This is a genomic window from Thiorhodococcus fuscus, assembly GCF_042682685.1.
Lineage (GTDB): Bacteria > Pseudomonadota > Gammaproteobacteria > Chromatiales > Chromatiaceae > Imhoffiella > Imhoffiella fuscus.
This window is the reverse complement of record NZ_JBHUHX010000002.1, coordinates 1-57,671: the sequence shown is the minus strand read 5'-3', so window position 1 is coordinate 57,671 and position 57,671 is coordinate 1. Positions and strand designations below refer to the sequence as shown.

The window sequence follows — 57,671 nt, the reverse complement described above, 5'->3', positions numbered from 1 at the left end:
CGCCATGATGATGCAGCCGCTGTTCGAGTTCTCCGGCGCCTGCGTCGGCTGCGGCGAGACACCCTACATCAAGCTCGCCACCCAGCTGTTCGGCGACCGCATGCTGGTCGCCAACGCCACCGGCTGCTCGTCCATCTATGGCGGCAACCTGCCGACCACGCCCTACACCACCAACGCAGAGGGTCGCGGACCGAGCTGGAACAACTCGCTGTTCGAGGACAACGCCGAATTCGGCCTGGGACTGCGCCTCGCGGTCGACAAGCAGAGCACCCAAGCCCGCGAACTGGTCGCCCGCTTGGCAGACCGGATCGGGACGGAGTTGACCGAGGCCCTGCTGAGCGCCGACCAATCGAGCGAAACGGGTCTCCACGAGCAGCGTGAACGGGTTATCGCGCTACGCGAATGTCTGGCGGGAATCGAGAGCCCGGAGGCACGCACGCTGGAGAGCATCTGCGACCAGCTGGTCCGACGCAGCGTCTGGATCATCGGCGGTGACGGCTGGGCCTACGACATCGGCTACGGCGGCGTCGACCATGTCCTGGCCAGCGGACGCAACGTCAATCTGCTGATCCTGGACACCGAGGTCTATTCCAACACCGGCGGACAGAACTCCAAGGCGACGCCGATGGGCGCGGTCGCCAAGTTCGCGGCCGGCGGCAAGCCGACCTTCAAGAAGGACCTGGCGATGATGGCCATGGCCTACGAGAACGTCTACGTCGCCCAGGTCGCCTTCGGCGCAAAGGACGTACAGACCGTGCGCGCCTTCATGGAGGCCGAATCCTACGACGGCCCCTCGGTCATCATCTGCTACTCGCCCTGTATCGCGCATGGCGTCGATCTGTCCAACAACCTGCGCCAGCAGGACATGGCCGTCAATGCGGGCCACTGGGCGCTGTTCCGCTACGACCCGCGCCGAGCCGCCCGAGGAGAGAATCCGCTCCTGATCGACTCCAAGCCGCCGAGCATCCCCTATCGGGACTTCATGAACTCCGAGACCCGTTTCAGCCTGCTGAACCGCACCCACCCTGAGGCTGCGGAACGCTTCCTGCAGCTCGCTCAGACGCATGTGAAAACGCGGTTCGATCTCTACGAACAGCTGGCCCATCTGGCGGTCCAGAAGGCACCGTCGAGCGAGTAGGCCCGACGACCGAAGACGGATCCCGCGCCAGGGATCCGTCATTGCCCCCACCGTTTCGTAAACGAGGCGTTTCCGACCATGAACCTCACGACCCACTACCTCGGACTGGAACTCAAGAACCCGCTGGTTCCCTCGGCCTCCCCGCTGACCAAGAGTCTCGACATCGCGCGCGAACTCGAAGACAGCGGCGCGGCCGCCATCATCATGTATTCACTGTTCGAGGAAGCCATCACGGCCGAGTCCGAATCGATGGTGCGTTTCCTGCACCAACAGGACACGGGATTCGCCGAGAGCACGACGGGGTTCCTGCCCGACCATCAGGATTTCGAGAACGGGCTCGAACGCTATCTGAATCAGATCCGCATGCTCAAAGAGACGCTCGACATCCCTGTCATCGCCAGTCTCAACGGGGTCACCGACAGCGGGTGGATCAAGCATGCGATCGAGCTGGAGCAGGCCGGAGCCGACGCGCTCGAACTCAACGTCTACTACGTCGCGGCCCAATTGGATCGGACCGGGACGGAGGTCGAGGAGCTCTATCTCAAGCTGCTGCGCGAACTGCGGGGCCAGATCTCCATCCCGATCAACATGAAGCTCTCACCGGCCTTCAGCGCGGTCGGCAATTTCGTCACGCGACTCGCAGCCGCAGGCGCCAATGGCGTCTCACTCTTCAACCGCTTCTACCAACCCGACATCGACATCGGCCGCCTCAGACTACAGGCCAGACTCACGCCCTCGACCTCGGCCGAATCGCTGCTCGCCATGCGCTGGATCGCCCTCCTCCACGGCCGCATCGAGGGCCTTTCGTTGGGTGCCACGGGCGGCATCCATACCGCCGAGGATGCCATCAAGCTGCTGCTCGCCGGAGCCGACGTCGTACACGTCTGCAGCGCCCTGCTCGACAAGGGTCCGAGCTATGTCGCACTGCTGCTTGCCGACATCTCGGACTGGATGCAAGAGCAGGGATTCGAGTCGGTCGAGGATTTCCGTGGACGCGTGAGCGCGCTCTCGGTCCCCAATCCAGCGGAGTTCGAACGCGCCAATTATCTCAACGTACTCGACAGCTACAGCCCGGCGGCCGGCGTTCGAGTCTGACACCCTCATCCCACCGAAGGGGCGCGGAGAGCAGTCCGCGCCCCCCGCCTCAGGACCTCGCCAATCCAAGGGATTGATATATTCAATCATCCTTTGATTGACGATTGTCATCCCAGACCAACAGAATCGGCGCGCCCCAACTCGCGCGCACACATCACTAAAGCAATAACGAGAGGCACCGCGCTCGCCCAACGAGCAGGCGGGTAGCATTTTGCGCGCGTTCCGACCAACGGGAAATCCCGTACCAGCCTCCGCACTCTAGAGGCCGATCCGTGCTGCCCGACTCTCACATAACAATTCCAACGCAAAAGTAGGAAGCCCATGCAACAAGAATCGGTCGACGCCATCAAGGCGCATCCGCGCTATCAGGAACTGGTGTGCTCACGCAAGTGTTTCGCCTGGAACCTGACGTTCATCATCCTGGCCATCTACTACGGCTTCATCTTGGTCATCGCCTTCGTGCCCTCCTGGCTGGGCACGCCGATCGCGGCAGGGGCGACGACCACGATCGGAATCCCCGTCGGCATCATCATCATCCTCTCCGCCTTCGCCCTCACCGGAATCTACGTGGCCCGGGCCAACGGCCGCTTCGATGCCCTGACCAAAGAGATCCGGGAGGACATGCAATGAAACGTTTCGCACTCTGGGGCGCGCTGCTGGCGCTGCTGACGCCCTTCGTGCTCGTGGCCGCGCCGGCCATGACCGGCGAGGTCGAGCGACAGGCGACTAACTACACCGCCATCGGCATGTTCCTGGTATTCGTCGCCGGCACGCTCGGCATCACCTACTGGGCGGCCAAGCGCACCCGTTCCGCCAAGGACTTCTACACCGCCGGCGGCGGCATCACCGGTTTCCAGAACGGTCTCGCCATCGCGGGCGACTTCATGTCCGCCGCCTCCTTCCTGGGCATCTCCGGCCTGGTGTTCGCGTCCGGCTACGACGGTCTCATCTACTCCATCGGCTTCCTGGTCGGCTGGCCGGTGATCATGTTCCTGATCGCCGAACAGATCCGCAATCTGGGCAAGTTCACCTTCGCCGACGTCAGCTCCTACCGCTTCGGACAGACCCCGATCCGCAGCATGGCGGCCATCTCCTCGTTGGTCGTGGTCGCCTTCTACCTGATCGCCCAAATGGTCGGTGCCGGCAAGCTGATTCAGCTGCTGTTCGGTCTGGAGTATTGGATCGCCGTGGTCGCAGTCGGCGTGCTCATGATGGTCTATGTCATCTTCGGCGGCATGACCGCCACCACTTGGGTGCAGATCATCAAGGCGCTGCTGCTGCTGGCAGGCGCGACCTTCATGGCCATCGCCTCCCTGGCCTATTTCGGATTCTCGCCCGAAGAGATGTTCCGTCAGGCCGTCGCCGTCCATCCCAAGGGGGATGCCATCATGGGTCCAGGCACCCTGGTCACGGACCCGCTCAACGCCATCTCATTGGGGCTTGCGCTCATGTTCGGTACCGCCGGTCTGCCGCACATCCTGATGCGGTTCTTCACCGTGCCGGATGCCAAGGAGGCGCGTAAATCGGTCTTCTATGCCACCGGCTTCATCGGCTATTTCTACATCCTGACCTTCATCATCGGCTTCGCGGCCATCGTGCTGCTGACCCAGCACCCCGAGTTCTTCAAGCCAGGCGCGCTGGTCGATGGCTCGATCGTCGACGTCAAGGGCGTCAGCGGCGGCACCAACATGGTCGCTATCCGCTTGGCCGAGGCCGTCGGCGGCAACCTCTTCCTCGGCTTCATCTCGGCCGTCGCCTTCGCCACCATCCTCGCGGTGGTCTCCGGTCTGACCCTGGCGGGCGCCTCCGCCATCTCGCACGACCTCTACGCCAGCGTCATCGCACGCGGACGCAGCAACGAGGCCACCGAGATCCGCGTCTCCAAGTTCGCCACCTTCGCACTGGGTCTGGTGGCCATCGGCCTGGGTATCGCCTTCGAGACCCAGAACGTGGCCTTCATGGTAGGTCTGGCCTTCGCCATCGCGGCAAGCGCCAACTTCCCGGTCCTCATCACCTCGATCTTCTGGGGCAAGATGACCACTCGCGGAGCGGTCGTCGGCGGACTCGTGGGTCTGATCAGCGCCGTGGTGCTGACCATCCTGTCGAAGGCGGTCTGGGGCGACGTACTGGGGCACACGGCCATGGTCGACGGCAAGGAGATCGCGGTTGGCCTGATCGGCCTGAACAACCCGGCGATCATCTCCATGCCGCTGGCCTTCTTCTTCATCTGGCTGGTCTCGCTCTTGGACAACTCGGAGCGAGCCAAGCTGGATCGGGGCGCCTTCGACGCCCAGAAGATCCGCTGCGAAACCGGCATCGGCGCGGAGGGCGCCGCCAGCCACTGAGGTATTGCATGACAGCCGTCGCGCAGGAACAGGGATGTTCCTCGGGCGGCATGCTAGACGCACGGGGCCATTGGCCCCGTTTTTTCGCCACTCAAACGAGCGCAGGGTAATCGGCCAGACCGGGATTCCCAGCGACGTTCTTGAGCTTGGGCGTATTCAGACGCTCGATCTTGACCGTTTTGATATCGCGTAGATAGGTCGCGACCGTCTCCCAGATCGGCTCACCCGGAGACTGGCTGCCGACCGTCGCCCAACCCGCGACCACATAGGTCTTGTCCGGCTCGATCCGGGTCCCATCGTCGAGACTCATATCCTGGATGCGCTGACCGATGGCCTCGGTCGGATCGCAGACATAGTTCATTCCCCCCACCCGCACCATGTCGCCACCCTGCTGAACATAGGGGTCGGGATTGAAGAGGTTGTCGCAGACGTCTTCGAGGATCGCCTTCAGGTCCGCCCCCGTCATCTCGCGCCGATAGGTCTCGGGATAGGTGATGCAGGTCTGATCCATGACGTTGTCCATGGTGATCGCCTGCCCCGGAAGCACCGTGGTGCCCCAGCGGAATCCGGGAGAGAGACTGATCTGGGCGTCATGGACCTTGCGCAGGGCATCGCAGATCACCTGATCGAAGGTGCCGTTGAAATTGCCGCGCCGGTAGAGGGTCTTCTCGGCCACGGCCAATTTCTCTTCTAGCTTCGCCTTGTAGGGCGCGCGCACCCCGGCGATGTAATCCGCCATGGCCGGATCGGGCTTGAGGAGATTCGAAAACACCGGCAGCAGACGATAGCGGTAATCGTGCAGCCTACCGTCCTTGACGTCGAGATCCATGACCCCGACGAACTTGCCGTTGGAGCCGGCGTTGGTGACCAGGGTCTTGCCGCTGGCATTGGCGACGATGGTCGGCGTCGGCACGCCATCGTGCGTGTGTCCGCCAAAGATGACGTCGATCCCGGTCACCCGCGAGGCCATCTTGAGATCGACGTCCATGCCGTTGTGCGATAGGACGACTACCAGGGCCGGTTTCTCCTCCTCACGCACCTGGTCGACGATCTCCTGCATCCGCCCGTCCTGGATCCCGAAGGTCCAGTCGGGGATGAAGCGCTGCGGATTGGCGATCGGGGTATAGGGAAACGCCTGCCCCACCACGGCCACCTTCACGCCGCCGATCTCCTTGATGCTGTAGGGCCGGAAGGCCAAGCCCATGTCTTCGTCGAAACCGGCGAAGTCCTCGAACTTGTAGTCGAACAGGGCCTCCTCGCGAACCTTGACGTTCTGGGCGACGAAATCGCCCTTGAAGGCGCCGATATTGCGGATGACCTCGACATCGCGATAGGTGAACTCCCAATGCCCGGTCATGACGTCGACGCCGAGCAGATTGCAGGCGCCGACCATGTCCATGCCGCGCGTCCAATAGGCCGTCGCCGATCCCTGCCAGGTATCGCCGCCATCGAGCAGCAGACTGTTGCCGTCCCCAGCCTCGGCGCGCAAACGCTCGATCAGCGTCTTGAGATGCGCGAATCCACCAACGGCGCCGAATTGCTCCGCACCCTTGGCGAAATCCAAATAGGTCAGCGCATGCGCCTCGATCCCGCCCGGCGCAATACCGAAGTGCTCCAACAGCGCCCGTCCGACCAGATGAGGCGCCTTGCCAAGCGCGTCGCCGATCCCGATGTTGACGTTGGGCTCGCGGAAATAGATCGGATTCAGCTGGGCGTGCGTATCCGTGATGTGAAGCAGGCGCAGGTTTCCGAACTTGGGCGTCTCGTAGAGATCGGTGGGAAGACGTTTAGCGGCGAAGGCGCCACCGGGCAGCATCCCGGCCGCGCCGGCCAGGCCCAAGAGACGCATGAAATCCCGTCGTGATAGCGACATTGGCTGAACTTCCTCCTCGGTAGTGGAGAGACGCAAAGCGTCCCTTTCGTGTGTGCCGCACAGACCGGGGCCGAGGCCCATCGGATGACTCTATATTTGGCCAAGCCTCTGGAATACCAGCCGTTCGGCCCTTTCGGAATCCGGTTTGCCCCCCATCTGACCCCAAACCGGCAGAGGCCGATTTTTCCACTAACGGTCGAAAGCCGTGTCCATGCTAGGATTCGGAGCGCGGCAGCCGGTATCACCTACGGAACGCGACCGCCATGACATTGCACAATCCAGTCGGCCGTTTCTAGCGAACGGCGACCGGATCCAATGACATAGACACACCAATAAGCCGAGGAGGTTTCGCTCATGTTGTCCTTTCGCCCATCGCGCCAGACCTTGCTTGCCGTCCCACTGGGTCTGGCGGCCCTGACGGCGAGCGCCGCATTCGTCGACATGCCCGACTGGGATCTCAACGGAGACGCCGCCGCCGGCAAGGCAATCGCCAACGACCGCGCCAAAGGCAATTGCGTCGCCTGCCACATGATGGCCGGCTCAGAGGGACCGGGCGCGATCGGCCCGGTCCTGATCACCATGCAGACTCGTTTCGCCAGCAAAAAGGCGCTGGCCCGGCAGATCTGGGATCCGACGGTGAAGAACCCCGAGGCGGTGATGCCGCCCTTCGGCAAGCACGAGATCCTGACCCAGAAGGAATTCGTCGACGTCGTCGAGTACATCTGGTCGCTCTGATCCACCGTCACGGGAGGCAACAGCCGATGAACCCTACACAGACCCACCTGCTCGCAACCGCCCTCGCCTGCCTGTTGGCCGTTCCAGCCGCAACCGCCGCGACGCCTGCGGAAGATCAAGCCACCTTCCAGGAGTATTTCAAGCATCGTTTCCCCAGCGTTCCGATCGACGAATTCAAGAACGGCGCCTATGCGATCGATCCCGTCGGGCGCGAGAACTGGGAGGCCATCGAGGAATTCCCGCCCTACGAAAACGCGATCAGCAACGGCGAGATCATGTGGAACACCGCCTTCGCCAACGGCAAGACCTACAAAGACTGTTTCCCCGACGGCCCGGCAATCGAGTCCAAATATCCCTATTGGGACCGCGATCGAGGCATGGTCGTCACGCTCCCACTCGCCATCAACGAATGCCGCGTCGAGAACGAGGAAAAGCCGCTCAAATACGGCAAGGGGCCGATCGCCGACCTGCTGTCCTACATCGCCTTCCAATCACGCGGACAGATCACCAACGTCGTGATCCCAAGCGACGATCCGCGCGCCCTGGAGGCCTACGAAAAGGGCAAGCATTTCTATTTCGCCCGACGTGGCCAGCTCAACTTCTCATGCGCCCAGTGTCACATGGGCAACTCGGGCACCACGCTGCGCACCGAAATCCTCAGCCCGGCCTTCGGACATACGACGCACTTTCCCGTGTACCGCTCCAAATGGGGTGAAATGGGCACCCTGCACCGCCGCTTTTCCGGCTGCAACAAACAGGTTCGCGCCAAACCCTTCAAGCTTCAGGGCGAGGAATATCGCGATCTCGAGTTCTTTCTCACCTACATGAACAACGGCCTCGAACTGAATGGACCGGGCGCGCGCAAGTGATGCCCGGCGCCGGGGATCCAATGCCCCGGCCGACCGAATACGAAAGACGAGGAGACCAAACCAGATGAAGAACCGTCACCGTTCCATCGCGGCCATCATCGCCGTGCTATCGCTGGGCATCGCCCCCATGACCAGCGCCTGGGCCACACATCGCACCGAGGCGGAGCAGGCCATCGCGGAAGCCAAGACGGCCCACGCCAAGGCCGCCGAGGCCGATGTCGCCTCGCTGCAAACCCAAACCCTGATCGAGCAGGCCGAGAAGCTCATGCCCTCGCGCCAGTTCACCAAGGCCGTCGAGATCGCCAATAAGGCAAAGATGCAGGACACCTTCGCCTACGAAAAGGCAAGCGGCGCCGTCACCACCGACGTGGCCGCCGACCGCAAGGCCAAACAGGCGATCGACGCCGCCGAGAAGGCACGCAAGCAGGCCGCCTCGGTCGGTGGAGAATGGCGGGATACCGCCCAGATGATCCAAGATGCAAAGGACCTCGAACAATCAGGCCGTTTTGAGGAGGCAACCGAACTCGCCGTCAAGGCCCAACATCAAGGCACGCTCGGATACGAACAGGCCATGGCCGAGAAAGACGCGGACTTCCCCTCCTATATGCGCAGACGGCAATAGGAATGCCGCTACGACACATCAGAAGGCCATCTCGACCACACACGCCGTATTACCTCGTTGGGGAGAATTCCATCATGCGTAGAACACTGCATCTGACCGCGCTGGTGCTGCTCGCCTGCTTGACGCTATCCATCTCAGCGTTCGCTGGAGACAACATGATCACGCCGACGCTCAAGAGCGTCGAGGCGGTCTACCAAGGCAAGCCCATCACCATCTATCGCGGTCACGACCGCGACGCCACCCTGCCCGAAATCTTCCAGAAAACCGACCGGGGCTGCCCGCCCTTCTGCGTCCAGCCGATCGTCGCCATCGAGGGCGTCGAAACCATCGGCGAACTGGAGGTGCTCGGATACCTCAAACGCATCGCCCAGGGCGAGTCGAACATCATGGTCGTCGACTCGCGCACACCCGACTGGGTCATGCGCGGCACCATCCCAGGCTCGGTCAACGTCCCCTGGAACAAGATCAGCCGCGACTCGGCCGGCACCTTCGAGACCCCCTCGGAAGCAGACACCTTCGATCACATCCTGGAAGACGAATTCGGAGCCGATCGCAACGCCGAAACCGGCACCTGGGACTTCAGCGAGGCCAAAACGCTGGTGCTTTTCTGCAACGGCATCTGGTGTCCCCAATCGACCGCCAACCTCAAGACCCTGGTCGGCATCGGCTACCCGACGTACAAACTCAAGTGGTATCGCGGAGGCATGCAGGACTGGGTGAGCGTCGGCCTGACCACGGTCCAACCCTGACCCTCGAAACAGCGTTCGAAACGCTTCCCCCGCCGACCGGTACCCCGGTCGGCGGGGGAAGCATCGTTCCAGCACTACGCCTTTGATCCAATCCACTGTAGAATGCGCGGATTCGCGCGAGTGGCGGAATTGGTAGACGCGCTGGATTTAGGTTCCAGTGGGGAAACCTGTGGGGGTTCGAGTCCCCCCTCGCGCACCAGAAATCAACCCAATAGACACATCAACCGGGCTTCGCCCGGTTTTTTTGTGCGCTTGATCTGCCTGAAATCGCGGATTCAAGCGTCCAAGCGCATCGTCGAGAGCGAGATCGACGCGATTGGCGCCCTGATATTCACGCGATGTCCTTGCCGGCGCGCACGACCCGATTGCGCCCGAGCCGCTTGGCCTCATAGAGCGCCGCGTCGGCAACGGCCGTCAATTCCTGGCCGGGGTGGTCGTCCAGAGCGGCGAGTCCGGCGCTGAAGGTGCAATGGAAATGATCGCCCGCGCTGGACAGGAGCAGCAGGGCGAATTGCTCGCGCAGCTCGTTCAAGACCTTTTCGGCGGCCGCGAGCGGGGTATCCGGCATGAGGATCGTGAATTCCTCTCCGCCATAGCGTCCGATGATGTCATAGCGACGCAGCCGCTTGCGCAGCAGCTGCGCCAGGCTCTTGATGACCCGATCGCCCACGGGATGGCCATAGGTGTCGTTGATCCGCTTGAAATGGTCGATGTCCAGCATGGCGAGCGCCAAGGGGGAACCGCTCCGGCTCGCACGCGACGTCTCGGCCTCGACCTGAAGGTCGAAGGCGATCCGGTTGAGCAGCCCCGTCAGACTGTCCTGGCGGATGAGGGCGGTGAGCGAGCGAAAGCGGGCGATCCGCAGCTCGACCGCGCTCACCAGGTAGGTATCGCCGATGGACTTGGAGAGGAAATCGTCGGCCCCGGTTCCCATCGCGGACAATTGCCGCTGACGATCGGATTCGCCGGACAGGAAGACGATGGGCACGCTGGTATAGCGCTCGTCCTGACGGACGATGCGCGCGGCCTCGATGCCGTTGCAGTCTGGCATGTGCAGATCCATCAGGATCAGTTCCGGATCGACCTCATTGAGGCTGTCGAGCAATCTGCGCGGCTCGCTAATGGCGACGGCATGCATGCCGGCGCCCCTGAGCAACTCGGCGTAATAGTCTCCGGAGCGCACCTCGTCGTCGAGGATCAGCACGCGATAGGGATCTTGGGACTGCTCGCCAGTCAGCTTGTCGAGCAGGTCGGCCAAGCGGTGGATATCGAGCGGCTTGGCGAGATAGGCGTCGGCCCCGGTGCGCACTGCGGCCAGCCGGCTGTCCCAGTCCCAACGCTCGGAGACGATGATGACGGGCATGTGGGTGGCGGGTCGCTGCGCGGGGGGGCCGAGCCTAAAATCTGACGATGGTCCTTCCGTAAGGATCTCATCCGAGATGATCGCCACGGGCCGACAGGTGTCGCGCATCCTGTCGACCTGCGTGCGCGCGCATCGGACGACATCCCAGCCGAAGTGGCCAAGCTGCTCCGACAGTTCTGCGGCGACTCGCGGATCGTTCTCGATCAGCAGCAGACAGGGCGCTCGCTCATCCGTCGTCTCCGTCCAGCTGCTGCAGCCGGAGAGCGAGGCGCCGTCCTCTTCGGCGGTTTCCTGGCCCTCCGCAACCTGTGCCGATTGCGGTTTCAGCGCCCGGATACGTGCGCTGATGCGATCGGCCAACTCGGAGCGGACGGGGCCTTCCGTCTGGCGGAGCCGCTCGGCCAGACACTCGATCTCCTTGGTATGGCGACCGAGCGCCGGCTGCCCGAGGGTTCCGGCAGTGCCCGCGAGGCTGTGCGCCAGATGAATAAAGCCATCCAGGGCGCTTGGCGGACTTGCCGGCTCCAGGGTCTGCGACCAGGCCACCTCCAACTCATGGAGCAGAGTCGGTAGCGCTTTGAGGAATTGCGCCTCCATCTGGCGCAGTCTCCCGCGACGACTCGGCTGAGATGAAGACATAAGCGGCTCTCCATAGGGCTTGGGGATAAGAGGGGTTCAGACTAGAGAGGCTGCAGAAGGGCGCGGATCTCCTCGCCGAGCCGCATGGGATCGAAAGGCTTGGAGATCACCCCAAGCGCCCCGAGCGTCTTGAGATACTCGCACTCCTTCGGCTGAACCTTGGCGGTCATAAAAATAACCGGGGTCCGAGCCAGATTCTCTAGCGCCCGCAACTGTTGCAACGTGGTCGGACCGTCCATCCCCGGCATCATCACGTCAAGCAGGATGAGGTCGGGTGAGAGTTCCGAGGCACAAGTCAGCGCCTCTTCTCCGGAAGCGCACTGGGTCAGCCGAAAATCGCCCTCTTCCAGCGCGAAATCGACGATCTCCCGGATGTCCGGCTCGTCTTCGATATGCAGGATATGCAGTGTCATGGCGTGCTCCTAAGAGGCTAATCCTTCTCGCTCGTCGGCGTATCTGGCGGCGGATCGGCGACCGTGACATCCGGGCTGCGCGCGGTCCATTCGGGCAGATCGAAGTAGAAGATCGTGCCGCCCCCTGTTGGAGAGGCATAGTCGACGCGTCCATTGTGCCGCTCAATGATCACCTTGGTGATGGACAGCCCCAGTCCGGTACCGCCCTTCTCGCGGGTGTCGGAGCTGTCGGCCTGGGCGAAGCGCTCGAAGATGCGGCCCTTGAAGTCCTCGGGAATGCCCGGTCCCTGATCCTGAACGCTGACGCGGAATCCATCCCCTTGGCGCCGCAGCCCGATCTTGACCTCGCCTCCCGGCGGTGAGTATTTGACGGCATTCGAGATGAGATTGGCGAAGACCTGTAGCAAGCGATTGTCGTCGGCCAACACCGGTGCGCGCGTCAGCTCGAAGCTCCCCGAAAGCGTCATCTGGTGCTGACGGGCATAGCCCTCATTGGCCTCCAATGCCTGGCGCGCGATCGAGACGAGATCGCTGGAATGGAGATCGAAGTTCATGCGCCCGGAGGTGAGCTTCTCCAGGTCGAGAATATCGTTGATGAGCAAGGTCAGGCGGGCACTGTTGCGTTCGGCCATCTGGAGCAGATTGCGCCCCTTCTCGGGCAGGGCTTCGGCATAGCGACCGATCACCAGGCCGAGTGCACCACGGATGGAGGTGACCGGGGTACGCAGCTCGTGACTGACGGTCGAGATGAGTTCGCTCTTCATGCGTTCCAACTGCTTGCGCTCGGTGATGTCGCGAACCATGCCGATGAAGAAGGGCTGGCCGTCGCGCTCGATGCGGGAGACCGCCAGCTCCATGGGAAAGGTGTCGCCGTCCTTGCGCCGCCCGGTGAGTTCGCGCGCGGAACCGATGACCTTGCGCTCGCCGGTACGCAGGTGGTGGCTCATATAGCGATCGTGAGCGGTGTGGTAGGGCTCGGGCATCAGCATGCTGAGGTTCTTTCCGACCACCTCGGCAGCCGCATAGCCGAAGATACGCTCGGCGGCCAGATTGAAGGAGGCAATGATGCCGCCGGCACCCGCCGTGATAATGGCGTCGATCACATTGTCCAGGATGGCCTGCGTGTGCCGGGACTGGTCCTTGAGGGCAAGCTCCGCCTGCTTGCGTGCGGTGATGTCGGTGAAGACTGCATAGACCCGGTGCACACGGCCGGTGGTCGCCTCCTGTCTGGGGTAGGCATCGACCAGGATCCAACGCCATGGCACGGCACGAGCGTGGCGGACCCCCATCACGACATCCGTGACGGGCGTGCCGCGCCGTAAGGCGATCATCACCGGATAATCGGTGGCGGAAAAGCTGCTCCCATCCTCGTGGACGACCTGCCATAACGAGTCGACCGAGGTCAGTTCCCGCATCTGTTCAATGGTCGTTCCAAGGATGCGCTGCGCGGCGGGATTGGCATCGAGGATGCGCGCGTCGGCGTCGTGGATGACCACGCCCTGTCCCAGATGCAGAAAGACCGAGCGGAAACGCTCTTCGGACTCCTGGCGCCGAGCGGTCATCTCCGCAGCCAGCGCCAGCGCCTGCGCGCGACGATCGAGCAGCAGGCGCGTGAGGGCGAAAAGCGCCAGGCTGATGCCGATGCCCAGTCCGAGCACCAGCCAATTGGTCACCGAATCGGCCTCGGCACCGAAGCCCGGTCGGCTGTATAGGTTCAGCGTCCAGGTACGGCCATAGGCATGGATCTGCTGCTGACTGCGATGACTGGGGTGCGGATTCGATCCGGGGGCGTGATGCTCGGCGGAATCGAACATGAGGGAACTCGGCTCGGCGTGATCGCTATCGTAGATTCTAAAGTCGATCGACCGGCTGCTGCGCTCGCCGAGGATCCCGTCCATCAGGTCATCGACGCGATAGGGACTGTAGACGAAGCCCCTGAGCGCCTTCCAACGCGCCTGCGCCGTGTCCAGAGGCAGACCGGGCCGATAGATGGGGACATACATCAAGAACCCGGCCTGCTCCTTACCGTGAGTCTCCTGCACCAATCTGACCTTGCCGGAGATGGTCGTGGCGTCCGTGTCGACGGCCGACTGCATGGCCGCGCGTCGGGTCTCCTGCGAGAACATGTCGTAGCCGAAAGCAGCGAGGTTGCGCCCGGAGAAGGGCTCCAGATAGACGATGGCGGTATAGAGCGGACGCTCGCCGGGCGGCTTGACCTGATAGTCGGGGAAGCCCTGTGCGCGCACTGCGGCGATGTGGGCCGCCAGCTGATCGGGCTGGATGACTTGGCTGTAGCCGACGCCCAGGATGCCGGGGTAGTTCTTCGCCAAGCTCAGCCGCTCGACATAGGTATGCCACTCCTCGCGGGACACCTCCTTGCTGGCGTCGAACAGGGCGGCACCGCCGAGCAGGATCTGTTTGTGGTCGAGCAGACGCTGGGCGATCGCCTCGCGGATCTCGCGGCTGAGCAGCTCGAACTGTCGATTCGCGAGCAACCGCCGCTGTTCGCTCAAGCCGTTCCACGCCAGCAAGACCGGCAGCAAGGTGGCCAGCAGCACGATCCAGGGAATGAGGCTTCGAATGCCGGCGTTCCCTGCGCGTACAGACTCAGGTGGAGATGAGCGAATGGTTTGCGTCCTATCTTGCATACCGAATTTCCGAGACGTTTTGCTGCGATCCGCACAGCATCTTGGATTCGATCGACTCTCTGATCGGCCGAAACAGACGCGAAAACAGCGGCATCACGGATCGCCCATCAGGGCGCGTCCATTCACTCAGAGGCTGGCGATGTCGCCCGGTCCGCATCCGCTCCAAGATCGGGTTGCGTTTCCCATTCCTCAATCGGCTTGGGTCTCCCGAGCAAATAGCCCTGGAAGCGGTGGCAGCCGTTCTCGCACAGAAAGCGCCGCTGCGCCTCGCTCTCTATGCCTTCGGCGACGACCTCCAGTCCGAGTGACTGACTCATGGCAAGAATGGCCCGGACGATGGCTGCATCGCTTGGATCCGTGGCGATGTCGCGGATAAACGACTTGTCGATCTTCAACTGATCCAGCGGCAGTCGTTTGAGATAGGACAGCGAGGAGTAGCCGGTGCCGAAGTCGTCCATCGAAAAGCCCACCCCCAGCGCCTTGAGCTGGTTCATTCGGCTAACGACCTGTTCGGCGTTCTCCAGCACCACGCTTTCGGTCAGTTCCAGCTTGAGCCGTTGCGGATTGGCCCCGTATCGCTCCAGACTGGCCTGGACCTGCGCGACGAAGTCGGGCTGATGGAATTGCCGCGCACTGACATTGACCGCCATGCGTAGGAAGCGGGTCCGTTCACTCGCCTCCCACGCTTTGATCTGAGCGCAGGCCGTATCCATCACCCATTGACCGATCGGCAGGATGAGTCCGGTCTCCTCCGCCAGCGGGATGAACTCCAGCGGCGCGACCAAACCATGACCCGGTCGGCGCCAGCGCAACAAGGCCTCGGCGCCGAAACAGCGGCCATTCTGGTCGATCTGAGGCTGATAGAAGAGCTCCAGCTCCCCTTTGAACAGCGCCTGACGCAGCGCGGTCTCCAGCGCCAGGCGCGACTCGATGGTCTTCTGCATGGCCGGGTTGAAAAAGCGGGCCGCGTTGCGTCCCGCGTCTTTGGCCTGATAGAGCGCCACGTCCGCCTGCTTGAGCAACACCTCGATGGAGGTGTCGTAACCGCGAAAGAGGGTCAGGCCGATACTGGACGTGCAGTAATGGGCCGGCTCGGCGCACGTGAGCGCATAGGGTGCGCTGAGGGCGAAACGCACCTTCTCCGCAGTCATCTCGGTTGCGTTGGCCGCCGCTTGTTCATCGGTTCCCAAACCTTCCAGAATCACGACATATTCATCCCCCCCCAAGCGACTGACCGTGTCGCCCTCGCGGACGTTGGTCGTCATGCGCCGGGCGGCCTCGACCAGCAAGCGGTCGCCGACATCATGCCCCAGGGTATCGTTGATGGCCTTGAATTGATCCAGGTCGAGCATCATCAGGGCGCCGTATTGGCGGCTGCGATGACTGGCGATCAGCGCGTGCTCCAGCCGATCGACCAGCAAGCGGCGGTTGGGAAGTCCAGTGAGGGGGTCGAAATAGGCAAGGTTGCGAATCTGCTCTTCGTGCGCCTTGCGCGCGGTAATGTCCTGAGCGGTGAAGGTCACGCCCTTGTCGAGATCGTCCGGGTCGATCGGCGACGATGACAGAATGATATTGAGCAGGGATCCATCCTTGCATCGCCAGCGGGTTTCCACGGTGCCGATGCCCTGCGCCCGAATCTGGTCATATTTCTCGTGCCCGACGAGCTCGAATTCCGCGTCGGACGGATAGAGCAGGCGTGCCGACTGACCGATCAACTCGTCCTGACGGTAACCGGTCATGCGCAACAGCGTATCGTTGACCTCCATGAAGAGACGCCTGACCACCACGCCGATGCCCACGGGCGCGGCGCGCAGGATGCTATTGGCACGCGCCTCGCTGTCCCGCAAGGCCTCTTCCGCCCGCTTCTTATCGGTAATGTCGCGCGTGATCGAAAGGATGCAGGTTTCGCCCTCAAGGATGATCAGGTGGGCCGACATGAGGGCGGTGGCGATCTCGCCGTTTTTTCTGACGAAGCGGGCCTCTAGATTTTCGCAATAGCCATCGCGTGCAAGCGCATTCACGAGCTGCCGACGAACGCCCAGGTCGCGCCAAATTCCAATGTCCCGCGATCGCTTGCCGATCACCTCGTCACGGCTCCAGCCGGTCAAGCGCTCGAACCCTCCGTTGACATCCAGGTAGCGCCCGTCGGCGAGCCGATTGATATTGATCGAGTCGGGGCTGGTCTGAAAGGCTAGGCGATAGCGCGTTTCGCTGTCGGCCAGTTTGCGTTCGGCCCGTCGACGCTCGGTGATATCCTCGCCGGCGCTGAGGCTGCCGATCACCCGTCCCTCGGCATCTCGGATACTGTTGTTGTGCCACGCGATCAAGCGTTCCGCGCCCGAGCGGGTACGGACCGGGTTATCGACGCATTCCGAGCCCTGCAGGTCCCCGTTCAAGATTTTGCGATGGATGGCGCGGATTTCCGCTACATCGATGTCGTGAGGGAGACAGGTCGAGAACCAGTCCCGGCCGATCAATTCCGCTTCCTGATAGCCCAGCAACTGACAGCCCTTGCGGTTGACCAGTGTGATACGGCCATCGAGATCCAGGGCGACGATGATGGCCTCGACCGTCTGCAGGATGTTGCGGACCGTGTCGTGCTCCTGACGTAGCCTTGCCATCGCCTCGCACTGCCCGAATTCGGCGCCCGCACGCGTAGCCAGGATGCCTCGGTTCACCCGGATCGGGCCGATGTCGATCAGTGGCGCGCGAGGGATCCCGGCGCGAATGGCGCGCGTCTCGACCGCCGAATCGAGACTCAGCTCGCCGACGTCGCCCTTGGCAGTGAACCACTCCAAATACTCATCCCGGAGGTACGTGAAATCGAGCTCGGATTCGATGGCGCAATACCCCGTGCTCAAGACCTGAGCACAGAGAGGGAAGGCGGGATCGTCGGACCAGATGGAGATCGACTGTCCGTCCTGCCATACGGCCAGGGTCGCGACAGGCTGCTGGTCCAGAATCAGACGGGCGACGAGGACAGGGTCGAGCCCCAATATCTCGGCGGCATGACGAATGGCCGTCTCACAGAAGCACCTGCGGTTCGGGGCAGAGATGTAAGCAGATTCAAACCGCCGACGCTCGTTCACGTCCACCATTCGGGCCATGTCGATCCTAAAAACAGGAGCCTATGGCCAGGGAGTATCCGCGTCATCGGGGAAGGAAGTCCAGTGACGCCAGACAAGAGGCCAAGATCAAGCGACCAAGGACTGCCGGCGACAGCGCCTTGATCGGCATTGGAAAATCAGGTGTCGCAGATGGTCCTGACGTTCACGAACGCGCGGATCCTGCAGCGCGAGCGCGCGCATACCCTGGCCCCTTGATGCCCACGGAGGCGCTGCCCCGTGGTCGCCTCCCGGATTTCAGCGATCGCATAGCACCACTTATGGCCGATCGGGCCGATCGCTGCTCAGCCAAAGGCGATGACGCTGAAACCGACACCGTAAAACATCAGCACCAACCCGCTCTCGAAGCCGATATTTCCGATCCCGCTGCGCTCGCGTCGGATCAGTCCAAGCAGCAGCGTGGCGGTCAAGAGGATCGTCAGACTGATGATGAACAGCGGCTGCTCGCCGATGGCGTGGTAGATCGACCCCGGCCGATAGGCGACATCGGAGAGCGCCAGAAACAGCACGTCGAAGGTGTTGCCGCCGATGATGCCGCCCACAGCAAGCGTCAAGGCGCCCTGGCGGACGGCCGCGACGGCGGTGACGAGCTCCGGGAGAGAGGTCACCGCCGAGGTCAACAAGGCGCCGACCAGGGTCTCGGACAGGCCCGTCACACGCACCAGCGATATTCCTGAGAGGCCTACGAGATAACCGGCGGCTCCCACCAGAACCACGGCCACCGCGAACTCCATCCAAAGCCGGCCCTGCCCCGCCCCATCGGCGACGATCTCGGCCGGAACATCTTCGAAGGTCTCACCGGTTCGTACCGGATGCCAGGCCGGATCATCCCGGGCCAGGGACGCCAAGCGCAAACCGAACCCATAGAAGGCCAACAGGAAGAGCGACGCCGGATGTACGCCAAACAGCGTCACCGGCGGTGCCGTCGCCGCCATCAGCGGCACCGCGAGCAAGGCGCACAGCATGGCCCCGTTGATGAGATTCGGCAGCGAGGCGGCGGCGTGTTCGAGATTGGCGCGCCGGTAGAAGAGGTCGGCGACGACGAGAAAGACGGTCTGCACCGCGATACCGCCCACGGCGTTGCTGACGGCCAGTTCCGCCTTGCCAGCGGAGGCGGCGGTCATGGACACGACGATGCCGGACAGTGAGGTGCTGGCCCCGAGCAGGACCGCACCGAAAACCGCTTCGCCAAGCCCGGTCAGATCGGCCAGCCGGTCCGCCAAGCGCGCCATGCGGATTCCGACAAAGGCAATGGTCGCTGCGCTCGCGACAAAGACGAGGAGCGTCAGGCCCAAGGACCAGTGTTCGGGAGAGGACATCAATCCGACTCAGCTCAGCGTGCCGAAGAGAGGCTCAGGCCAATGATCGCGGATCGCCGCCGCCTCTTTCGCTTCGCTCATAAGTTCCTTAGGTCCTCCTCGACGCAGTTCGTGTGTTGCGCTCCGCCACCGGTGGTCGAGCCTTTTCTCTTCGGGTTTCCCCTGCGTTGCGCATGGCGGAGGGCGCGGTTGAACGTATGACGGATCAAAAAAGCAAACGAGATGCCAACCGTGATCGTCACCCGCGTCGCGCCAATGGCCGCCGTGGCCAGACCATCGGGGTGCATTTCACCCGCTTCGGCGGTTTCGCCGGGGCAAATCCCCCTCCATCGAAGGCATCTCAAAAGGAACGGTAAAAGTTCGTAGAGGAACCGCGCTCGACCACAGGTCCAGGCCAATGAGGCCGGTACGGCCGAACGCCACATCCAGGCGGTCGTGACACCTCTGTCGCACGGGGTGCGAGCAAAACCGGTACAGCCGTTGCTTTTACGCCTGTCACCGATGCCACCCCGATAAAGAAGCGGCCTGCCTTCGGCTGCTCAGGAATGCGATGACGACTCACACACGACGAATCCTGCTGCTGTTGTTGCTGACGCTCACCGTCGGAACAGCCCTCTCCGCCTGGCTTTTCCGCGAGACCTTGTTCGCAAACGGCGGAAAGGAAGACGCAGCGCAGGAACGACCGCCACCGACGGTCGAGACAGCACGGGTGGAGCGCGCGACCATCGCCGACAGGATCCGCGCGACCGGCACGCTGCAAGCGCCGGAGGCGGTGACCATCACCGCACGCACGGCCGGACGTGTCGAGAAGATGCACTTCGAGGAGGGCCAGCGCGTCGCCAAGGGCACGCTCCTGGTCGAGCTGGAACGCGATCGCTCCGAGGCGGCGGTCGAGCGCGCCGCCGCACGTCTGGAGCAACGCTCCAGCGCCGAGGCGAGACGCGAGGAACTGATGGCGAGGGATTTCGTCTCCGCTGCGGAAATGGACAGCGCCGAGGCCGCCGCCCGGGAAGCCAAGGCACAACTGCGCATCGCCAGGGAGGATCTCGACGACCGGAGCATCGAGGCCCCCTTCGCCGGCGTCATCGGTCGCCGCCTGATCAGTATCGGGACCCTGCTGAAGCCCGGCGATCCGATCGCACGTCTCAGCCGCACCCAACCGCTGGATCTGTTGTTCATGGTTCCCGGCGTCGAGATCGGACGCATTGCGCCCTATCAAAGGGTCGAGGCAACGACACCGGCCTATCCGTCGCAGCGCTTCGACGGCGCCCTGACCCTGATCGGCACCGAGGTCGATCCGGGTACCCGCACCCTGCCGCTGGAGGCGACCTTCGACAACCCGGATGGACTGCTCAAACCGGGGATGTTCATGCAGGTGGCCTTGATCGTCGGCCAGCGCGAAACGCTACGCATCCCCGAGGCCGCCGTGATCACCGAGGGGCCGAACACCTTGGTCTATGCCTTGAGGTCACCGGCGGAGGATGAGAAGAACAGCGAGGCCAGGGTCGAGCGCAGACAGGTCGAGACCGGTACGCGTCGCGACGGTTGGGTCGAGATTCACAACGGCGTCGCGGCAGGCGAGCGCGTCGTCGTCGCCGGGCTTCAGGGACTGCGGGACGGTCTCGCCGTGCGCCCGACCTCCGCAGCCAAGCCGCCCGATACCGGAGCGCCCCCCGCCGAATCGACGACGGAGGTGCGGCGATGAAACCGACGACCCTCGCCGTCACCCGCCCGGTCGCGGCCACCGTGCTGTCGCTGCTGTTGCTGGTACTGGGCATCTTCGCCGTGCTGACGCTACCGGTGCGTGAGTACCCGGATGTCGACGAGCCGACCGTAACCGCCACGGTCATCTATCCCGGCGCCTCGGCCGAAGTGGTCGAGCGCGAGGTGACCGAACCCATCGAAGAGGCGCTCAGCGGCATCGACGGCGTGCGCCAGATCCGCTCCAGTTCGCGCGACGGGCGCAGCCGCGTCGAGGTGGAATTCTCCCTGGATCGCAACCTGGATCTAGCCGCCGCCGACGTGCGCGACCGCATTTCCACGGTGCGCAACGAGCTGCCCGAGCAGGCCGAGGCGCCCGAGATCGCACAGCGTTCGCTCCAGGCTCAGGTGGTGATGTGGTTGCTGCTGACCAGCGACACCATGGACCGCTTGGAGCTGTCGGATCTCGCCGATCGCGTCCTCGTCGATCCCCTGTCGACGGTCTCCGGCGTGGCGACGGTGCTGTTCGGCGGCGAGCGCCGCTATGCCATGCGCATCGATCTGGATCCGGCCAAACTGGCCGCGCACTCACTGACCGTACTCGACGTTGAACAGGCCCTGCGCGCGCGCAATCTGGAACTCCCGGCCGGACGTCTGGTATCGGACACCCGCGAGCTGACCCTGCGCACCATGACCGAGCTGGAGAGACCGGAGGCCTTTCGCGAACTCATTGTCGCCAACCGCGACGGCGCGCAGGTGCGCCTCGGCGATCTCGCCCAGATCGACTACGGCCCGGAGAACGATCGCACCGCCGTGCGCCTGGACGGCAAGGATGCGATCGGGCTCGGCATCGTCCGGCAGTCCGGCTCCAATCTGGTCGCGGTCTCGTCGGGCGTGCGCGAACGTATCGAACAGCTCTCCAACCGCATTCCAGACGATGTCGAGCTGACCATCGCCTACGACTCGGCAACCTTCGTCGAGGCATCCATCCATCAGATCCTGGTGACCCTGGCGATCACGGTCGTGCTGGTGGTGGCCGTGGTCTTCTTCTCGCTGGGCTCCTGGCGCGCGACCCTGGTGCCTGCGGCAACGATCCCGGCCTCGGTCGTCGGCGCCTTCATCCTGCTCTACGCGCTGGGCTTCTCGATCAATGTCTTGACCCTACTGGCACTGATCCTGGCCATCGGCATGCTCGTCGATGACGCCATCGTCGTCAGCGAAAACGTCTTTCGTTTCTCCGAGCGGGGCAAGCCACGCCTGTTGGCCGCCGACCTGGGCGCCGGCGAGGTGGCCTTCGCGGTCCTGGCGACCACCACGGTCCTCTTGGCCGTCATCGCCCCGCTCGGTTTCCTGACCGGCGATGCGGGACGTCTGTTCAGCGAATTCGCGGCCAGTCTCGGCGGCGCGCTGGCGCTGTCGAGCCTGGTCGCCTTGACCCTCGGGGTCACCCTGGCCTCGAAGCTGATCGCCGCCGAGCGCATCCAGAACGGCGCGCTTTATGGCGCGATCTCGCGAGGCTTCGAACACACCAGCAACGGCTACCTGCGCCTGCTGCGCGGCGTGCTCGAATGGCGCTGGGTGGTCGTCCTCCTGTCTCTGGCGCTGCTCGGCGCGACGGTCTGGCTGTATCGGGAGCTGCCGCGCGAACTGTCGCCGCGCGAGGATCGCGGGGTCGTCTTCATCCCGGTGGCCGCACCCGAGGGCGCGACCCTCGATGACATGCGCGACATCCTGTCGAAGATCGAGGCCGTGTTGCTGCCGCTGACCGAAGATGAGGGACCGGCACGGCACGTGATCTCGCTGGTGGCGCCGCGCAGCGCTGGTCAGGGACCGGTCAACTCCGCCATCGTGATCCTGCGTCTCAAGGATTGGAGCAAACGCCGGCGGAGTCAGTTCGCCATCACCGCCTCGCTACAGCCAAAACTGGCCGACATCACCGGCGCTCAGGTGTTTGCGATCAATCCGCCCAGTCTCGGCGGCTCCAACGCCGGGCAGCCGGTGCAGATGGCTCTGGTGGGCGAGGATCTCGATCAGCTCCATCGACTGGCCGAGCAGGTGCTGGCACAGACCAGTTCGATGCCGCAACTGGCGCAGGCGCGGCTCGACTATCAACCGACCAATCCGCAGCTGCGCATCCACATCGATCGCGACCGCACGGCGGCTCTCGGTATCGGGATCAGCGACATCGGCCGCACGCTCCAGCTCCTGATGGGCGGCGAGGACGTGACGGACTTCTCCATCGACGCGAAGACCTACGAGGTCATGGTCCGCGCCCGCAAAGCCGATCGCGCCTCGCCGCAAGACATCGGCGAGGTCAATGTCCGTGCTGCGGACGGCTCGCTGGTCGCCCTGAGCGGGCTGATCGAAACCGAGATCATCGGACGCGCCGCCGAACTGAACCGGGTCGACAGGCTGCCGGCGGTGACGCTGAAGGCCACGCTCACCAGCGGCACGGCACTGGGCGATGCCCTCGCGGCGCTGGAGGCCAAGACCGCCGCGCTCTTACCACCGGAAGTCGAGATCCGCTGGCTCGGGGCCAGCCAGGACTATCAGCGCTCTGGCCGAACCTTTGCGCTCGCCTTCGCGCTGGCGCTCACCATCGTCTTCCTGGTGCTCGCGGCCCAGTTCGAGAGCTTCATCCAGCCGCTAGTGCTGCTCGCCGGTGTGCCGCTGGCGGTCTTCGGTGCCCTCATGGCGCTGTGGATCGGCGGCGGCTCGATCAATCTCTATAGCCAAATCGGCTTCATCCTCGCCATCGGAATCATGGCCAAAAACGCGATCCTGCTGGTGGAATTCATCAACCAGCTGCGCGATCGCGGTCGTGCGCTGCGCGAGGCGGTCGAGGAGGCCGCCAGGGCGCGCGTGCGGCCCATTCTGATGACCTCGATCGCCACCTTCTTCGGCGCCCTACCCCTGATCCTGGCGATGGGACCGGGGGCCGAGACACGCAAGATCCTCGGGCTTGTGATCCTCGGCGGCGTGCTGTCGGCGACCCTGTTGACGCTCTTTCTGGTGCCCGTGCTCTATCTGCTGCTCGCGCGGCGCACCCGTCCCCGCGCCGCCCTGGCGAAAGCGCTGGAGGAGCAGCGTGCAAAGGACACGCAGACGAGCGCACAGGAAGCCTGACCCGAACGACCGGCTGAAATGCCCCGCGAGGTGGCTCATAAGGCCCACCACGATGAAGCCCCCGCCCGGTTCCGGCGCGCCCACGGCCTGGCATCGAATCTGCGTGGCCCATTAGACGCGCTGAAGGACTTTCAAGAATCGCCTTCTGGGCAACCGTTCAACCTAGAAAAAGCAGTCAGCCGCCAGCGATCAGCCTCCAGCGGCTATTTTCTCGAGGTTTTCGCTTCTTGCGGGCTTCACCGAATGGGTGAGCCTTGGCAGAGCGCCCCAATAGCCAAGCTGCTGATTTTCAATAGCTGGCTGCTGGAGGCTGGAAGCTGACAGCTCTTTTCAGGTTCAAACCCCACCGCATTGATCCAAGCCACGAGAGGAAAGGCAATGACAACCAAACTGCTGGTGCTCTACTACAGCATGTACGGCCATGTGGAAACGATGGCCGAGGCCGTCGCCGATGGTGCGCGGAAGGTGGAGGGTCTCGAGGTCAGCCTGAAACGGGTCGCCGAAACGATGCCCGAGGATCAGGCCCGCGCCGCCGGTGCCAAGCTCGATCAGGCCGCGCCGCTCGCCCGACCCGAGGAACTCTCCGACTACGACGGCATCATCTTCGGCACACCGACGCGCTACGGAAACATGTGCGGACAGATGCGCACCTTTCTCGACCAGACCGGAAGCCTGTGGATGCAGGGCGCCTTGGTCGGCAAGGTGGGCAGCGTCTTCACATCGACCGCCTCGCAGCATGGCGGACAAGAGACCACGCTCACCTCCTTCCACTCGAATCTCCTACACCTGGGGATGGTCGTCGTCGGTGTTCCGTACTCCTGCCAGGAGCTTCTAAACATGGACGAGATCAGCGGCGGAACCCCCTACGGGGCAAGCACCATGGCCAAGGACGACGGCAGCCGCCAGCCCTCGGACAACGAGTTGGCCATCGCGCGCTTCCAGGGACGCCATGTCGCGCAGATCACGCGCTGGCTCGCCATTGGCGCCACATAGCGCTCACGAGATGCCGCTTGAAAGATGCCCGGCAATGTTTGGCTTGGTCTTTGCTTGGCATTCACTGCTTCCTGCAACAACGACAACGGAGGAATTCATAATGAGCGAACGAGAAGCCTACGTAGACCAGATGAAAGCGAAACTCGACCAATGGAACGACGAGATCGGCGCACTCGAGGCCAAGGCCAAGGTCGCCAGTGCCGATGCCAAGGTGAAGTACGAGGAATACCTCTCGACGCTGAAGGAAAAACAGGCCGACGCATCGGCGCGGCTCGCGGAGTTACGCGACTCGAGCGGTGACGCCTGGCAGGACATCCGCGACGGCGCCAGCAAAGCGGCAGACGCCTTGGGCGAGGCGCTGAAGTCCGCGAAGTCCAAATTCCATTAGACCCAGCGCGTTCCCGGACCATCTGTAGCCGCCGCCAGCGGCGGTCCGGGCTGGAGGTCTGGGGTCGATTACCGCCTGCCCCGACCATCGGGGCAAGCGGGGTCAGTCGACCCCAGGCCCCCTTGAGACAACGCCAGCAAACCCGGTTACCCGCCGGCCCGCTATCCGCATTCGCTCGCGACTCACACCAAGACTGAGAGGAGAACCGAGATGAAAACCTTTCTGAGCAGAGCCCTGATCGTCGGCGGCATCGCGATGATTGGACTCGCGGCAAACACCCACGGAGCGACCACGGATGCCGTACAAACCGGCTCGGCAACGACGGTCACGCAAGAGGCGCCCGGGCTGGTAAGGCATGCAGACCGCTGAGAATTAGACGGTCAAGCGCGGACGAAGACGGTCCGGCCGCCTTGAGCCCGAACCAGATCGGACAGGCGCTCCAGGAGGTCGAGACGTGATGAATACACCAGACGCCGCCAAGGCCGAAGACCAACCGCTCTACGGCAAACAGACGCGACTTGCGGTCGAAAATTTTCGTATTGGCGGTCGACCGCTCCCCGGCGCCTTCATTCGCGCCCTGGGGTTGATCAAGGCGACGGCCGCACGCGTCAACGGCGCACTAGAGGCCCTGCCGACGGACATGGCCGAGGCCATCGCCGAGGCGGCGGACGCGGTTGCCGAGGGCCGCCACCAGGACCAATTCCCGGTCGACGTCTTTCAGACCGGCTCGGGCACCAGCACCAACATGAACGCCAACGAGGTGATCGCAACGCTGGCCGAACGCCGACTCGGACGCCCGGTCCACCCGAACGATGACGTCAATCGCGGACAGAGCAGCAACGATGTCATCCCGACGGCGATCCATGTCAGCGCCGCCTTGGCCCTGCGAGCGCTCACCGGACACCTAGACTCCCTCCAGCGTGCGATCGAAGGCCGCGCGCGGACGCTCGATTCGGTCGTCAAGACCGGTCGCACCCATCTGATGGACGCAGTGCCCATCACCCTCGGGCAGGAGCTATCGGGCTGGGCGGCCCAAATCGCCGCAGACATCGAGCGCTTGAACGACGTCGAGCGACGCCTGCTCAGGCTCGCGCAGGGCGGCACGGCCGTCGGCAGCGGACTCAACAGCCACCCCGAGTTCGCCGAGCGCTTCGCCTCGCTGCTCGCAGCCCGCACCGGGCTGGCATTCCAGCCGGCACCCAATGCCTTCGCGGTGATCTCCGCCCAGGACACGGCGGTCGAGCTGAGCGGTCAGCTGCGCGTCACCGCGATCAGTCTGCTCAAGATCGCCACGGATCTGCGCTGGATGAACAGTGGTCCGGTTGCGGGTCTCGCGGAGATTCGACTGCCAGAGCTGCAGCCTGGCAGCAGCATCATGCCCGGCAAGGTCAATCCCGTCATTCCGGAGGCCGTGTCCATGGCGTGCACCCAAGTCATCGGACTGGATGCCGCAATTGCCTTGGCCGGCCAAAACAACCGATTCCAGCTCGCGACCATGCTCCCGCTCATCGCCCTCGACCTGCTGGAGCAGATCCGCCTCCTGAGCGGATCGGCCGAGGCACTGGAGACCCAGACCATCGCCCGCTTCGAGGTCGATGCCGAGTCCCTGGGCAAACGCGTCCGCTCCAATGCCATGCTGGCAACGGCCTTGACGCCGCGCATCGGCTACGATCGAGCGGTCGAGATCGCACGTGCGGTACAGGCGCAGGGCCGTGAAGTGATCGAGGTGGCGCGCGAGATGACCGATCTGTCCGAGCACGACCTGAAACGCCTGCTGGATCCCATCCGCATGACACACCCCGAAGACGTGGAATAGTTGGCCCGAGGAAGCGTCCTTGCTGCTGGACATCCCGACCACCGCTCGCTCCGTGACCGACACTACCGGTCTTCGCCTCGCCGCCCTTGGCCGGAAGCGCTCGACGGGCTCGACGACATCCCCGGTTGCGACACATCCATCCGCGACTCGCCCTCGCTCGATGTCTCGGGCGGATACGGCGACTGAACCGGACTTTTGATGACTCGCGGGGTTTGGGTCCGCGATTCGAAGTAATCGGAATCGGGTTTCATGTCGTAATAACTGCCACTGCCGCCCTCGGCCTGGGCGGCGCTTGCCGCGACAGGCGTGAAGGCCGCGATTGCAAAGGCGATTGGCCCAAGTTTGCGCACGTTGATCATCGATCGTCTCCCTCTCTAAACGTTAGACGTTGCCGCGCACCCGTCGTACCCCCTCAGGCTCGGGACCAGAAAAGGCCTGAGGCGCCGTCAATGCGTCGATGACCTCGAAAACGTCGATCATGCCGACCAAATCGCCGTCCACGTTCGTCACGCAGATCGCCGGCTGCCGCGTGCGGCAGATTAGACTCCGCACCTCCTCCAAACGGATCTCCATCCCGCAGCTGACAGGATTCCGAGTCATGGCCTCCGCAACCGTTGGAGCGCCGCGCTCGCCTTCATCACGACGGTACTCAGTGACCAAATCGCGCAGCGAGAGGCTGCCGACCAGCCGTGGTCCATGACAGACCGGCAGAAGCCAGTGGCTGGACTGGCGCATCACCTCGGCGGCTTCCTTTAGGTCGCAATCGGGATCCAATGTCGTGAAGTCAGTCCTCATGGTTTGGATCAATGTCATAGTCGATACCTCACTCGTCAAAGCCGAAAATTCATCAAACCGACTGTCCCCTAGCGCACAACCGGCAGCGATTCCGCCTGCCAGCCGGTCATTCCGCCGAGCACGTTGAACACCGCCTTGTGACCTTGACGCTTGAGGACGCTCGCGGCGACCGAGGACCGGAAGCCGCTGCCGCAGACGACCGCGACCGGCCGGCCTTTGGGGATCTCGTCGGCACGCCGCCCGATTTCGGCACCCGTGATATGGACGGCCTGGGGAATGTGTCCGGCGCTCCATTCGGCCGGCTGGCGCACGTCCAGCACCATGAGATCGTTGGGCTTCCCGATCTGCTCGTTCAGCTCCCACACGGTCCATTGCGGCAGGATGTCGATCGGCATCCCAGCGGTCCGCCAGGCGAGCATGCCGCCCGAGAGCCAGCCGAGCGGGAGCTCGTACCCGATCCGCAGCAGCTGCCAGCAGACCTCCCAGAGGTCGCCCGGCTGTTCGAGCACCAGGACGATGGGCCGGTCGTAGGGCACCACGCTCCCGGCCCAGGTCGCAAACGAGGTGCCGACACCCACGTTGAGCGCGCCCGGGATATGGGCGGTGAAGGCCTCGGGCGAACGGCAGTCGAGCAGGGTGACGCCGTCGCGTCTCAGCCGCTCGACCTCGTCCACGCCGAGCGGGGGCGGATCGGCCAGCACGCCGAGCGGCGGCGGCCCCTCGCTGTTGAGCTTGCGCATGCGCGGCCAATAGGGCGGAACCGAGGGCAGATCGGTCAGATCCATGCACTGGCCGACGAAGCCGTCGACGTCGGTGAGACGCGCGAGCAGCTGGTTCATGCGCCGCTCGTAGCCGACCGTGGTCGAGAGCCGGCTGCCGATGTTGCCCCCGCAGAGCGAGCCGGCGACGTGGGTCGGATAGACCTCGACGAAGTCCGGCAGGGTCAGCACCTTGCTCTGCAGGGTCTGGCAGAAGGCCTCCGCACTCTTTTTCGCCTCCTCCGGACCGCCGAGCAGATCCGGTCGCGCCAGGTCGCCGACCAGCAGGGCACCGCCGGAGAAGAAGATGGCCGGCTCGTCGCCGCGCGAACGGTCGGTGAGCACGAGACTGATGTGCTCGGGGGTGTGTCCCGGCGTATGCAGGAACTCGAGGGACACCTCGCCCATCTCCAGCCGCTGGCCGTCGTCCATCGGCGTCACACTGTACCCAAGCTCCGCGCGCGCACCTGCGAGAAGCTCGATGTCCCCCCGCTCGGGAAGCTCGCAGATCCCCGTCAGATAGTCGTTGTGCTGATGGGTATCGCAGGCGTAGCGGATCCGCATTCCCTGCTCGCGGGCGGTCTGGAAGTAGGTATCCACATCGCGGCGCACGTCGAGCACGAAGGCCTCGCCGGTCTCCTCCGATCCGACGAAATAGGACGCATGACCGAGGCTTTCCAAATAGAACTGCTTGAAGAACATGAATGGTCCCTCCTGGCGGTGGCTGCCCACTCGCGGACAGGGGGCATTGCGCGCGTCTCCGTGGCTTGATGACAGGGACATCGAGCACGCCGCAACCCGAACGAGCGAGCCAGGTCCCATAGCCGCAGCAAGTCATGGACCAAAGATGTCGAATCCCGCGACCAGCGGGACGCGATAAGCCCGCATCCGCGCGAAGCGCGATCGGACGGTCCTTTTGACCTGCCGGTCGGGGCAAATACACCAACGCGGTACGCAACCCTGACCGAGAGCGCAGTCCTTGCTTTGGGCGTCACTTCAGCAGACCGAGCCTGGCGACAGCACAAATCGCCCGGATACGCCCTGCCGCCAGACGCCAGGCACGCGGTTTGCTCAGACGCTGAGTCGCCAGGTACAGAATCAGAGGTGCGAAGGAACGACCGATGGTCCACTCCTCGAAGGCGCATGCCCAAGCCCGGTCATGTCTGTCGGTTGAACAGGCACCACGCAACAACGTGCCGCGGAGCGAACGTCAACCACCGCCGTACTCGACCCAGACGAGAGGAAAAACACGATGCCCAAGCCAACGACACTCCTGATGAGCGAGTTCGTCACCCACGACGTCCAGCGACTCCTGCTGACCAAGCCGGACGGCTTGACATGGAAACAGGGTCAGGGAGTCAAGGTCCAGATCGACGACGATGCCTGGCGCAACGAGGGCCGGCCCTTCACGCCGACCTCGTTGCCGGACGATTTGATCCTGGAGCTTGCCGTCAAACGCTATCCGGAGCACGACAGTGTCACCGTCGCCCTGCACGAACTCAAACCCGGCGCCAAGCTGCTGCTCGACGAGCCCTTCGGCAACATCAGCTACCAGGGATCCGGCACGTTCATCGCGGCTGGAACCGGCGTCACGCCCTTTCTGGCCATTCTCCGGCAGTTGGCGCGCGACGACACCCTGGAGGGGCACCAGCTCTTGCTGACCAACAAGGCCGAGCGGGACGTGATCTGCCGCGCGGAACTCGAACACTACCTTGGCGAGCGCTGCATCCTGACCTACACCCACGAGCACGACACAGGCCAAGAAGGCCGTCATATCGATGCGGCCTTCCTCGCCGCGCACATCGACAGACCGGACCAGACCTTTTATGTCTGCGGACCCCAGGGATTCGTCGAGTCGATCAACGCGCATCTGCTGAGCTTGGGCGTGCACCCGAACAGCCTCGTTTACGAGCGTTGAGCCGACCCGGTACGAAGCTGTTCGCTTTTTTATGGCATGGATGCTGCGTTTTTCCAGAGACACACATCACTTGGGGCACTCGACCCCTTGGAGGTCTCAATGCTTCGAAGCCTCACCGCGCTGAAAGGCTATCGCCTGGTCGCAACGGATGGAGACATCGGTCACTGCAGCGATTTTCTCTTCGACGACGAAGAATGGGCCGTGCGCTACATGGTCGCGAAGACCGGCCCCTGGCTCCTCGGACGCGAGGTTCTGGTCTCGCCGACGCACATCGAGCGCGCGAGCTGGGAGGCGCAGGCGATTCCGGTCAAACTGACATGCAAACAGCTTGAGGAGTGCCCGCCACTCGACACCGATGCGCCGGTCTCACGCCGCTACGAGCGGGCCTATCACGACTTTTTCGCGACGCCGTACTACTGGATGGGCGCCGGCCTCTGGGGAAACTACGGATATCCGGAGCTCTTGATTCCTCGGGAGGAACCAGAGGAACTTGCAGAGGAGCCTGCTGAGGAGGAAACCCACCTCCGGTCGATCGAGGAGGTCTCCGGCTACAGGATCCGCACGCGAGAGGATCGCAACGCCGGCCATGCGGCGGATTTCATCGTCGACGACGAAAGCTGGGCGATTCGCTATCTCGTGCTCGACACCTCGTACCTGCCGTTTTCCAAGAAGCTGCTGATCGGCAGCGACTGGATCTCCGACGTGGGCTGGATAGACGGCGAGCTGAAGCTCGATGTCGGAGCCGATCAACTCGAAAACGCACCGGCCTACGATCCCGAAACCCTCATCAACGAAGAAGAGGAGACGGTGCTTTACGACTACTATGGCAGACCGCAGGCCAGACGCCGTTCGAGCTGACCTGATTGAGCGGGCGTCTTCCGGGGGCTTGCCCTCCACTCTCTGGAGCCAGCCCCTGCCGACGTGAATGTTCTGTCCTCGATCCCGGCAACAGCAGGCGCACAAGGCCGGGGCTTTTTGTCGATTCGATCGAAGGATCGTCCTCTTGCCGACGCGCATCCGTATGGTGATTAGGCGCCGAGAGGACGATCCCTCATCGAGCCCCCTGGTGCGAGACTAGGCACCTGGGCGCTGGATATTCCCACCTCCTTTACTGGTGGGCGCCCGCCTCCACAGCAGAGGAGGAATCGGAAGGCGCATCGAGACAGTCCTGGGGCGCATCGATGGATGTTGCGTTCGGGAACATATCCAGCCACGGGATACGCAGGCTATAGCCGTTCACTGTCACAGGAACCTCAGGACAGTCTCGCGTGATCCGGCTGGCGACCGACTGAAGGTCCGCCGAATCGAACTTGAAATAAGGCGGCATGAATCCCGCGTCCTCGTTACGAAAGATCAGCGTATCCGCCGTATCCGCATAGACCGTCTCGATCCGGTACTGGACATCGCGACCATCGCCGGTCACACCAGTGATCTGTACCTCCCAGGAATCTGGTCCCCAACGGAGCCAAAGCAGAACGATTGCAATGACGAGAACGACGGCAAAACCGATCGTAAATTTCTGTTTCATAAGCGTGGCCTCCCTTATGTACGACTAAGCAGTGTGTATTAAGGCGTGCGCTCGAACTGCGGAAGAGCGCAGTAAACCCGCGAAACTCACGGACCCGCACTAGCTAGAGCAACCAGGATGCCAACCAAGAAAATCAGCGTAAGATTATGATAAAAAGCATTATTTCTCGAACCGCATGCCACACCGACCGCCGGAGGTGGAATTGCACCGGTTGATCGGGTTCGGCCCGGGTGATATCCACCTATCCTCTCGCCCGACGGCACTCGCCGGATCGCCGAGCGATCGGCAACGCCCCTGCCGTCCAATCGGGCACTCCACCGAGCGCGTTGAACACTGCACGGTAGGCGTGCTGCTTCGGGACAACCATCTGCGGAGGAGACGATGCTAGAGCACGCCGACGACACTCACTCGAAGACCATGGGCTATCTGCTGTGGATCTTCGGATTTCTGGGCGCCCATCGGTTCTATTACGGCAAACCGGTGACCGGCACCCTCTGGTTTCTGACCTTGGGGTTGCTGTTCGTCGGCTGGATCCTCGACGTCTTCCTGATACCGAGCATGGACCGTCAAGCGGACCGACGCTTCGTCAGCGGCCCCAAAGACTACAACCTGACCTGGATCCTGCTGACCTTCCTTGGTCTGTTCGGCGTGCACCGCTTCTATCTCGGGAAATGGATGACCGGACTCCTCTGGCTGCTCACCGGCGGCTTCTTCCTGATTGGCTACCTCTATGACTACTGGACGCTCAACGAACAAATCGATGCCGTCAACGCGCATGCCGACCCTGATTGACGGACCCCGCGATTCCGCGATGCAGAGGCTTGCGCCATGCTGATGTCACTCGGCGGTCTCGTCTTCCTGGCAGCCCTGCTCGGGATGCTGCTCGCTTATCTGACGCGCACGACCGCCATCCGACGCATGCGCACGCTCGGCGGCGAGCAGGATGTCCTCGACGCGCGCGAGGACAAGTTCAACATCCACCTCGGCCTGATGACATCCGTCCAGGTCGTCGGGGGCAACGAGATCGAGGTGCTGTTCAACGGCGACCAGACCTTTCCGCGCATCTGGGACGCGATCAAGGACGCCAAACACGTCATCTGCGTGCACGTCTACGAGGTCAATCCCGGCCAGGTCGCCGACACGCTGCTGCGCGCCCTCAGCGAGCGAGCCCAGGCGGGCGTCCAGGTGCTGGTGCTGCTCGATGCCATCGGCTCCGGGCAGATGCCCAGGAGCTATCGGCAACGCCTGATCGCCGCCGGCGCAGAGGTCGCCATCTACCGACCGCTCCGGCTCAAGGAGGCGTACAAGTTCCAGCAGCGCATGCACATGCGCGCCATCGTCATCGACGGACGCATCGGCTTCACCGGCGGCTTCGGGATCGCCGATCAATGGCTCGGCAACGGACGCGCTCAAGATCAGTGGAGGGATACCAATGTGCGGATCGACGGACCTGCGGCGATGCAGTTGCAGGTCGCCTTTTCCAACAACTGGGCGGAGGCGACCGGCGATCTATTGATCGGCGACACCATCTCCCCTTTCAACCGCATGCCATCCGTGGACGAGCCCCAGGCCGCAGGCATCATGGCCTGCTCGCCGTCGCTGGGCAGCACCAACGCCGAGCGCTTCTTCTTTCTGGCGATTACCTCGGCGCGCAAGCGCATCTACATCGCCAGCGCCTATTTCGTCCCGACCCACGGCATGCGCTGGCTCTTGATGAACGCGGTGGACCGAGGGGTCGACGTGCGTGTCCTGACGCCGGGGAGCAACACCAATCAACCCCTGGTCTGGCACGCCGGACGCGCCATCTATCGACAGCTCATGGATGCCGGCGTGCGTATCTACGCCTACCAGCCGGGGATGATGCACGCCAAGACCTTCGTCGCCGACGCCTGCTGGGCGACCGTCGGCACCTTCAACATCGACAATCGCTCGATGACCCTCAATGACGAGGTTGCCCTGATCATCCGCGACGAGACCATTGCCCAGTGTCTCGAACAGCATTTCCTCGCCGACCTGGAAGACTCCAAGGAATTGCGCCCTCGGGATCTACAGCCGGAATCCGGGCTGGACTGGATCAAAATCCGTGGATCCCGTCTGCTGACACCCTTCCTCTGAGACGTCGGGAGAAGACAGGAACCAGTCCACCCCGCACAACCTCTGGAGCGAAATTTGCTTATTGCGATTCGGCGGGGCGCCTCCAACAATCACCCTGCGGGTTCGCCCGCGCTTTCCGAAATCGAGGGATTCGCACCCCACCGACAACCCACGAGGGAAAGACAATGAGCGCATCGTCCGTTGCGAACAACAAGAAAACGCCGATCGCCGTCTACGGCGCCATGGCGGCAAACGGCGTGATCGCAGTCGCCAAGGGGATCGCGGCCCTGTACACCGGCAGCTCGGCGATGTTCTCGGAGTGCATCCATTCGCTGGTCGATACCGCCAACGAGGGGTTGCTCCTCTACGGCATGAAGCGCTCCGGGCACCAGCCGGACCAGACGCATCCCTTCGGCTATGGCAAGGAGCTCTACTTCTGGAGCCTGATCGTCGCCGTCGCGCTCTTCGGTATCGGCGGTGGACTGACCTTCTTCGAGGGGCTGACCCACATCACCGGCCATGCCCCGGAGGAGCGCGGCAATGTCATGTGGAACTATGCGGTCATCGCCATCGCACTGATCGCCGAGGGCACCTCCTGGATGATCGCGCTCCGGGAATTCCTGCCCTCGGTCAAGGACAAGCGGCTCTGGCAAGCGCTACGCGACGCCAAAGACCCCACCACGGTCACCGTAATCTTCGAGGACTCCGCCGCGCTGGCGGGACTGCTGTTCGCCCTGGCCGGCGTCTATCTCACCGAGATCACGGGCAATCCGATGTGGGATGGCATCGCCTCCATGCTGATTGGCGTGACCCTGTCCGGCGTCGCGATCCTCCTCGCCTACGAGAGCCGCAGCCTGTTGATCGGCGAAGCGGCGGATCCATCGGTGATCGAAAGCATTCGCCAGATCGCCCGCGAGGACGCGGACGTGCTTGAGGCCGGCCGCCCCCTGACCATGCATTTCGGCCCCGATGAGGTCCTGCTGAACCTGGATGTCCGATTCCGCTCCAGCCTGTCGTCGGAGACGATCATGGGCGTGGTGGACCGGCTGGAACGCCGCATCCGAGAACGCCATCCGGAGATCAAGCGCATCTTCATCGAGGCCGAGTCGTTGCGTCGCGACGGGGATGATACCGCCGCTCGCCCTTCATCCACCTAAGCGCAGGAGAAACCATGGAATACACTACGCTCGGCAGCAGCGATCTGAACGTCTCCCGTATCGGACTGGGCACCTGGGCCATCGGCGGCTGGATGTGGGGCGGCACGGACGAGGAGACCTCCATCGAAACCATTCGCCATGCCGTCGAACTCGGCGTGACCTTGATCGACACGGCGCCGGTCTACGGCATGGGCCGTTCCGAGCAGATCCTCGGCAAGGCCATCGCCCGCCACGGACTGCGCGAACAGGTGGTGCTGGCGACCAAATGCGCGCTGAACTGGTCCGACGACGCGACCAAGGTCTGGCGCGAGGCGACGCGCGCACGTATCGAGCGTGAGGTCGAGGACTCGCTGCGCCGCTTGGGCACCGACCGCATCGATCTCTATCAGATCCATTGGCCGGACCCGAAAACGCCGATGGAGGAGACCGCACGCGCCATGGACGATCTCTTGCGAGCAGGCAAGATCCGCGCGATCGGCGTCTCGAATTTCTCTCCCGAGCAGATGGACGCCTTCCGCGCGGTCGCCCCACTGCACGCGAACCAACCGCCCTACAACCTCTTCGAGCGCGAGACAGGGGATGCGGTGCTGCCCTATTGCGCGCGCCACGGCATCGGCACCCTGACCTATGGCGCACTCTGTCGCGGACTGCTCAGCGGCAAGATGACGCGCGAGCGCCAATTCGACGGCGACGATCTGCGCCGGAGCGATCCGAAGTTCCAGCAGCCGCGCTTCGATCAATACCTGGCGGCGGTCGCGGCGCTCGACCGTTTCGCCCGCGAGCACTACGGCAAGGACGTCATGGCGCTGGCACTGCGCTGGCTGCTCGACCAACCCGGACACAGCGTCGCGCTCTGGGGCGGACGCCGACCCGATCAGATGGACCCGGTCAACATCATCGACGGCTGGAGCCTCGACCGCGAGGCGCTCGACACCATCGACCGGATCATTCGGAAGCATGTCACCGACCCCGTGGGACCGGAATTCATGTCACCCCCGAGCCGCTGAAGCAGGATCATGTCGTGAAGAGAAAAACACCGTTCTATTGGATGTTGCTTGCTGTCGTCACCCTCGCCGGTCTGAGTTCGGGTTGCAGCACCGTCGCGCCCGACGGGAAGCCCGCGAGCACATTCACTGCCATCGATGCCATCAACGATCAAGTCGAGAAGGGCAACATTGAGATCGAAGGGGATCCGGACGCGACGCCTCTTCCCTGAAAGAAAGCCCGGAAGGTCATCTCGTGTCGCGGGAGAGCAGGATTGAGCACGAATGCCGCCCCTCCACAGGAGCGCCGCATGCTAGCCCGTCCGCTCAAAGGCGGCCGTCTGAGTCAACGCGGCGACCGCACGCACGGTCGCCGCGTCCTCAGGTAGATTCAGCGCCTGCTCGGTACGCGCCAGCGCCAGTCGTCCATGATAGGCGGCTGCACCCCGCATGGCGGAATCGCCGATCAGTGCCAGCGATCGCAACGCCTTCTGCAAGCGCACGGCAACCTCGACCGTGCCGGCGCCGTCACGCGCAATCGCCGTGAAGGCATCATCGAACAGGTCTCTCACCGCAAGCTCCGGCACCTCGACCCGGTCGTACTTGGGCGCCTCACCCTCTTCCTGAGCGCCCGAATCATTCCAGAGCACAAACAGTCGAACGAACGTTCCGATCACGTCGATCGCAGTCCCGGGATCGTTGACCGCCGGGGATAGCGCACGGCCGGCGATCTCGGACAGGACCACCAGACCGAATCGAGGATCTTCTTGAAACGTGCGGTCGTCTCCGATCAAGAACGACTGGATCACCTGCTCGCAGTCAATCGCCGTGTTCCCATCGGGACTATCGCTGACGCACGCCAACGCCTGCCCGGGGGCGGCAAAGGTTCCCGGCAAGGCCGTGACGACGATACGTCCCTGCCCCTTTTCGGCGCAGGCCTGAAGCGCGGCGATATCGACATGCTGGACGTAGCCGACCCTGGTCGCGAACACCGCTTTCCCAACCGGGTCGTAAGGCCGTTTCGCCACGCCCTGGAGCGTGGGCGCATCGCGCCGCCGTTTCAGGGCGTCGGCCGTGGCCTTCTCCACGACGTCGATGGTCATTCCCAGCCGCCCGAGACGTGCAATGCGATCCACCCAACGTAGAAACGTCAGGATGACGATGCTAAAGACCGCCGCCATCAGGATGAAGAGCGTAAAGAGGCCCGCGCTCTCGAAGTAGTCGTTCTTCGCGGCCGTCAGGGCCACGACGCTGAAAATGAAGGCGCCGATGAAGGTCGAGAGGGCGTTCTGCGAGACATCGTCGGCAATGACCAGCCGAAATGAGCGCGGCGTTGCCGTGCTGCTGGCCGACGCGTACGCCGAAACCATGGATCCGACCGCGAAGGTCGCGATCACCAGCATGCTTGAGGCCATGATGGAGAGGAGGCTTTCGATGGAATCGGCGGAGATCGCCGGCACGAACTGCGCAAGATCCGTGTCGTCCGCGAGCTTGGCGACAAAGACGTTCGCAATCGACAAGAGACAAATCACCAGCGGCTTGACCCACAGCCGCTCGCGTAGCCGATGACCGAGCAATTTGAGCCGACCGCGCGAGATGATGACTGACATAGTGATCTCTTATGTTGTGCCTGATTTTGGCCCTGATTCTTCGACGAACCTGTCAATTCCTCGAAGCGGTATGGCTCCTCATCCTGTCTTCGGTCCCATCGCGTTCCGCCTTCCTGCGCTCGGCCTCGGCAATGCGGCGCTGCTCGTCGACCGCGTCGGCGTGCGCGCGATCGTCACCGGCACGCCGTGCCTCCAGCTCGCGCATCGTCTCCGTGCGACCGTAAACGATGAGCCGATCCCCACTCTGTGCCACGGTGTCGCCTCCCGGCGTGCCGAGCCATTCGCCGTCGAACTTGGCGAGCCCGAGCACCAGCACGCCTTCCTCGGCCGGGCGCAGCGCGCGAAGCGGCTGGCCGTCGAGCCAGCTACCGTCCTCGACGGCAAGCTCGACGATCTTGTAGTCGCCGGCCAAATGCAACAGACCTTCGTAGTCGGAGACGTCGAGACGGGTGAAACGCTTCAGCGCCCGATCGACGATGCGTGACAACAGTCGATCGACCCACTGACTGGAGGCGAAGGCCCAGAGCGATACCAGACCGGTCACCAGCAAGACCACCTTGATCCACAAGGCCATACCTTCGGCATCCCCGCCCCCCACGAAGGCGAGCATCAGGGAGGACACGGCGGTGACGATCCCCGCATTGCCGAGCAGCATGAGGGTCAGAACGATACGGCGGCGCACGGGATGGTTGACCACCTTTTCCGACTCGGTGGTGGTAAAGCCCGCCCCGGAAAAGGCCGATCGTGCCTGGAAGCGCGCGCTCTGGCGCGCGAGCCCGGTATGACGCAACGCGATGGCGGCAATGCGGGTGACGAGAATCGACAGGGTAACGACCAACAGCAGGGACAAGATAGCGGTCAAGACTTACCTCCGAGTCCTTCAGGCCGATGACGGCTGCTCGCCGGGCAGATGGTCCGCGACATAGGCGCCGCGTTCCCCGCGCGGACGCGCCTCGCCCCGGGTGGTATCGCGGGAGGTCTGGCGCTCGATCTCCGCATTGAGCTCGGCGCCGAGGATGGTGATCAGGGCCGAGAGATAGAGCCACATCAGCAGCACGATGACGGCACCAATCGATCCATAGGTCGCGTTGTAGTTGCCGAATTGGGAGACATAAAAAGAGAAGAGCGCGGACGCCGCCAACCAAAGCACGACGGCAAACACCGAACCGACCGAGACCCAACGCCAACGCGCAAGACAGCGCGACGGTCCGAAACGATAGAGGATCGCGAGCATGGTCAGCGCCAAGGCGGCCAACACGGGCCAGCGCACCAGATTGACGAGCGTGCGCGCGAACGATCCCAGCCCGACATAGCCCATCACGACCGGCACCGCAACGATCAGGGCGAGCACGACGACGACCAGGATCACCAGGGAGAAGGTCATGGTGAAGGCCGTCAGATTCAGCCGCAGGAAACCGCGTTCCTCGCGCTCGTCATAGACGATGTTCAAGGCCGCGATCACGGACCGGGTGCCCCGCGTCGCGCTCCAGACGGACAGAAGAATCGCACCGGCCAGTCCGGCGCCAAGCGTCTGCCCGGAGCCCGAGGCGACCTCGTGCATCTGCTGCGACAGCAGCTGGTAGACCTCTGCCGGCAGAAAGGCGCTCAGAGAGGAAAATTGGCTCTGCACTTGCGCAGGGTCGGCGACCAGCCCGAACAGAGCGATAAGCGCCGCGATAGCGGGAAACACGGCCAGAAGGCCGTAGAACGCGACCCCGGCGGCGGCGAGCGAGATATTGTCGGCCGAGGTCTTGCGCCACGCCCGCGCCAGGATCTTGAGCCAGCCGCCTGGCGGGATCTCGCCGGGCGAATCGGCGAGGCGGCCGATCGCCCGGTCGGTCTGATCGTCTGAACCCATCGGATCTCTCCCGTTTTGCTAAAAGACGTGGGCCGGGATCCGGCGGGCGGCCCAAGCGATAGGCCAGCGGGAGGCGTCGCATATCAAGCCTTCAGCGACCGGATCCCAGGTTAAGTGAGCGTCCATCGATTGCTTCCCGATATCTGGATTTCGGACATGATGTAGGTGCGAATGCATTCGCACCTACGAACATCGGGATGTCTGTCCTTTAACGATTCCTAAGTGTTCGCGATCGATCAGATTGAGGGCGGTCTGCGCCCGAGCACGAAGAACACCACGGCAAAGACGAGGCCGATCACAAAGAGTATCCAAGCGATGTTGGACGCCATGCCCGCGACACCGGTCAGGCCCAGCGCGCCGGCGATCAAGGCGACGATGAGGAACATTAGTGCGAGTCTTAACATCTGCACCTCCACATTCACATGAGGTTAGTTGTCCGCGACGAGCGTGACGGCGGACACCGCAATGCCCGCCGACGCATTCAGCTTTTTTCATATTCGTCGATTTGGCGCTCCGCCTCTTCCTTGGTCACGCCGTAACGGTGTTGGATCTTCCCGACGAGCTTGTCTCGCTCGCCCTCGATGGCCAAGAGGTCGTCGTCGGTCAGGTCGGCCCAACGCTCCTTTACATGCCCCTTCATTTCAGTCCACTTACCCTTGACTTCATCCCAATTCATGCGTCACCTCTTATCGTTGAGTTATGGCGCCGTACGCCTTGATAGGACCAAGGCTATGAATACGGTATCGAGTCGACTCGACTCAGCGATGGCCCTTACGACTTGGACATACAGTTCGCATGCCAACTATTGAGCTCGGGTACTTTCGCGCTCGCTTGAAGTCGCGGCAGATGCCTCTGCCACCTCGCCTCAATCGGCATGCACGCGGTTTGGCAGCTCGGTCCGCGCCCGGCCATGACAGGGAGCGACCGGCCCTTTGACGCGCCTTCCAGTCAGGAGGATTGCCTGACTCGCGAAGGCGAACGAATGGGCGCAAATCAGCGCGCGGCACACAGAAGAACCGATCGACATCGAGACGCACCGGCGAATCGGCGGTTCGGGGCATTCGCACCACCTCCCGCATCGACATCGGTGCTTATCAACCGACCGAACCAAGACGCGGGGCTCCCGATGGGCACCAGGATGAGGACCGCCAGATTCCGTACCGGCCCGATCCGCATTCCCAGCCGCACGGGCGCTTGAACGCAAAACGATTGGCATCGAGTTTGCTAAATCACGTGCGGATGGCTCGCATCGTGGTATCGCGACCATCCCAAGGGCCACCGTCTATCCCGACGGTCCCCATCCGAGTAAAAACTCACCACTCCCGATCACGTGCACCAGGAGGGATGCCATATGAAATCCATTCCCAACATGAGCTTCGCGCTCTTTCTCGCGCTGTTCATGCTGACCGCGATGAGTCAGGCTGCAACGACCGACGATGCAACGACGAGCGACGTCCAGACCCCACCGGCTGAGGCGGTCAAGCAGAACACCCAAGATCTACTCAAATCGCTCAAGGCCTACGGCGCAGATCAGCGCGAAGAGGCCGTCGAAGCCACGAAGGCAGCGCTGGATGCGGCCGACAAGCGCATCGATGCACTGCAGACTCGCCTCGACGACAACTGGGACAGCATGAGCGAGGCCGCCCGCGAGAAGGCGCAAGCCAGCATGAAGGCCCTGCGCAAACAGCGCACTCAGGTCGCCGAATGGTACGGCAGCCTGAAAACCAGCTCCGACAGCGCCTGGGACGAGATGAAGGAGGGCTTCTCGCAGGCATACCAGGCACTGGCAGAGGCTTGGGACGACGCCGTTAAGACCTTCGACTCCGAGAAATAAACCCTCCAGCATCGAGGTGCGCCAAGCGGCGCACCCGATAACACAAGCCTGGACTGGAGCGGTCTCAGGCGTGGGATTACAATCCTTCGCCGGGAATGCGCTCCTGACTGTTCGCGGCCCCATAGCGATTCCTGGTGTCGGTCACAGAAAGGATCGGCGTTTGCATTCGTGCTGTTCCGCTATGCTGCATCGGTTCGCCGTCACCGGAGTCCGGTATGACTTCCGGCCCGACTCGAAAAGCGCGGAGCGAGGCTCAACATTCGAGGACGCGGTTCGCAAATTCGCTGCCCCTCCCGTCAGCCGCACGCCCTACATGCAACGCCCGAGCTCGGGCAGAGACGCAGCCCCCAACCAAGTCCACACGACACACGGATATTCACTGATAGAGGACCGAGAAGATGAGACATGCGCCATCCAAAATGATCTGGCTGCTCTTCCTGCTGTTGCCGCTGACGCTCTCCATGGCCGGCTGCAACACCATGGCCGGCGTCGGCGAAGACCTCAAGGCTGCTGGCGGCGGCATCGAGAAGTCCGCTGAAAGCAATAAGGACTATTGAGGGTTTCGAGGGAGGGACGTCGGGCCGACTCCAACCAAAGACTCGACACCGCGCCGTGCCGCCGAATCGGAACTCGGCGGCACGGCATTTCATGGCAGGAATCAGGGAAACGGGGGCGTTCCGGCGGGATCCGTGCCCAGCACGACAACCTCGGGATGACGCTCCTTGATCCGGTCCTCGATCCCCCCGATGGCGGCGTGATCGACCGTGGCGACGATCAGCAGTTCACCCCGGCGTAAGGCAGCGAACTGAGGCGCAATGTCACGGTTGGCAATCCGAGCGCGCAACGCGGCGAAGGCGCCTCCGACGCCCGCCCCGAGGACGAGCACAAGCACACCCAACAGACCATCGCCGATCAACCAGAGCGCTGCGGTGATCGGGCTTGCGAACAAGGCGCCAAGAACGCCGCCATCAATCAGCGCTCGCTCCCATGTCCGATGGACGATCAGCTCGACCGGAAGATCATCCCCGCGCGGCTTGCGTGCCGCATGCGCGCTGATGCTCGCAGGCTCAAGACCCTCGCCCAAAAGTTCGTCGATGAGTTGGCGAACCTTCACGAACTCCGGCGCCTTCAAATAGATACGATTCACCATAGTTTGACCCTTCATGCTTGAGCGCGGGATAGCGTTTCGCTCCTGCCCGCGCGCACCCTTCAGATGGCATCCGCCGCCCGAACGAACATCGAACCTCGATCGCGCACGAACCGGAATGGAGCCCCGAAAGACAAGCACAGCGCGCGCCAATCTACCGGAGCGCGAGATGAGTTCACCAGATCACCGCCGGCGCGGCACAGGTTCAGATCGCATCCTTGACCTGCGCATCGGCGATCAGGAAAGAAGCCCGTTCCCATGAGTGGAGCGCTTAGGGAAACACGGAGCAGAAGCCTGGACTGGATGAGAAGCGTGGGCGAAGCAGTCTGCTCGACCAGCTCCCACCTCCCCTACGTGCAGCAAGTTTCAAGCGTGCTCGAACAGCCCCTCCGCGCGCATCAGAGCAATGCCGTAGTCGATATCGACCGCGAACGAGATATTGGTGTCGCGGGCTGGGCTGCGCTCCCAATCCGCACTGCCGCGAACGACCTCGGCCGGCTCGAAACGGCCACTGACGACGCCGACGATGTGGCCGTCGCTGACGTGAATCAGCGGACCTCCGGTATCGCCGTCCTGCACCATGGTGTCGAACAGAATGAGCTGCGTGTCGTTCGGGGAACGGATCTTGGCGGACGCGAAGCTGCCGACGCTGAGCGCCGTATGCAACTGCTCGTGCCCGAAGGAGTAGCCGAGGCTCATGAGCGAGGCGCCGGGCCGCACATTGGCGCCGCTGCCCAGAAAGTCGTCAGGAACCCCGATCGAGATCTCCTGTTCCATCTTGAGCAGAGCCACATCGTGCGCGATGTCCTGCTGGACGATCGAGACCGGGATGGCCGCGACCCGATCGAAGGTCATGGGCTGATACTCGTCGCCGCTCGCGGTCGCAACGACCAGCAGGCCCTCGGGCTTGGACACCAGGTGAGCGGCGGTCAGCAGGTAACCGCTTCCATGGACGAGAAACGCGGTTCCGAGAAAGCCCACGGCTCCCTCGGTGTCGCGGACCAGCATGAGACAGCCTCCGCGAAATTTCTGGCTTGTGCCTTGCAGCATTCAATGTACTCCTGAATTCGAGTCGGACGTCAATCGGCCCCATCGGTGCCCATCCAGGCTTGCACGCGCCGAGGATTGGCCCGCGTCCATCGCAACGCCTGTGCATAAGGGTCTCGTCCGTCGTCCTGATGAATCCAGACCAACAACTGCTCCATGGCCTGCGAGTCCCATTCGAAGCGGTCCAAGACGCCTTGGGCCTGAGGGTCATCCCGTGCCAGGCCGGGGCGAACCAGCGTATGGATGCTTCCTCGCCCGCCATAGACGTTCTTGGGGTCGTCCAGGAATTTCAGCGACCAGCGTCCGAGCATCCAATGCGGCTCCCAGCCGGTGACGACGATGGGGGCATTGCGCGCGATGGCATCCGCGAGCGCCTGGGTCATCGCCGTTTCCGAACCCTTGATCAGCCGGAAGCCTTCGAGGCCGTAGGCATCGAGCGCGCGCTCGGTTGCGGACATGATCCCGGCAGCCGGATCGATGCCGACGATCCGCCCCCCGAGCGCCTGCCGGTGCTCGGCCAATTGCGCGATGCTGTCGATGTCCAGCGCCGGCTGGGTGCGTTCGCCGCGACCGCCGGTCTGACGCCCAACGCCGACGGCGGGGATGACGAGTCCGGTGCGCGTGCCGACGAGATTGGGACCGAGATCCGCGAGCCGATCTCCGTACTCGGCGTAGTACTCGGCATGCGTATCGGGCAACCAGGCGGACAGCAGCGCATCGGCCTCGCCGTCGGCCACCATCCGCCACATGGCATCGGCGGTCGTTTCGATGAGTTCGCACGGATGTCCGAGTCGTTCGCGAAGGACCGCGCAGACCACATTGGCGCTCGCCACGGACGAGGACCAGTCCACATAGGCGATGCGCAGCGTCGGTGCGTCTGCGGCGGATGCGCAGGCGGCGGCCGACATCAGGACCGCGAACAGGCCCGCGCGTCTCCACCGGCTCAGGGTGTCGCCGAGCGTTCGAATACTCTTGACGATCATGTCTTGCCTCCGGTCGGCGTCTCCTTGGAGTCGTTCGGTTCGCTCCGAGCGCTGGAACCCTCGATCTGGAAAGCGGGACTTGGGGTGGGGCGAGGACGCATCGCCGCCCCCGTGCGCCGCTGGAGCGCCTCGGTCAGCCAGAATTGACGCCGGCCGAAGGTCGGCATCTTGTGCGTGGCATAGGTCTTGAATTCAGGTCCCTCGTAACCCTGCACGCCGAGCTCGAAGCCCTGCCCCGTCTTGTAGTGGACGAGCCCCAGGTGCAACGACCAGCACATGCCGAGCAGGATGATGGCGAACGGGAGCCCGGTGGAGATCGCAGCGGTCTGCAGTGCCACCAGGCCGCCGCCCAGCAGGAGCGCCGCCGCGACGGCACCCTCCAGGATGGCCCAGAACACCCGCTGAATCACGGGTGGCTCGGTATTGCCGCCGGCGGTGATGATGTCGATCACCAGCGAGCCGGAGTCGGACGAGGTGACGAAGAAGGTGATGATCACGACGATGGCGACCACCGATGAGATCTCGCTCAACGGCAAGCTCTCGAGCATCACGAACAGCGAGACCGGGATGTTCTCCTGCACCGCCTTGGCCAGACCGCCGTCGCCGAACATCTCGATATGCAGCGCGGTATCGCCGAAGATGGTGACCCACAGGAAGGTCACCAGGGTCGGCACCAGCAACACCCCCTTGATGAACTCGCGGATGGTGCGCCCGTAGGAGACGCGGGCGATGAACATCCCCACGAACGGGGACCAGGCGATCCACCACCCCCAGTAGAAGACGGTCCAGCCGTTTTGCCAAGCGGTGTCGTTGTAGGTTTCGTTCCAGGTGCTCAGCGATGCGAAGTTCTGGACGTAGACGCCGAGATTCTCGATGAAGGCATTCAGGATGAACAGCGTCGGTCCGAGCAAGAGCACGAAAAACATCAGCGCCGCAGCGACCACGATGTTGATCTGGCTCAGGAACTTGATCCCCGAATCCAGTCCGCGCACCACCGACCAGGTCGCGATCATGGTGATTCCGGCGATGAGGACCAGTTGCACGCTGGCATTCTGTGGAATGAAGTCGAGCAGATGGCTCAAGCCGGCGTTGACCTGCTGCACCCCGAGCCCCAGCGAGGTCGCCACGCCGAACATGGTCGCAACCGTAGCCATGATGTCGATCACATTGCCGATCGGTCCATAGATCCGCTCGCCGAGCAGCGGATAGAACACCGAGCGGATCGACAGCGGCAGCCCCTTGTTGAAGGCGAAGAACCCGAGCGCGAGCCCGACCAGGGCATAGATCGACCAGGGGTGCAGCCCCCAGTGCAGAAAGGTGAAGTCCATCGCGACGCGCGCCGCCGCAGGCGTGCCCGGCTCGGCCAATGGCGAGGCGACGTAATGGAACATCGGCTCGGCGACGCCGTAGAACAGCAGACCGATACCCATGCCGGCGCTGAAGAGCATCGCGAACCAGCCGAGCGTCGAGAATTCAGGCTTGGCGCCCTCGCCACCGAGACGGATGTCGCCGAAGCGCCCGAACAGCAAGGAAACCACGTAGACCAGGATCAGGTTCATGGTGCCGACGAAGAACCAGCCGGCGTAGGTCGATACCGCCCCCTGCACGACATGGAACAGATTGTCGACGGTACTCTCGAAAAAGATGGTCAGACCGACGAAGAACACAATGATCGCGGCGGAGCTGAAGAACACCCAGGGGTGGACGTCGAGCTTGAAAAGCCCCGCTTGGGTTTCATCGGCGGTGCCTGTTTCGTTGTCGCGCATGGTTTCGTACCTGATTCGGATCTGTGGTCGTGGTTGAACTCGGCTCACGACAGCCTGTCACCTGTCGCAATCACGGACGGCCTAACAGGCTAACAGCCTGAGCGCAATTTCTCACCCCCCGACCACCTCTTGACGTGCCCGGATCGCCAGCCATGCCAAGCCAAGGCCCTTACAAATACTGATGGCGCAAGGGTCTCAGGTCCGCATCGAGCCGGTAGACCAGAGGCACCCCGGTCGGGATTTCGAGTTGCTGGACGCCCCCATAACCGACCCCATCGATAAGGTTGACCAGGGCGCGCAGACTGTTGCCATAGGCAGTGACGAGCAACCGGTTGCTACCCCCCCGATCGCGGGCGCGAACGGTTCGCGAGAGTCCAGTCGCTGACCCCGTGGCGAAGAAGGCCTCGTGTGTGCGTCATGGTGTTCTCCTCGCATGGGATGATCGGACCTGCCGCCGCGTCTCCGATTCGCGGCGGCAGCGGCCACAGGCCGCCTGTTTCGACGACGACTATTTCCGGGGCTCGCCTTGATCCAACTGCGCGCGCAGTCGCGCGGGCAGCGAGACCGGCACCTGAGCGCCGGAAGCGTCGCCCCAGCGCGCGCGCAGATACGTGGCCACTGCGGCGATCTCGGTATCGTCCAAGGTCTCGGCAAAGCTTGGCATGCGCACATAGGGCGAATAGGCCTGGGTCACATCCGCCAGCGAACCGACCAAAAGGGACATCACGATATTGTTCGCCTTGGCATCCTTGACGACCGGATTGTTGCGCAATCCAGGCACATAGGGCGGCCGGCCTTGACCGCTGTCGCGGTGACAGGCAACGCACCACCCCTGATAGAGCGACTCACCCAGCGCATACAGCTTCGGATCGAGCGCCTGCTGCCGGTCGATGGCCGCCGGTTGCTCCCGAATCGGCGGGAGATCCTTCAGGTAGACGGCCATGGCGTGCAGGTCGTCGTCGCTCAGATACGAGAGACTGTCATGCACCACCTCGGCCATCGGCCCCATCGCCACCGTCCGAGGCCCAGCACCGATTTTGGCGGGCTTGGCATGACCCGACTGCAAGAACTCAGCGAGATCGTCGACGCTGAATCCCGCGACCTCCTCACCCAATCCCCTCAAGTCAGGGGCATGCCAACCCTGGCGCATCGCGCCGGTCAACGCCTCCGACCCGACCTTGGCGGCAGCGAGATTACGCGGCGTATGACAGGCGCCGCAGTGACCGAGCCCCTCGACCAGATAGGCGCCACGGTTCCATGCATCCGATTTGCTGGAATCGGGCTCGAACCGCCCAGGCTCGAAAAAGAGTTCCTGCCAGGCATACAGTGCATCGCGGATGCCGAGCGGCCAGGGCAAATCCGGCTTCGGCGGCACAGAGTCGGATGGCTCGATGGTGTCGAGATACGCCTTGATGGCGAGCGCATCCTCATCGCTCACCTTGGTGAAGGAGGGATAGGGAAAGGCCGGATAATAGGGCTCGCCGTCCGGGGACAGCCCCTCGTGCAGCGCGGTCAGGAAGTCCTTGTCGGAGAAGCCGCCGATGCCCTCGGGCGAGGGCGTGATGTTGGCGCTGTAGATCACCCCGCCATAGGGCGTCTTCAGCGCGCGGCCGCCGGCATAGGGCGCGCCGCCCTCGCGCGTGTGGCAGGATTCGCAGTCGCCGACACGCGCGAGATAACGGCCGCGCTCGACCTGCGTTTGGTCGGCGCCTGCAGAGGCCATCGCGGAGAGAAGCCGGCGCGCGAGCTTGAGATGTTCCTCGACGACCGGCACCGTCGCGTCGATATAGGCGTTGAGGTTGGGCGCCTTGCCCCGTTTGCGCTCCCGCTCGAAGCGCGCAAGCTCGGACCTGTGACGCTCGATGGTCTCTCGCAGCAGGGACGCATCGTTCGTCGCACTGGAGTCCGTCGTCTTGCCGCTGTCGTTCGACGCTTGGTCCAGCCTGGGCAATTCGATCCCATGCATGGCCGCGACCTCGCTCAGCTTGGCGTAAGCGCTGGAGTGGTCATGATCCACACGCATGGCATAGTCATGAATCGCCTGCGTATCGGTTCGGGCGAACACGCGCTTGGCGGCTCGGACCTGATCGCGATGATAGGCGGCGGCCTGTTCGATAAAGGCCCGGTCCTGCGCATCGAGCTTGCCGGGCGGCGCGACGATGACCTGACCCGGCCCGGAGAACTCTGTCGCGAACCGCTGGGCGGCCGATTCGGCAGCCTGACTCGGCGCCGATACGGCGGCCGCGATGACCAACAGGGTAAGAGTTGAGGTCTGCGTTGCGTTCATGATGGTCTCCTGCTCGGCGAGCCGACCGTCGCGCGGAACGAGCGGGCGAATGCCGCAATGGGCACGACCTGCCGACCACCGCCGAGCGTCGTGTACTCGTCCCTCACAGCATGGCCGCCAATCCAAGGATCCCGAAAAGGATCAAATAGACGGCAACGATGTAACTGAGCAGCGCGGGACGCGCAAGGATCAGGATTCCGGCGATCAAGGCGATAATCGGCTGAAGCAAGGGATGAAACATGGGCGTGTCCTTCTATGTGGTTGCGATAGCGCGTCGTGTTCGCACGACGGAGATAAGCTGACACCAGCGTTGAGCAAAGCGAATGCCAGCGCCTGGTCGAGCCGCCGGGAGAAGCGCTCTCCGATCGCGAGCGCCAATGCCTCGATTGGTGACGTCATCGCCATTGGCGCACGCTACGACGACGCACCGCGAGGCATCGTCCGCAGGGCAGCCCGTTTAGGAACCGCACCCTCGAATGCGAAGGAAATCGTCACGGATACCGGAATCGCTGAACGCAATCGCGTCCATAACATCGGCTCAAAAGGCCCACCAGCGGCTCTATACAACCACTGCCCCGATTCGCGATCGGAAGCCAGGCGCTTCTACCGCTAGCCTGTGGAGCGGATTCGTCGCTCGCAGCAGCGAGCTCGCAGACCGTGAATCGCATCTGGCACGAATTCCGCAAAGCCCTCGTCGACCGACGAAGGGATGTTGGTGAACCATCTCTGGAGATCGCGCGACTCATGTCGCAAACCGATCGCTCACAAAGAAGAAATCACGACTAGCACGGGAGAAGCACCGATGACTGACCTGTTCATGAAGCAACGCTATGGGTTCGCGGCCACAATCCTCATGGCCGCATTGCTCTCGCCGACCACGGCGGCCATCGCCGCAGACCCAAGCGCCGTGCCACCGGCGCAGACACAAAACGGCATCACTTACGTCACTGGCGGTATCGGCCAACCCGAATCCACAGCGATGGAATCGGCCGCGAGCCAGTACGACCTCATGATGACCTTCGCCAGGGATGACGGCGCCTTTGTTTCAGACGTCCAGGTGTCGATCTCCGACCAACAGGGCGCTCCAGTCCTTGATCTGGTCTCGGGGCCGATCCTGCTGATCGATCTCCCCGACGGAACCTATAAGATTCAGGCGAGCTTCGAGGGCACGCCCAAGATCAGAACCGTCACCGTCGGCGCACGACATCAACGATTGGCATACACCTGGCCCAAGGGCGAATGACATTCCGCCAGCAGGCTGACACTGATGTGATGGCCGATCCGAAAGGACATCGAGGCGGAGACCGACCTTGACGGTCGGGTGGAACAACAGCGTGTTCCACCCGACCGCTGCAGGTCTCAAGCCGGGCCATCCGCCGTTTCACAGTCCATGGCGCGGTGCTCGCTCGGGCCTCGGCCGTGACTCAGACGGATGCCGGAACCCGGAACCGCCGGAGACGTGTAGACCATGACCAACCAGCCACACGACCACCCCATCGCCTATTTGAGGAAATTGTTCTTCAACAGCTGCACCACCTCGTCGGTGCGGCCATTGAGGACGGCCTTGAGACCGAACAGCGCGGTCGAGGCGACCTGACCGACCTCCACCTTGGGCGGCATGACCAGCTCGAAGCGATTCACCGCCACATCGAGCAGGGCCGGCCCGTCATGCGCCAGCCATGACGCCAGCGCCGCCTCCAGACGATCCGCCCGATCCACGCGCGCGCCGTAGAGTCCGCAGGCCTCGGCCACCTTCCCGAAGTCCGGATTCTTGAGACCGGTGTAGGCATCGAGCAGGCCTTCGACGCGCTGTTCCATCTCGACGAAGCCCAGCGAGCCATTGTTGAAGACGAGCAGCTTCACCGGCAGGCGTTCCTGCACCAAGGTCAGCAGATCGCCCATCAGCATGGTCATGCCGCCGTCGCCGCACAAGGCGATCACCTGCCGGTCCGGGTACGCCTTCTGAATGCCGAGGGCCTGCGGATAGGCATTGGCCATGGTGCCGTGCAACAAGCTGGTGAGAAAGCGGCGATGGCCATTGGCGCTCAGATGGCGCAGCAGCCAGACCATCGGCGACCCGCCGTCGGCCGTGAAGATCGCGTCCCGAGCGGCGAGGCGATCGAGCGCTTGGGTCAGTTGCTGCGGGTGGATGAGGCCAGGATCCTTTCCCTCGCCGTGGGCGCGGTACTGTTCCTGATCCTGCCGCCACTGATCCAGCGCCTTTTGGAGATGTTCGTCCTTGTCACGCGGGGCGACCCTCTCGCTCAGTGCATCCAGCGTCGCCCCCACGTCGCCGACCACGCCGATGTCGACCGGGGCACGCCGACCGAGGCGCGTCGGATCGATATCGACCTGGACGATGCGCGCATCCTCCGGGTAGAACTGTGTGTATGCGAAATCGGTACCCAGCGCCAGCAGCAGGTCGCAATCGGCGACCGCCTCCATCCCCGCCCGATTGCCGAGGATGCCGGTCATCCCGACGTTGTACGGATTGTCCGGCTCGACGAACTCCTTCGAGCGCGTCGTGTGAACGATCGGCGCCTTGATCCGGTCGGCGAATGCGATCAGCCGCTCGCGCGCGTCGCGCGCACCGATGCCGACGTACAGGGTGATGCGGGCTGCGCCATCGATGGCCTCAGCGATCGCCTCCAGCTCATCCTTCGAGGGAATGGTCACCGGGGTCGCACGATTCACCGTCCAGCGCAGACCGTCGGCACATTGTTCCTGCAGCAGGTCGCCGTTGACGATCACCACCGCGACGCCCCGCCTGGCCAGCGCGGCCTGGGCCGCCTGCGCGGTGATACGCCGCGCCTGATCCGGGTGCGCAATCCGCTCGCAGAACACGGAACATTGCTCGTAGAGCTTCTTCTGATCGACCTCCTGCGGGAAGCCCAGCCCTTCCTCGTGCCGATCGACGTTCGAGGCGATCAGCACCACGGGGGCGCCGTTGCGGTGGCTCTCGAAGATGCCGTTGAGAAAGTGCAGGCTGCCCGGACCGCAGGTGCCGGCGCAGGCGGCCAGCTCACCCGTCATATAGGCTTCACCGCCGGCCGCCAGACCGCCGACCTCCTCGTGACGCACATGCACCCACTCCAGCTCGGAGCGGCGTACCGCGTCGGTAAAATGATTGATGGTGTCCCCGACGATGCCATAGCAGCGCCGCGTGCCGGCCTGCACCAAGGTGTCGACGATGACTTCGGATACGCTCGTACTCATGTGAACAACCCCGTGTTGCGCGTGTCGATGGAAACGCGCCGCTCGGTCAGATCGATCCGGGGCGCGAAGGTGTCTGGGTCGGCCGCCTCCCAGAATTCGGCATACTGCGTGCTGTGCGGATCCTCGAGCAGGATCCCTTCCGGCAGAAAGTGCTGCAGCTCGTCCAACGGCTTGGCCTCTGCGGCCCCGGTTCGGATCGCCAGGTGGTGCGGCTGCAGATCGGAGGGATGCATCAGGCCGCAGGCGGCCGTGATGTCGACGAGCGCCTCGATCGTCTTGCGATGAAACCGGGCCGCACGCTCGCCTTGTACGCTCGGCACCAGGCCGCGCTGACGCCAGCGGTCCTGGGTCGCGACCCCGGTCGGACAGGTTCCCAAATGGCAGCGCTTGGATTGGATACAGCCGATCGAGAACATGAAGGCACGGGCCGCATTGCACCAGTCGGCTCCCATGGCCAGGTTGTGCGCGATGCCCATGCCGGAATAGACCTTGCCGCTGGCTGCAAGCCGAACATGGCGGCGCAGACCGCTACCCGCCAAGGCATTGCGCACCACCGCCAGCCCCTCGTTCAGCGGCATGCCGACCCAGTCCGAAAGCTCCAGCGGCGCGGCACCCGTGCCGCCCTCGGCGCCGTCGACGACGATGAAGTCGAGCAGGATGCCCGTCTTAAGCATCGCCTTCATCAGCGCCATCACCTCGTGCGGCTGGCCGACGCAGAGCTTGATCCCCACCGGCTTGCCGCCGGAGAGTTCCCGCATGCGGGCGGCGAATTCCAGCAGCCCGACCGGGGTCGAAAAGGCCGAGTGACCACGCGGCGAGAGACAGTCGCGGTGCGCCGGGACCTGACGGACCGCAGCGATCTCCTCGGTGACCTTGGCTGCGGGCAACAGGCCGCCGTGTCCTGGCTTCGCGCCCTGTGAGAGCTTGATCTCGGTCATCCTGACCGCATCCCGCTGGGCCTTGTCGCGAAATGATTCGGGATCGAATCGTCCCTGCTTGTCCCGAGCGCCGAAGTATCCCGAACCGAGTTCCCAGACCAGATCCCCGCCGTGCTTGAGGTGATAGTCGGAGAGACCACCCTCCCCTGTGTCGTGGTAGAAGCCGCCTTTAGCCGCGCCGAGGTTCAATGCCTCGATCGCGCGGGCCGACAAGGCCCCGAAGCTCATCGCCGAGATGTTCAGCACGGACGCCTCATAAGGCTGTTGGCACTGATCGTTGCCGACGCGTACCCGAGGATCGGTGTCGGCCTCCTCGACCGGTGCGATCGAGTGCGATATCCAGACATAGCCGTCCGCGTCCATCGCACGCTCGGAGCCGAAGGGCTGCGTATCCGTTTCCCCGCTGGCGCGCGCCTTGACCAAGTTACGCGCCTCGAAGCTCAGCGGTGTTCCCTCCAGGTCGTCTTCGACGATGTACTGGCGCAGAAAGGGCCGCAGACGATAGGCCAGGAAGCGAAGATGGCCGGCGACCGGATAATTGCGGATCACCGCATTGCCGCGCTGGAAGAGGTCGATCAGCCCGAACGCCACCAAGCATGCGCTGAGGGCATAGACCAGCAGCGCGAATCTGGAATCCGGCGCAACCAGAGCCGCCACGATGCTCGCCAGCAAGGCCAGCAACGGAACGACAGCGCGTGTCAAGGCGTGCAGGAATTCGGACATATGGACGGCCCATCTACCAGGATCGAGATCTCGTCGGCGAACTGTCGTCACGACGCCAACACCGATCGGAAGAGGGATATTTGGCCGCCGCGACGGCTGGACATACAGCAAACGTCGCGCCAACCTGCGGAACCAAGGGATATTCTGTAAAAGAGCCTACCCGTAGACCGGGAGGTTAGTGCGCCTCGTCATGCCTTGGGCCGCAGTCGTCGCCGCGCTGCTTCGCCAGCGTCCGGCGTGATTGCGATCCTCTGCAAGCGATGTCGGTAGCTGGTGAAACGGAGTTTCCAGACGGCCCCCACGAGAGATGAGGGACGAAGGGAAGCACCGGAACGCTGGTGCATTTAAGCCATCATCGGCGCATAACCACCAGCGTCCCCGGACAGGGGCGAGAACCACGCGCGACGCTCTACTCCAGAACCTTCTGGAGATCCGCAAGACCGGCGGGTTTGAGGAGGTGCGCGTCGAACAGGTCCGCATCTGTGCCAAGGTGACTCGCGCCATAACCGGACACCGCGACCAGCCGAATCGCCTTGCGTTCAGGCAGGTCGAACAGGCGACGCGCGACCTCGATGCCGTCGATATCGGGCAGCCCGATGTCGAGCAGGATCAGATCCGGACTCATCCTGGTCACCGCGTCCAGCGCCTCTGCGCCGTTCGAGGCGCCCGAGACCTCATGACCGAGTGCGTTCAGCAGCTCGCTCACCGCCTCGACCACCTCGGCGCTGTCATCGACGACCAGCACACGTTTGCGGGGCGTGACCTCAATGCTGGAGCCCGTGTCGACTTCCGGACCTTCCAGCGCTTCGGGAGCCGGCTCGGCATCGAGCGGAAAGGTCAGCGTGACGCGACTGCCGAGGCCGACGCCTGCGCTGTCGATCTCGACACGCCCGCCATGCAGATCGACCAGGGTCTTCACCAGGGTCAGCCCTAAACCCAGACCGCCCTCCGCGCGCGCCAACGAGCGCGGTCCCTGCGTAAATGCCTCGAACAGCGATGGGATCGCCTCCGCCGCGATGCCCTGACCATTGTCCTCGACCGTGACCCTGGCACCGTCGGCGTGATGCGCCAGGGTGACACCGATGCGACCACACTCATCCGTGTACTTGGCGGCATTGTGCAGCACGTTGCTCAACACCTGGACGAGCCGCGTCTCATCGCCCCGCACCGGCACCGGATCCGCCGGCACCTCCAGCACGACCTCATGCCCGCGCGCACGCATCTCGCGATCCACCACCTCCAGCGCCTGGTGGAGGAGCTGCCCCAGATCCTGGCGCGCCATACGCAACGTGATCGAGCCTCGGGTGATGCGGGCGACATCCAGCAGGTCGTGCACCAGACGCTCCAGATGATGCGTCTGGCGGTCGATGACCGCATAGGCCCAGTCCTGCTTGGCCCGATCCTGATTGCCCAGAGCGAGTAGATCCAGCGCATTGCGCACCGGCGCCAAGGGGTTGCGCAGCTCGTGACCGAGCATCGCCAGAAAGGTGTTCTTGCGTCGATCGGCCTCGGCGAGCTGCTCGGTCTGCTCGCGCAGACTCCTCTGCAGGGCCTGCTGCTCGCTCACATCGAGCGCGAGCGAAAGGACCGAGACCAACCGGCCATCGCCGTCGCGCAGGACCGAATTGTGCCATTCGCACCAGACGACCTCGCCGTCCTTGCGCTGGTTGAGATGCAGGCAGTGGTTGTGCTCGACCAGACCGCCGACCAGGCCACCGACCATGTCCGCGAACGATTCGCGCTCATCTTCCGGAAACAGCCCCAGGTTGTGCAGCGAGCCTTGCAGTGCCTCGGCCTCGCTCCAGCCGAACACCCGCTCCGCCGCAGGCGACCAGCGCAGGATGCCGGTATCCGCCGCCCACTCCAGGGACGCGACCGGAGACCGGTCGACATGCAGCTTGAGCCGCTCCAGGGCCTCGCGGTAGCGCCGCTCGGCCTGCGTGGCGCGCGTGACGTCGGCAAGGATCCCAACGCAGCCACCGATCTCGCCCGACTCGTTGCGCAAGGGCGCGGCGGAGGCGATGAGGTGCTTGATCTCACCATCCGCGAAGACGATGTCCTCCTCGAAACCGTGCACGGATTCGCCGGTGCGCGCCACCCTTTGCATGGGCAAATCCTCGGAGGCGAGCTCATCGCCCGCATGGAAAATGCGAAACGCCAGCGCGTCGGCATCGGGGCCGGACATGGACGGATTGACGTGCTCGGGTAGGCGCAGGATCTCGGCACCGGCTCGGTTCATCTCCATATCGCGGCAATCCCTGTCTCGTCCGAGATAGATCCCCACTGGAGCAGCCTCGAAGACCGCGCGCAGTTCGGCCGCCCGCACCCGGTTCTCGGCATTGAGACGCTCGATGATCTCCTCGCTACGGCGTCGGTCGCTGATGTCGATGACCAGCACAAAGAAACCGGTGACGCGCCCGTCCACCTGTCGATCCGGGATGTACTGCACCTGACAGTAACGGGTGCCGCCTCCCTGGAAAGGAAGCCAGGCGTCGAAGACGCACCCCTCGCCCGCCAGAGCCCGCTCCATGCGAGGGCGAGCCCGCGCGAAGGACTGCTCCCCGATGATCTCGACGACCGGCTTGCCGAGAATGTCCGCCCGATCGAGACCGAACCAGCGCTCGTAGGCGGCATTGTTGAAGCGGTAGCACAGCGATGCATCGACGCGCGAGATCAGCGCCGGCAGCGCATCGGTGACGCGACGCAGGGTGCGTTCGCTGTCGGCGAGCGCCAGCTCGGCGTGCTTGCGCGCCGTCATCTCGGCAAAGGTCACGACGACGCCATTGATCGGCGTGGTCTTGGAACAATAGGGCAGTATGCGGCGCAGATACCAGTGGCCCTGGTCGCTGAGGACCTCGCGCGATTCGACCGACATGCCCGCCAGCACCAGGGCTGCGTCATCGAGCAGATCCGGATCCTCGAAGCACCAGGCGAGATCCTTCAGCGAGCGACCGACATCGGTCGGGATGAGCCGCAGCAAAGCGTCGGTCGCCGGGGTCCAGCGACGGATGTGCAAGCGCGGATCGAGAAACAGCGTAGGCACCTCGCTGCTTTCCAGGAGGTTGTTGAGATCGTCGTTGATCTCTTCCAGCTCACGGAGCTTCTCCGTGAGCTGGGCGTTCATGGCGATCAACTCTTCGTTGAGCACTGGAGGCTCTCTCATCGCGGTTTCCAATCCTTCATTGGCGGAGCGCAGCTCCTCGTTGTAAACCTGCGGATCTTCGGCGATGACGCCATATATTTAGATGGCCGCGCATTGCGGTGCGGTGAGCGATGATCGGTAACAGCATGTCCAGTGGTGAAGGGCGGTCGAGCATGGCATGACGCCACGGTGATCGCGGGTGTCGTGCACACGGCCTCGAATCATCGTGCCGCATGCCAGGCGACGCCCGCTCAGTCGTCATCCATCGGAGAAACCGGACCGACGGCCCTGCCCGACGCGATCTTATACCCTGATCGATCGCCGGAGATAGCGGCTTAGGCACCGCCGTGGCTGTTGAGTGCAAGGGGAGGCGTCTGGACGAGTATCAGGCGGATCTCGCTCGACGTTTCGGAGTCGTCGAACGGACATCGACGGTGCGTGGAGAGGAGCGAGCGGACAGCGACATCCTTGCGTACTGCGATGGCCCCTACAGCTCGCAGCACGACTTCGGTGTGCAGGGGCGTGGCCGTCCTGGAGGGGAACCAGGGCGGACGCCTAGCAGAAGAACGTGGTCTGTCCCGATCCAGCCCCGGTGCAACGATCCATTACACCCCTTCTTTTGCCCGAGAAATTGCAGCCTCGATGGCTGCCTTGGCTTGAGGACTATTTTTCCAGCATGTTGTTCGCAGCATTGAAGCGACCATTTCCGCGATGTCATCCGCCTGATACGTCGCCAAATCGAAAAGCGTATCTATGCCGATCTCCTCAAATCGTTTCACGACGGTAGGGCCGACTCCCTTGACCGAGAGGAGCGCGTCTCTTTCCAGACTCGAAAATGCCACACAACCTCCTTCACAACACATATAGGCGGTTTTCTTATTCCATGTATCATTCAGTTCACGGGCTCAGGTACCAAGTAATCTATACTTA

General features: G+C 63.5%; 50 protein-coding genes and 1 tRNA gene (1 of these 51 running past the window's edge). 25 read left to right on the top strand and 26 right to left on the bottom strand.

Annotated elements, in window-relative coordinates:
• The 4 genes from nifJ to ACFSJC_RS01000 all read left to right on the top strand — a co-directional run.
• Window positions 1-1,138: the final stretch of a pyruvate:ferredoxin (flavodoxin) oxidoreductase gene (gene nifJ / locus ACFSJC_RS01015; RefSeq protein ID WP_386021923.1), read on the top strand. The gene continues 2,444 nt to the left of window position 1, outside the view; 1,138 of the gene's 3,582 nt are visible here — the last part of the coding sequence; the start codon falls outside the window, past its left edge; it ends in the stop codon at window positions 1,136-1,138.
• Window positions 1,139-1,216: 78 nt separating this feature from the next.
• Window positions 1,217-2,233: a dihydroorotate dehydrogenase-like protein gene (locus ACFSJC_RS01010; protein ID WP_386021920.1), complete on the top strand. Its 1,017-nt coding sequence runs from the start codon at window positions 1,217-1,219 to the stop codon at window positions 2,231-2,233.
• Window positions 2,234-2,554: 321 nt separating this feature from the next.
• The gene (locus tag ACFSJC_RS01005; RefSeq protein WP_386021917.1) at window positions 2,555-2,863 is read left to right on the top strand and encodes a DUF485 domain-containing protein; all 309 of its coding nucleotides are present in this window, start codon (window positions 2,555-2,557) and stop codon (window positions 2,861-2,863) included.
• Window positions 2,860-4,578 (top strand): cation acetate symporter, encoded by a 1,719-nt coding sequence (locus ACFSJC_RS01000; protein ID WP_386021914.1) that lies wholly within the window; start codon window positions 2,860-2,862, stop codon window positions 4,576-4,578. The genes ACFSJC_RS01005 and ACFSJC_RS01000 overlap by 4 nt, the downstream gene beginning before the upstream one ends.
• 91 nt (window positions 4,579-4,669) lie before the next feature.
• Here the strand turns inward: ACFSJC_RS01000 and soxB are convergent, their stop codons facing one another.
• Entirely contained in the window at window positions 4,670-6,451 is a 1,782-nt protein-coding gene (soxB, locus tag ACFSJC_RS00995; protein WP_386021911.1) for a thiosulfohydrolase SoxB, read from the bottom strand.
• A gap of 354 nt (window positions 6,452-6,805) precedes the next feature.
• Between soxB and soxX the strand changes: the two genes are divergently transcribed.
• The 5 genes from soxX to ACFSJC_RS00970 all read left to right on the top strand — a co-directional run bounded on the left by soxX (window position 6,806) and on the right by ACFSJC_RS00970 (window position 9,625).
• Window positions 6,806-7,186 (top strand): sulfur oxidation c-type cytochrome SoxX, encoded by a 381-nt coding sequence (soxX, locus tag ACFSJC_RS00990; RefSeq protein ID WP_386021908.1) that lies wholly within the window; start codon window positions 6,806-6,808, stop codon window positions 7,184-7,186.
• A 26-nt stretch (window positions 7,187-7,212) separates the two neighbouring features.
• Window positions 7,213-8,055 (top strand): sulfur oxidation c-type cytochrome SoxA, encoded by an 843-nt coding sequence (soxA, locus tag ACFSJC_RS00985; protein ID WP_386021905.1) that lies wholly within the window; start codon window positions 7,213-7,215, stop codon window positions 8,053-8,055.
• Window positions 8,056-8,119: 64 nt separating this feature from the next.
• Window positions 8,120-8,677 carry a hypothetical protein gene (locus ACFSJC_RS00980; protein WP_386021903.1) on the top strand — a complete coding sequence of 186 codons (558 nt, stop codon included), beginning with the start codon at window positions 8,120-8,122 and terminating at the stop codon, window positions 8,675-8,677.
• Between the two features lie 74 nt (window positions 8,678-8,751).
• Window positions 8,752-9,426 (top strand): rhodanese-like domain-containing protein, encoded by a 675-nt coding sequence (locus tag ACFSJC_RS00975; protein WP_386021901.1) that lies wholly within the window; start codon window positions 8,752-8,754, stop codon window positions 9,424-9,426.
• Between the two features lie 114 nt (window positions 9,427-9,540).
• Window positions 9,541-9,625: transfer RNA gene (locus tag ACFSJC_RS00970), tRNA-Leu, on the top strand.
• Between the two features lie 132 nt (window positions 9,626-9,757).
• On the opposite strand, the gene ACFSJC_RS00965 is transcribed toward ACFSJC_RS00970, so the two are convergent.
• From ACFSJC_RS00965 to ACFSJC_RS00945, 5 genes are all read right to left on the bottom strand, one after another.
• Window positions 9,758-11,428, bottom strand: coding sequence for a diguanylate cyclase (locus tag ACFSJC_RS00965; RefSeq protein WP_386021898.1), 1,671 nt, complete (start codon window positions 11,426-11,428; stop codon window positions 9,758-9,760).
• 41 nt (window positions 11,429-11,469) lie between these two features.
• A complete protein-coding gene (locus tag ACFSJC_RS00960) occupies window positions 11,470-11,841 on the bottom strand; it encodes a response regulator (protein ID WP_386021895.1) in 372 nt (123 codons plus the stop codon).
• A gap of 17 nt (window positions 11,842-11,858) precedes the next feature.
• A complete protein-coding gene (locus ACFSJC_RS00955) occupies window positions 11,859-14,489 on the bottom strand; it encodes a CHASE domain-containing protein (RefSeq protein ID WP_386021892.1) in 2,631 nt (876 codons plus the stop codon).
• Window positions 14,490-14,611: 122 nt separating this feature from the next.
• On the bottom strand, window positions 14,612-17,485 hold the full coding sequence (locus ACFSJC_RS00950) for a sensor domain-containing protein (RefSeq protein ID WP_386021889.1): 2,874 nt from the start codon (window positions 17,483-17,485) through the stop codon (window positions 14,612-14,614).
• Window positions 17,486-17,898: 413 nt separating this feature from the next.
• A complete protein-coding gene (locus ACFSJC_RS00945) occupies window positions 17,899-18,933 on the bottom strand; it encodes a sodium:calcium antiporter (RefSeq protein WP_386021886.1) in 1,035 nt (344 codons plus the stop codon).
• A gap of 550 nt (window positions 18,934-19,483) precedes the next feature.
• On the opposite strand from ACFSJC_RS00945, the gene ACFSJC_RS00940 reads away from it, so the two are divergent.
• From ACFSJC_RS00940 to ACFSJC_RS00915, 6 genes are all read left to right on the top strand, one after another.
• Entirely contained in the window at window positions 19,484-20,638 is a 1,155-nt protein-coding gene (locus ACFSJC_RS00940) for an efflux RND transporter periplasmic adaptor subunit (protein WP_386021883.1), read from the top strand.
• Entirely contained in the window at window positions 20,635-23,760 is a 3,126-nt protein-coding gene (locus ACFSJC_RS00935; protein WP_386021880.1) for an efflux RND transporter permease subunit, read from the top strand. Before ACFSJC_RS00940 ends, ACFSJC_RS00935 begins: the two co-directional genes overlap by 4 nt.
• A 378-nt stretch (window positions 23,761-24,138) precedes the next feature.
• Window positions 24,139-24,753 carry an NAD(P)H:quinone oxidoreductase gene (gene wrbA, locus ACFSJC_RS00930; protein ID WP_386021878.1) on the top strand — a complete coding sequence of 205 codons (615 nt, stop codon included), beginning with the start codon at window positions 24,139-24,141 and terminating at the stop codon, window positions 24,751-24,753.
• Window positions 24,754-24,853: 100 nt separating this feature from the next.
• The gene (locus ACFSJC_RS00925; RefSeq protein ID WP_386021875.1) at window positions 24,854-25,141 is read left to right on the top strand and encodes a sll1863 family stress response protein; all 288 of its coding nucleotides are present in this window, start codon (window positions 24,854-24,856) and stop codon (window positions 25,139-25,141) included.
• 210 nt (window positions 25,142-25,351) lie between these two features.
• Window positions 25,352-25,510: a hypothetical protein gene (locus tag ACFSJC_RS00920; RefSeq protein ID WP_386021872.1), complete on the top strand. Its 159-nt coding sequence runs from the start codon at window positions 25,352-25,354 to the stop codon at window positions 25,508-25,510.
• 88 nt (window positions 25,511-25,598) lie between these two features.
• On the top strand, window positions 25,599-26,957 hold the full coding sequence (locus ACFSJC_RS00915) for a class II fumarate hydratase (protein ID WP_386021869.1): 1,359 nt from the start codon (window positions 25,599-25,601) through the stop codon (window positions 26,955-26,957).
• 62 nt (window positions 26,958-27,019) lie between these two features.
• On the opposite strand, the gene ACFSJC_RS00910 is transcribed toward ACFSJC_RS00915, so the two are convergent.
• The 3 genes from ACFSJC_RS00910 to ACFSJC_RS00900 form a co-directional block, all read right to left on the bottom strand.
• A complete protein-coding gene (locus ACFSJC_RS00910; RefSeq protein ID WP_386021867.1) occupies window positions 27,020-27,316 on the bottom strand; it encodes a hypothetical protein in 297 nt (98 codons plus the stop codon).
• Between the two features lie 22 nt (window positions 27,317-27,338).
• Entirely contained in the window at window positions 27,339-27,752 is a 414-nt protein-coding gene (locus tag ACFSJC_RS00905) for a CBS domain-containing protein (RefSeq protein ID WP_386021864.1), read from the bottom strand.
• Between the two features lie 68 nt (window positions 27,753-27,820).
• Complete coding sequence (locus tag ACFSJC_RS00900) at window positions 27,821-29,212, bottom strand: MBL fold metallo-hydrolase (protein ID WP_386021861.1); 1,392 nt, start codon at window positions 29,210-29,212, stop codon at window positions 27,821-27,823.
• Window positions 29,213-29,762: 550 nt separating this feature from the next.
• Here ACFSJC_RS00900 and ACFSJC_RS00895 point away from each other — a divergent pair.
• The gene (locus ACFSJC_RS00895; RefSeq protein ID WP_386021858.1) at window positions 29,763-30,428 is read left to right on the top strand and encodes an FAD-binding oxidoreductase; all 666 of its coding nucleotides are present in this window, start codon (window positions 29,763-29,765) and stop codon (window positions 30,426-30,428) included.
• Between the two features lie 99 nt (window positions 30,429-30,527).
• Window positions 30,528-31,286, top strand: coding sequence for a PRC-barrel domain-containing protein (locus ACFSJC_RS00890; RefSeq protein ID WP_386021855.1), 759 nt, complete (start codon window positions 30,528-30,530; stop codon window positions 31,284-31,286).
• A 250-nt stretch (window positions 31,287-31,536) separates the two neighbouring features.
• On the opposite strand, the gene ACFSJC_RS00885 is transcribed toward ACFSJC_RS00890, so the two are convergent.
• Window positions 31,537-31,956 (bottom strand): DUF1523 family protein, encoded by a 420-nt coding sequence (locus tag ACFSJC_RS00885; RefSeq protein WP_386021852.1) that lies wholly within the window; start codon window positions 31,954-31,956, stop codon window positions 31,537-31,539.
• 381 nt (window positions 31,957-32,337) lie between these two features.
• Here ACFSJC_RS00885 and ACFSJC_RS00880 point away from each other — a divergent pair, with 381 nt between their 5' ends.
• From ACFSJC_RS00880 to ACFSJC_RS00860, 5 genes are all read left to right on the top strand, one after another.
• Window positions 32,338-32,748: an NINE protein gene (locus ACFSJC_RS00880; RefSeq protein ID WP_386021849.1), complete on the top strand. Its 411-nt coding sequence runs from the start codon at window positions 32,338-32,340 to the stop codon at window positions 32,746-32,748.
• Between the two features lie 36 nt (window positions 32,749-32,784).
• Window positions 32,785-34,071, top strand: coding sequence for a phospholipase D-like domain-containing protein (locus tag ACFSJC_RS00875; RefSeq protein ID WP_386021846.1), 1,287 nt, complete (start codon window positions 32,785-32,787; stop codon window positions 34,069-34,071).
• A gap of 164 nt (window positions 34,072-34,235) precedes the next feature.
• On the top strand, window positions 34,236-35,207 hold the full coding sequence (locus tag ACFSJC_RS00870) for a cation diffusion facilitator family transporter (protein ID WP_386021844.1): 972 nt from the start codon (window positions 34,236-34,238) through the stop codon (window positions 35,205-35,207).
• Window positions 35,208-35,221: 14 nt separating this feature from the next.
• Window positions 35,222-36,214, top strand: a complete 993-nt coding sequence (locus ACFSJC_RS00865; protein WP_386021841.1) for an aldo/keto reductase — start codon at window positions 35,222-35,224, stop codon at window positions 36,212-36,214.
• 14 nt (window positions 36,215-36,228) lie between these two features.
• The gene (locus tag ACFSJC_RS00860; RefSeq protein WP_386021838.1) at window positions 36,229-36,423 is read left to right on the top strand and encodes a hypothetical protein; all 195 of its coding nucleotides are present in this window, start codon (window positions 36,229-36,231) and stop codon (window positions 36,421-36,423) included.
• A gap of 81 nt (window positions 36,424-36,504) precedes the next feature.
• Here ACFSJC_RS00860 and ACFSJC_RS00855 read toward each other — a convergent pair whose 3' ends face one another.
• The 5 genes from ACFSJC_RS00855 to ACFSJC_RS00835 all read right to left on the bottom strand — a co-directional run bounded on the left by ACFSJC_RS00855 (window position 36,505) and on the right by ACFSJC_RS00835 (window position 40,334).
• Window positions 36,505-37,800 carry a DUF2254 domain-containing protein gene (locus tag ACFSJC_RS00855; RefSeq protein WP_386021835.1) on the bottom strand — a complete coding sequence of 432 codons (1,296 nt, stop codon included), beginning with the start codon at window positions 37,798-37,800 and terminating at the stop codon, window positions 36,505-36,507.
• Window positions 37,801-37,852: 52 nt separating this feature from the next.
• Complete coding sequence (locus ACFSJC_RS00850; RefSeq protein ID WP_386021832.1) at window positions 37,853-38,662, bottom strand: TrkA C-terminal domain-containing protein; 810 nt, start codon at window positions 38,660-38,662, stop codon at window positions 37,853-37,855.
• Between the two features lie 18 nt (window positions 38,663-38,680).
• Window positions 38,681-39,658 (bottom strand): YihY/virulence factor BrkB family protein, encoded by a 978-nt coding sequence (locus tag ACFSJC_RS00845; RefSeq protein WP_386021829.1) that lies wholly within the window; start codon window positions 39,656-39,658, stop codon window positions 38,681-38,683.
• Between the two features lie 236 nt (window positions 39,659-39,894).
• A complete protein-coding gene (locus ACFSJC_RS00840) occupies window positions 39,895-40,062 on the bottom strand; it encodes a DUF1328 domain-containing protein (protein WP_386021826.1) in 168 nt (55 codons plus the stop codon).
• A 77-nt stretch (window positions 40,063-40,139) separates the two neighbouring features.
• Entirely contained in the window at window positions 40,140-40,334 is a 195-nt protein-coding gene (locus ACFSJC_RS00835; protein ID WP_386021823.1) for a CsbD family protein, read from the bottom strand.
• A gap of 675 nt (window positions 40,335-41,009) precedes the next feature.
• Between ACFSJC_RS00835 and ACFSJC_RS00830 the strand changes: the two genes are divergently transcribed.
• Complete coding sequence (locus ACFSJC_RS00830; protein ID WP_386021820.1) at window positions 41,010-41,492, top strand: sll1863 family stress response protein; 483 nt, start codon at window positions 41,010-41,012, stop codon at window positions 41,490-41,492.
• 398 nt (window positions 41,493-41,890) lie between these two features.
• Entirely contained in the window at window positions 41,891-42,049 is a 159-nt protein-coding gene (locus tag ACFSJC_RS00825; RefSeq protein WP_386021818.1) for an entericidin A/B family lipoprotein, read from the top strand.
• A 101-nt stretch (window positions 42,050-42,150) separates the two neighbouring features.
• Here the strand turns inward: ACFSJC_RS00825 and ACFSJC_RS00820 are convergent, their stop codons facing one another.
• From ACFSJC_RS00820 to ACFSJC_RS00790, 7 genes are all read right to left on the bottom strand, one after another.
• Window positions 42,151-42,657: a hypothetical protein gene (locus ACFSJC_RS00820; protein WP_386021815.1), complete on the bottom strand. Its 507-nt coding sequence runs from the start codon at window positions 42,655-42,657 to the stop codon at window positions 42,151-42,153.
• Between the two features lie 348 nt (window positions 42,658-43,005).
• Window positions 43,006-43,689: a S1 family peptidase gene (locus ACFSJC_RS00815; protein WP_386021813.1), complete on the bottom strand. Its 684-nt coding sequence runs from the start codon at window positions 43,687-43,689 to the stop codon at window positions 43,006-43,008.
• Window positions 43,690-43,718: 29 nt separating this feature from the next.
• Entirely contained in the window at window positions 43,719-44,669 is a 951-nt protein-coding gene (locus tag ACFSJC_RS00810; protein ID WP_386021811.1) for a glycine betaine ABC transporter substrate-binding protein, read from the bottom strand.
• The gene (locus tag ACFSJC_RS00805; protein WP_386021809.1) at window positions 44,666-46,435 is read right to left on the bottom strand and encodes a BCCT family transporter; all 1,770 of its coding nucleotides are present in this window, start codon (window positions 46,433-46,435) and stop codon (window positions 44,666-44,668) included. The genes ACFSJC_RS00810 and ACFSJC_RS00805 overlap by 4 nt, the downstream gene beginning before the upstream one ends.
• Window positions 46,436-46,604: 169 nt before the next feature.
• Window positions 46,605-46,763, bottom strand: coding sequence for a hypothetical protein (locus ACFSJC_RS00800; protein ID WP_386021808.1), 159 nt, complete (start codon window positions 46,761-46,763; stop codon window positions 46,605-46,607).
• A 180-nt stretch (window positions 46,764-46,943) separates the two neighbouring features.
• Window positions 46,944-48,722, bottom strand: coding sequence for a c-type cytochrome (locus ACFSJC_RS00795; RefSeq protein WP_386021806.1), 1,779 nt, complete (start codon window positions 48,720-48,722; stop codon window positions 46,944-46,946).
• Between the two features lie 103 nt (window positions 48,723-48,825).
• Window positions 48,826-48,963, bottom strand: coding sequence for a DUF3096 domain-containing protein (locus tag ACFSJC_RS00790; protein WP_386021804.1), 138 nt, complete (start codon window positions 48,961-48,963; stop codon window positions 48,826-48,828).
• 561 nt (window positions 48,964-49,524) lie between these two features.
• Between ACFSJC_RS00790 and ACFSJC_RS00785 the strand changes: the two genes are divergently transcribed.
• Window positions 49,525-49,965, top strand: coding sequence for a hypothetical protein (locus ACFSJC_RS00785; protein WP_386021802.1), 441 nt, complete (start codon window positions 49,525-49,527; stop codon window positions 49,963-49,965).
• Window positions 49,966-50,222: 257 nt separating this feature from the next.
• Here ACFSJC_RS00785 and ACFSJC_RS00780 read toward each other — a convergent pair whose 3' ends face one another.
• The 4 genes from ACFSJC_RS00780 to ACFSJC_RS00765 form a co-directional block, all read right to left on the bottom strand.
• The gene (locus tag ACFSJC_RS00780) at window positions 50,223-51,938 is read right to left on the bottom strand and encodes a thiamine pyrophosphate-dependent enzyme (protein WP_386021800.1); all 1,716 of its coding nucleotides are present in this window, start codon (window positions 51,936-51,938) and stop codon (window positions 50,223-50,225) included.
• Complete coding sequence (locus ACFSJC_RS00775) at window positions 51,935-53,599, bottom strand: FMN-binding glutamate synthase family protein (RefSeq protein WP_386021797.1); 1,665 nt, start codon at window positions 53,597-53,599, stop codon at window positions 51,935-51,937. Before ACFSJC_RS00775 ends, ACFSJC_RS00780 begins: the two co-directional genes overlap by 4 nt.
• A 409-nt stretch (window positions 53,600-54,008) precedes the next feature.
• Window positions 54,009-56,762: a PAS domain-containing protein gene (locus ACFSJC_RS00770; protein ID WP_386021795.1), complete on the bottom strand. Its 2,754-nt coding sequence runs from the start codon at window positions 56,760-56,762 to the stop codon at window positions 54,009-54,011.
• Between the two features lie 584 nt (window positions 56,763-57,346).
• Window positions 57,347-57,583 carry a helix-hairpin-helix domain-containing protein gene (locus tag ACFSJC_RS00765; RefSeq protein ID WP_386021792.1) on the bottom strand — a complete coding sequence of 79 codons (237 nt, stop codon included), beginning with the start codon at window positions 57,581-57,583 and terminating at the stop codon, window positions 57,347-57,349.
• Window positions 57,584-57,671 lie beyond the last annotated feature (88 nt).

What these genes read in the sequence shown, in the direction of transcription:
- ACFSJC_RS01010 (WP_386021920.1), top strand. Translation starts at nt 1,217, where the DNA reads ATGAACCTCACGACCCACTACCTCGGACTGGAACTCAAGAACCCGCTG.
- ACFSJC_RS01005 (WP_386021917.1), top strand. Translation starts at nt 2,555, where the DNA reads ATGCAACAAGAATCGGTCGACGCCATCAAGGCGCATCCGCGCTATCAG.
- ACFSJC_RS01000 (WP_386021914.1), top strand. Translation starts at nt 2,860, where the DNA reads ATGAAACGTTTCGCACTCTGGGGCGCGCTGCTGGCGCTGCTGACGCCC.
- soxB (WP_386021911.1), bottom strand. Translation starts at nt 6,451, where the DNA reads ATGTCGCTATCACGACGGGATTTCATGCGTCTCTTGGGCCTGGCCGGC.
- soxX (WP_386021908.1), top strand. Translation starts at nt 6,806, where the DNA reads ATGTTGTCCTTTCGCCCATCGCGCCAGACCTTGCTTGCCGTCCCACTG.
- soxA (WP_386021905.1), top strand. Translation starts at nt 7,213, where the DNA reads ATGAACCCTACACAGACCCACCTGCTCGCAACCGCCCTCGCCTGCCTG.
- ACFSJC_RS00980 (WP_386021903.1), top strand. Translation starts at nt 8,120, where the DNA reads ATGAAGAACCGTCACCGTTCCATCGCGGCCATCATCGCCGTGCTATCG.
- ACFSJC_RS00975 (WP_386021901.1), top strand. Translation starts at nt 8,752, where the DNA reads ATGCGTAGAACACTGCATCTGACCGCGCTGGTGCTGCTCGCCTGCTTG.
- ACFSJC_RS00965 (WP_386021898.1), bottom strand. Translation starts at nt 11,428, where the DNA reads ATGTCTTCATCTCAGCCGAGTCGTCGCGGGAGACTGCGCCAGATGGAG.
- ACFSJC_RS00960 (WP_386021895.1), bottom strand. Translation starts at nt 11,841, where the DNA reads ATGACACTGCATATCCTGCATATCGAAGACGAGCCGGACATCCGGGAG.
- ACFSJC_RS00955 (WP_386021892.1), bottom strand. Translation starts at nt 14,489, where the DNA reads ATGCAAGATAGGACGCAAACCATTCGCTCATCTCCACCTGAGTCTGTA.
- ACFSJC_RS00945 (WP_386021886.1), bottom strand. Translation starts at nt 18,933, where the DNA reads ATGTCCTCTCCCGAACACTGGTCCTTGGGCCTGACGCTCCTCGTCTTT.
- ACFSJC_RS00940 (WP_386021883.1), top strand. Translation starts at nt 19,484, where the DNA reads ATGACGACTCACACACGACGAATCCTGCTGCTGTTGTTGCTGACGCTC.
- ACFSJC_RS00935 (WP_386021880.1), top strand. Translation starts at nt 20,635, where the DNA reads ATGAAACCGACGACCCTCGCCGTCACCCGCCCGGTCGCGGCCACCGTG.
- wrbA (WP_386021878.1), top strand. Translation starts at nt 24,139, where the DNA reads ATGACAACCAAACTGCTGGTGCTCTACTACAGCATGTACGGCCATGTG.
- ACFSJC_RS00925 (WP_386021875.1), top strand. Translation starts at nt 24,854, where the DNA reads ATGAGCGAACGAGAAGCCTACGTAGACCAGATGAAAGCGAAACTCGAC.
- ACFSJC_RS00920 (WP_386021872.1), top strand. Translation starts at nt 25,352, where the DNA reads ATGAAAACCTTTCTGAGCAGAGCCCTGATCGTCGGCGGCATCGCGATG.
- ACFSJC_RS00915 (WP_386021869.1), top strand. Translation starts at nt 25,599, where the DNA reads ATGAATACACCAGACGCCGCCAAGGCCGAAGACCAACCGCTCTACGGC.
- ACFSJC_RS00910 (WP_386021867.1), bottom strand. Translation starts at nt 27,316, where the DNA reads ATGATCAACGTGCGCAAACTTGGGCCAATCGCCTTTGCAATCGCGGCC.
- ACFSJC_RS00905 (WP_386021864.1), bottom strand. Translation starts at nt 27,752, where the DNA reads ATGAGGACTGACTTCACGACATTGGATCCCGATTGCGACCTAAAGGAA.
- ACFSJC_RS00900 (WP_386021861.1), bottom strand. Translation starts at nt 29,212, where the DNA reads ATGTTCTTCAAGCAGTTCTATTTGGAAAGCCTCGGTCATGCGTCCTAT.
- ACFSJC_RS00895 (WP_386021858.1), top strand. Translation starts at nt 29,763, where the DNA reads ATGCCCAAGCCAACGACACTCCTGATGAGCGAGTTCGTCACCCACGAC.
- ACFSJC_RS00890 (WP_386021855.1), top strand. Translation starts at nt 30,528, where the DNA reads ATGCTTCGAAGCCTCACCGCGCTGAAAGGCTATCGCCTGGTCGCAACG.
- ACFSJC_RS00885 (WP_386021852.1), bottom strand. Translation starts at nt 31,956, where the DNA reads ATGAAACAGAAATTTACGATCGGTTTTGCCGTCGTTCTCGTCATTGCA.
- ACFSJC_RS00880 (WP_386021849.1), top strand. Translation starts at nt 32,338, where the DNA reads ATGCTAGAGCACGCCGACGACACTCACTCGAAGACCATGGGCTATCTG.
- ACFSJC_RS00875 (WP_386021846.1), top strand. Translation starts at nt 32,785, where the DNA reads ATGCTGATGTCACTCGGCGGTCTCGTCTTCCTGGCAGCCCTGCTCGGG.
- ACFSJC_RS00870 (WP_386021844.1), top strand. Translation starts at nt 34,236, where the DNA reads ATGAGCGCATCGTCCGTTGCGAACAACAAGAAAACGCCGATCGCCGTC.
- ACFSJC_RS00865 (WP_386021841.1), top strand. Translation starts at nt 35,222, where the DNA reads ATGGAATACACTACGCTCGGCAGCAGCGATCTGAACGTCTCCCGTATC.
- ACFSJC_RS00855 (WP_386021835.1), bottom strand. Translation starts at nt 37,800, where the DNA reads ATGTCAGTCATCATCTCGCGCGGTCGGCTCAAATTGCTCGGTCATCGG.
- ACFSJC_RS00845 (WP_386021829.1), bottom strand. Translation starts at nt 39,658, where the DNA reads ATGGGTTCAGACGATCAGACCGACCGGGCGATCGGCCGCCTCGCCGAT.
- ACFSJC_RS00840 (WP_386021826.1), bottom strand. Translation starts at nt 40,062, where the DNA reads ATGTTAAGACTCGCACTAATGTTCCTCATCGTCGCCTTGATCGCCGGC.
- ACFSJC_RS00835 (WP_386021823.1), bottom strand. Translation starts at nt 40,334, where the DNA reads ATGAATTGGGATGAAGTCAAGGGTAAGTGGACTGAAATGAAGGGGCAT.
- ACFSJC_RS00830 (WP_386021820.1), top strand. Translation starts at nt 41,010, where the DNA reads ATGAAATCCATTCCCAACATGAGCTTCGCGCTCTTTCTCGCGCTGTTC.
- ACFSJC_RS00825 (WP_386021818.1), top strand. Translation starts at nt 41,891, where the DNA reads ATGAGACATGCGCCATCCAAAATGATCTGGCTGCTCTTCCTGCTGTTG.
- ACFSJC_RS00820 (WP_386021815.1), bottom strand. Translation starts at nt 42,657, where the DNA reads ATGAAGGGTCAAACTATGGTGAATCGTATCTATTTGAAGGCGCCGGAG.
- ACFSJC_RS00815 (WP_386021813.1), bottom strand. Translation starts at nt 43,689, where the DNA reads ATGCTGCAAGGCACAAGCCAGAAATTTCGCGGAGGCTGTCTCATGCTG.
- ACFSJC_RS00810 (WP_386021811.1), bottom strand. Translation starts at nt 44,669, where the DNA reads ATGATCGTCAAGAGTATTCGAACGCTCGGCGACACCCTGAGCCGGTGG.
- ACFSJC_RS00805 (WP_386021809.1), bottom strand. Translation starts at nt 46,435, where the DNA reads ATGCGCGACAACGAAACAGGCACCGCCGATGAAACCCAAGCGGGGCTT.
- ACFSJC_RS00795 (WP_386021806.1), bottom strand. Translation starts at nt 48,722, where the DNA reads ATGAACGCAACGCAGACCTCAACTCTTACCCTGTTGGTCATCGCGGCC.
- ACFSJC_RS00790 (WP_386021804.1), bottom strand. Translation starts at nt 48,963, where the DNA reads ATGTTTCATCCCTTGCTTCAGCCGATTATCGCCTTGATCGCCGGAATC.
- ACFSJC_RS00785 (WP_386021802.1), top strand. Translation starts at nt 49,525, where the DNA reads ATGACTGACCTGTTCATGAAGCAACGCTATGGGTTCGCGGCCACAATC.
- ACFSJC_RS00780 (WP_386021800.1), bottom strand. Translation starts at nt 51,938, where the DNA reads ATGAGTACGAGCGTATCCGAAGTCATCGTCGACACCTTGGTGCAGGCC.
- ACFSJC_RS00775 (WP_386021797.1), bottom strand. Translation starts at nt 53,599, where the DNA reads ATGTCCGAATTCCTGCACGCCTTGACACGCGCTGTCGTTCCGTTGCTG.
- ACFSJC_RS00770 (WP_386021795.1), bottom strand. Translation starts at nt 56,762, where the DNA reads ATGAGAGAGCCTCCAGTGCTCAACGAAGAGTTGATCGCCATGAACGCC.